The sequence below is a fragment of the Roseibium sp. 10G30-5 genome (assembly GCF_055809635.1).
The window spans coordinates 169051-225767 of sequence record NZ_CM147918.1; the positions used below are offsets into that span (position 1 = coordinate 169051).

The window sequence follows — 56717 nt, forward strand, 5'->3', positions numbered from 1 at the left end:
AGGTTCAAGGCTATGTTGCCAAGAACACACTGACCGGCTCGAAGACCGCCACGCCGATCACCGAAATCCCGCAGTCCGTCTCCGTTGTCGGAGCACAGGAGTTCAAGGACCAGGGTGCGCAAAAAGTCGATGAAGCCTTACGCTATACGGCCGGCGTCTTTGCCCAGCCTTTCGGCTTCGACAGCGACACCAACTGGATGTACATCCGCGGCTTTGATGCGACGCAGACGGGTGTTTTCGAGGATGGCTTGCAGCTTTATTCCTATGCTTTTGGCGGTATTTATACGGATAGCTTCCTGCTGGATCGGGTTGAGGTGCTGAAGGGAGCAAGTTCCGCGCTCTATGGAGGATCTAATCCGGGCGGTATCGTCAACTATGTGACCAAAAAAGCCAATGGCGAACGCATCCGCTACGTCGAGACTGGTATCAACGATGCTCCGACCGGATATGTCGGCTTTGATCTTGGCGACAAGTTGACCGACAGCGCTTCCTATCGCGTCGTTGGAAAGTTGCAGGGCGGTAGCGGTTATACTGACAACGTCAATGGAAACATCAGAGGCACTATTTCGCCCAGCCTGAAGATCGACCTGAATGACGACACCAGTCTGACGCTGCTTGCGAACTACACCAACATAGATGAGAAGCATAACGGCGGGGCCTTTTTGCCATATTATGGCTCGGCGCGGGCGGCCAGCTTTGGGTACATCGACCGCGATGCGAATTTCTCTGATCCCGATTACGACACCTATGAGCGTAAGCAAGTGTCTCTGGGATGGCAGCTTGAGCATAGTTTCAACAATGACTGGGAAGCCCGGCAGAATGTTCGCTTTGTGTATGCGGACATTCATGAAGCCTCGCTTTACCCCTTTGGCTATGCCAGTTTTGCAACCCAACCCGCCTCAAGCACCAATCCACAGCTCGAACTGATCAACTTTGAGCATTACACCAACGTTACCGGCTTTGACGCGGATCACCAGATTGAAGGCAAGGTGCAAACCGGAGCGTTCAGCCACGATCTGCTGTTCGGGCTGGATTACAAGCTTTTCCACATTGATCAGGATCAAGCATCGGCATCGTCCAGTTCAACTCCCGGTGTTGATACGATCAGTGCCACCGATCCCTCCTATGGGGGAGAGATCGGAACGCCAGCAACTTACATTCGTCAGAAGCTGACAATGCAGCAGGTCGGTGTTTACGCACAGGACCAGATCAAGTTTGGTGGTGGTTTCATTACAACGCTGACCGGTCGCTACGACTATGTACATCAGGATTCAAACGGAACGGTCGGCAACGCGGTAAATTACACGAAGGATGAAGGGGCGTTCAGTGGCCGGGCCGGGCTTGGGTATGAGTTCGCAAATGGCCTGACACCCTATGCCAGCGCCTCTACCTTCTTTGACCCGCAGATTGGCGGCTCGGCTCTTGTGCCCGTGTTCAAGCCGACAACGGGAACACAGTATGAAATCGGTCTAAAATATGCGCCGACGTTCATGGATGCGCTGCTGACGGTATCCCTTTATGATCTGACCAAGCAGAACGTTATCAACGGCACACTTTACAGCAATCAGAACCAGTTGGGCGAGGTGAATTCAAAAGGTATTGAGATCGAGGCGAAGGCAAACATCACCAAAAACTGGATGGTTTCCGCCGCTTTCAACGCCAACCATATGGAAATCACCGACAATTCCGACAGTTCGCTCATCGGCAATCGGCCCTACATGATCCCGAAGATGCAGGCATCGTTCTGGAGTGAGTACAAGTTCAACGACACGGCACTGAAGGGCCTGAGTGTCGGCGCCGGTGTCCGCTTTCAAGGCGAAAGCTATGCCGATGAGGCCAATACGCTGACCGTTGCCAGTGCCACTGTCTTTGATGCGCACGTCGGATATGAAAAGGATGGCTGGGGTCTAGATTTCAACGCCAATAATCTTTTCGATCGCCGCTATGTCGCAAGCTGTCAAGGGGTCTACAGTTGCGGCTATGGCGAAGGCCGGACGTTGATGTTGAAGCTGCACAAGACCTGGTAAGATCTAGCGCAGAGAAAGATTAAATTAAGAGGGAGCCGTTGTTCTACAATGGCTCCCTTTTTCGTCTTAACAGGTTCAATCCGCCACTTTTGCCAGTTCATCCCGGCAGGTCGTCAGGAAAATCTCGGCATTGTCTGTCAGGGAAGGGCCGAGATAGCCGCCTTCCTGAATGAGTGCGGTCGGCAATCCCATGGCAACGATCTCGCGCGCCATGGTTTCAAATCCAGCTCCCGTCATGCCGACGACGGAGAGTGGATCATCATCGGCCATATCGAAGCCCAGCGACACGACAAGTGCCTGTGCGCCGAAGGTATGGATCGCTTTGACGCCCTCGCGAAAGCGGTTCAGGATTGGCGTAACGCCGGAACCGGGCGGGACAGGCAGGTTGAGGGTGGTCCCCAGTCCATCGCCTTCGCCACACTCGTCCGCATACCCAAGATAGAAGGTGGGATAGGCGGCCGGATTGACATGCACCGAGCAGACGAAGACGTCTGACTGCTCGTAAAAAATGTCCATCGTGCCGTTGCCGGTGTGGGTGTCGATGTCGAGAACCGCAACCCGGTCAAACGTCTCGCGCAGTTTCAAGGCAGCAATCGCCGCGTTGTTGAAGATGCAAAAGCCATTGGCACCACTGCGCATGGCATGGTGACCGGGTGGGCGCGACAGACCGTAGGTCATGCGCGCGTGGCCGCTGCCGACATGCGCTGCCGCTTCGATGGCGGTCTGGGCTGACCAATAGATTGCCTCAAACGTGTCGGCGGTCAGAGGAACCGATGTGTCCGTTGCGTACCAGCCCAATTGGCCAAAGATCGACGCAGAGGAGCGCCCCGGACGCCGTCCCGGAAAGCAGGTCGGAATGGGTTCGGCGTCACCTGCTTCTGCCATCCATCTGGCATGGGCGTCTTTCCAGAAATCGACGTAGTCCGGCGTGTGTGCCGCTTTGATCAGCGTTTCGCCGTGATCAACTGGACGTTCAATGTCGAAGCCATTGCGGAGCAGCATGTCGCGAATAAGAATGGCGCGTTCGGGTTGCTCCGGGTGCGGGATATAGGCCCCGCGGCGAAAATAGCGTTGCGGATTGTGTTTGAGCTGGCGTTCGTCGAAAATGGCTTTCATGGCAATTTCCCTGAGGTCGGGGGGACAAAGTTTTCTTGCAAATATGAGCCAGACTGACGCGCTCAAAGCGGCTTCACCACATGTCGGCCTGTCAGTAACCGTGCACTCGGTCAACGCAGTTGGCTGGACGTTGTCCGGAAACGACGGCAAGGGTCGCCTTGGTGACCTGATCAGCTACCAGTGCTTCGCTGCTGTCGCTCGCCTGATGCGGCGTGATCAGAATGCGCTCATCACGCCACCATGGGTGATCTGCGGGCAGGGGTTCGGTGCGAAACACATCCAGTGAGGCCCCTGAAAGCTGACCTCTCTCAAGAGCCTGATCGAGATCGGCATCAACAAGATGCGCGCCACGTCCGAGCTGCACCAGTGCGGCTCCTTGGGGCATGAGATTGAACAGGTTCGCATTGAGAATATCACGGGTGGCATCGGTCAATGGCAGCACATTGATCAGTATGTTGGACTGTGCGGCGACCCGGTCGGCCGCGCTGTCACCGGTTTCGAAACGCACGTTGTTGGTCAATGTGTGCGTGCCGGGCGCGCTGCGCACCGCAGCGACAACGGGAAAGCCCATTGCGGTGATCGCTCGGGCAATAGCACTTCCCATTTTGCCGAAGCCGAGCAGGCCGACCGTGAAATTGCGCGGACTTGCGAAGTTGGCAAAGCTGCGGCGTTCCCATACCGCATCTGCCTGACGGTGCAGATGAAAAGCCATTTGCCGGTGGTGCCAGATGACATGCCAAGCCGCGAAACCTGCCATCAAATCAGCCTGATCCGGATCATGAACACGGGTGAGGTAAGCGGCTTCCGGCAGGCTTGGACATTTGATCAGGCTGTCGACACCGGCTGCAACCGAACTGACAAGCTGTAAATTGGGATAGCGTGAAAAGGCATCATCCAACGGGTTCCACGCGAGAGCAAAACGGATGTCGGCCGGATCATCAATCTCGTCTGGATTGCGCAACCGCACCGTATCTGCAAAAGGGGCAAAGACGCCGTCATACATCTTCTTCAGGTCTAACGTGGAGCTGACATAGACCCCTTCAATCACTTTTCTCATTCGTATATGTCTTTCTTTTCAGCTTCTTGCGTCTGTTTTTTTGAAGTGTGACATCACCTTTTCTCCGGCTGTGTCCTTTCAGCTTGTCAGGTCGGGATGATGCTTCACAGCCAGACGCAGAAAAGCCTCCCACTGTGGGTCTGCCATGGCATCGGTGTGCTGGCCACCCCAGCCCTCATATTGGCGGGCGGTCTTTTCCGCCAAGTCCGCGTCAATGCGGCGCTGCGTTCCACCCGATGCCATGATTGCGAGTTGTGCCTTGCAGGCACGTTCCAGATTGAACATGCGGCCAAAGGCCTCGCCGACGGTGGCTCCACACGTCAGCAGCCCATGATTGCGCAGGATCATCACATTGCGATCGCCGAGGTCTTTCACCAGCCGCTCGCGCTCGCCCAGATCCAGCGCTATGCCCTCGTAGTCGTGGAAGGCTATGCGGTCGTAGAATTCCAATGACCATTGGTTCAGTGGCAGCAGGCCTTCTTCCATTGATGAGATGGCGACTCCAGCGGTTGTATGCGTGTGCAACACGCAATGCACTTCGGGACGCGCTTCATGGACAGCGCTATGAATGGTGAAGCCTGCCTTGTTGATGCCTGAGCCGTAGTTGTCCTTCAGGATTTTGCCGGTCTTGTCGACCGTCACGAGATTGCTCGCAGTCACCTCATCGAAGCGCAATCCGTAAGGGTTGATCAGAAAGGCGTTCTCGCCCTCCTCAAGGGGCGCTTTGGCGGAAATATGGGTGAAGATACTGTCGTCCATCTGGTAGTGGGCAATCAGTCGGTAGGCCGCCGCCAGGTCGATGCGCTCGCGGGGCTGACCAAACGTGACGTCCGGGCTTGCGTGCGTGGAAATGCCGGTCATGCCGTTTCCTTTCTGGATGAGATCGCCGGGAGGCAAGTCAGGGTTGATGGCTCACCTTCGGAAAATGGTCCGATGTGAAGCCGTGGTTTGTCTCAGGCAAGCACGTTGATTACGATCTTGTCAATTGGCGGCAACTGACGAAACAATCTTTCTCGCCGGGGTTGGCTGGACGGCAAGGCGCTGGTGAGACAGCAGAATTCGCATCAGACTGTTTCGGCATCTGATGGACTTGGAATGACCAAGTGCATGTCTTCGAAAAGCAGGTGTCGACCTTTGTCGCCGGAACGGTGGGGCGCGGCAAACCCGGCAGAAATGGTTCATGCGTTCGATTTGGACACGGTTTCCACGGGGTTGCCCCCAATAGATTGCTCGTCTAGCTTGCTAGGTCCGAGATGTGTCGTGGGCCACGCTGGCGCCCCGATCGATGGAGCTCTTCTTGCTACGCAATTATCTGTTTTTGTTCGCGGCCATTCTGGCTGAGGTGGTGGCCACGTCGGCCTTGTCGCGCTGCGAGAGTTTTACCCGTCTGGTGCCCAGCCTGATTGCCATTGTAGGCTATGCCGCAGCGTTCTGGTTACTGTCTATTCCCATTCGCACTTTGTCGACAGGGGTGGTTTATGCCGTATGGTCAGGACTTGGTATCGTCTGTGTCAGTCTGATTTCGTGGCTTTGGTTCAAGGAGACCCTGGACAGTGCCGCGATGGTCGGCATTGGCCTGATCGTCGCAGGCGTGCTTGTTCTCAACCTGTTTTCAAAATCTCTGACCCACTGACGCTGTGCTGCCGATTCGTTTGTAAAAAAAGCCGCTGCGGAATGGTGCAGCGGCTTTTCGGAATGTTCGTATTGCATTTTTGCGCAGATGTCAGGCGCCCAGAACCTCTTCAACAGCCGCTTTGGTTGCGGCAACAACCTTGTCGGCTTCTTCCGTCGTCAGGCAAAGCGGTGGTGCAAAACCCAGAATGTCGCCCTGTGGCATGGCACGGCCAATGACATTGCGGCGGAACAGTGCGGCAAAGATATTGGCACTGGTTTTCAGGGCGGGATCAAGGAACGTGCGGCTGTCGCGGTCCTGTACAAACTCGATGGCGCACATCATGCCTTCGCCACGAATATCGCCAACGTGCTTGTGGTTACCGAGCGCCTCAACCATCGTCTTGCGCAGATAAGCACCGCTCTTGGCTGCGTTTTCAACCAGCCCCAGTTCGTCAATCAGCTTCAGGTTGGCAACACCGGCGGCCGCCCCAATCGGGTGTGCCGAGTAAGTCCAGCCGTGGCCAATCGGGCCAAACTCATCAGTGCCGTCTTCCAGCACCTTCCAGACCTTGCCTGAGACGATCGAGCCGGATAGCGGCGCATAGGCCGAGGTCAGACCCTTGGCGATAGTGATGATATCCGGTTCCATGCCGTAATGGTCCGAGCCGAACATGGAGCCCAAGCGACCAAAGCCGGTGACGACCTCATCTGCAATCAAAAGAATGTCGTGCTTTTTGAGCACCTTTTGGATGGCTTCCCAATATCCAGCGGGCGGGGGCACGAGACCGCCGGTGCCAAGTACGGGTTCGCCGATAAAGGCAGCAATGGTGTCGGCGCCTTCACGCTCGATCATCTTTTCCAGTTCGCTGACGCAATGGGCCACGAAATCGGCTTCACTCATCGTCAGATCGTCGCGGTGATAATAATAGGGGGCTTCCGTGTGCAGGATTGGTGCACGCGGCAGATCGAACTTGTTGTGGAAGGCTGCAAGCCCGGTCAGCGATCCGGTCATCACGCCAGAACCATGATAGCCTCGCCAGCGCGAGATGATCTTCTTCTTCTCCGGGCGGCCCAGAATGTTGTTGTAATACCAGATCAGCTTGATGTTGGTTTCATTGGCGTCCGAGCCACCAAGGCCGAAATAGACTTTCGACATGTTCTTTGGCGCGCGGTCCAGAACCATCTTGGCGAGCGTAACCGAAGCTTCCGTGCCATGGCCGACATAGGCGTGATAATAGGCAATTTCCTTTGCCTGCTCGGCGATGGCCTCGGAGATCTGTTTGCGGCCATAGCCGACGTTGACGCAGTAAAGTCCTGCAAAAGCGTCCAGAAGCTTGTTGCCGTCCCGATCTTCGATGTAAACGCCTTCGCCGCCGGTGATGATGCGGGTCGGGGTTTCGCCACGGGCATGCTGGGCAAGGTGGGTTGAGGGGTGGAAGAAGTTCTCCCGGTCCCATTGTGCTAGCTGGTCGTTCGTCAGCATGACGTATCCTTTCGTGTGTTATGCCCAGTCGCGGCAGATGTATTTGATATCCATGAAGGCCTGCATGCCTTGTGCGGCGCCTTCACGGCCGATGCCCGATTGCTTCATGCCGCCAAAGGGGATGGGCGCTCCGGTCACCTTGGTGCGGTTGACGGCCACCATGCCGTATTGCAGCGCGCGTGAAGCACGATAGATGCGGCGCGGGTCTTGCGTGTGCAGATAGGCAATCAGGCCGTATTCTGTGTCATTGGCCCAGCCCAGTGCCTCATCCTCGTTGTCGAAAGCGGCAAGGGCGGCAACAGGGCCGAACGTTTCGTCATGCATGATCAGAGCGTCACGCGGCACGTCTGCCAGAACCGTTGGCTGAAAGAACAAGTCGCCCTTGTCATGCCGCTTGCCGCCGGTCAGGCAACGAGCACCGCGCTGCAAGGCATCAGTCACATGCTCTTGCTGCTTGGCGATGGCCTTGCCATTCATCAGCGGCCCAATGTCTGGATCATCCAGTCCGACGCCGACTGTCAGCCGGTCGACACGAGTGGCAAAGGCCTGCGTGAAAGCCTCATAGATGGGCCGTTCGATGAGAAAACGGTTGGCGCCCAGACAGTCCTGACCGGAGGTGGCGAATTTCGCCTTGATTGCTTCGTCAACGGCCTTGTCCAGATCTGCATCGGCAAAGACGATGAAGGGGGCGTGACCGCCCAGTTCCATGACGACACGCTTGACCGTTTGGGCGGACCGGGCCATCAGCTGCTTGCCGATGGTGGTTGAGCCGGTGAAGGAGAGGGCGCGGACACGGGCGTCCTCAAGCCGAGGATCGACCAGCGTCGCGGCGTCGCCCGTGACCACATTGAAGACCCCGGCAGGGAACCCGGCACGCTCGGCCAACTCGGCAAGGGCGAGGGCGGAGAGGGGTGTTTCTGCACTGGGATGTGCCACCACGGTGCAGCCGGCAGCGAGCGCGGCGGCCGCCTTGCGGGTCAGCATGGCAGAAGGAAAGTTCCACGGCGTGATCAGACCAGCAACGCCAACTGGCTCCAGCCACACCTCAACCTCTGCATCAGGCAGGTGGGAGGTGACGCTCTGAATATCGGGACGGCGGGCTTCTTCTGCATAATATTCAAGGAACGCTGCGGCGTAATCAATTTCCCCCAACGCCTCCGAAAGTGGTTTGCCCTGTTCCATCACCATCAGGCGGGCAAGGTCGTCCTTGTTGGCCAGCATCAGATCATGCCAGCGGCGCAAAAGGCCGGCGCGCTCCTGCGGCAGGGTTGCGGACCAGGTGCGGAACGCCGTGTCGGCCGCCTCGACAGCTGCGAGGCTTTGATCAGCGGACAAGTCTGCCACATCGGCCAGCCAATGTCCGGTTGCCGGATCACTGACGGCAAAGGTGGATTTGTCCGATGCGGCCGTCCAGCGCCCGTCGATATAGGCGAACTGACGCAGAAGACGTTGATCTTTCAATCCGATCAACGAAGATTTGAGAACTTGAGCTGGCTGGGCCATGGCGCCACCTGTCACTGGTTCGTGGTTTTGCCATGATGGCCCCTTTTGACAAGGCAGAACGTCTGAATTGAGCGCTCCGTGCAGATGGTCTGTCTTTAATCGTTCACGTCGCTTGTGGTTTCTTCTGCTGTGTCTCCAAGCAACGCGGCGAAGGGCGGCAGGCTCGTTTCCTTGACGGGTTTTGTGACGATATAGGTGTAGTAGCGCGTCAGCCCGAGACCTTGTTCAAGCAGGCTGTCGATCAGCCTTTGATAGCTGTCAATGTCGCGCGTGACGATCTGGAGAAGATAATCAAATCCGCCGCCCAGCGCCCAACAGCCGGTAATTTCCTCGTGTCGATGCACCATGCGCTCAAATGACTGAAACGCCTCTGCGCGGTGGTTCTCAAGTTCCAGCGTGACGAAAATGGTGACATGCGGAGCAATGTCACGCAGGGAGAATTCGGCCCTATATGCCTTGATGATGCCTGCCTTTTCAAGACGACGCAGGCGTTCCCAGCACGGGCTGGGACTGAGATTGATGCGGTTGGCGAGCTCCGCTTTTGAAATGCGGGCTTCGCTGGACAGAATGCGCAGGATTTCGAGATCGCGGGTATCGAGCTTCAACAAGGTCGGGGTCCTGACAAGACGGCTTGCGAGGTCTGCTTGCCGGGTCAACGAAGGGTCAGCGCGGAATATGTGACCCGATGCCGGCACGGCTGCACAGGTCGCGCGCCAATGTGGCGATGGCTGTATCCTGCACGCCGGTGCCGGTCAGATCGCATAGAGTGATGTCCTGATCACTCTTGCGGGCCGTGGCCTTGCCGCAGATCACGTCGCCAAGTTCAGCGGGAAGATGCCCGCTCCAAAGGCCGATTTCAAGCGCACGGCGCAATTCTCCAAGGCCTTCGCACTGGCTGACACGGTCGCAGACATAAGCATCCACGCGGACAAGGGCTTGCGGGTCGATTTCGTTCTTGCCCGCCTGATCGGACCCCATGGCGGTGACATGCAAGCCAGGATGCAGCCAATCGGCCATCAGCACGGGCTCCGTGGCCGGGGTCGTGGTAATAACGAGTTGGCTCTCGGCGACAAGGTCATGCGCATTTTCACGCACCTCCACCGGAATGCCAAGTGTGGCGTTGAGGTCGTCGGCGCAGGCTTTCACCTTGGTCGCGTCACGTCCCCAGACGAGCGCTGTCTTGAAAGGTCGCACCAAGTGGGCAGCTTGCATTTGTAGTCGGGCTTGGACGCCTGTGCCCAGAACACCTGCTGTTTCGACGTGGCTTGGCGCCATGTGACGGGTAGCGACGGCTCCTGCGGCCGCCGTGCGCAGGTCCGTCAGATAGCCATTGTCCAGAAACACGGCTTCCACCAATCCGGTTGTAGCGGAAAACAGGATCATCAGGCCGTTCAGGCTGGGCAGGCCGATCTTGGGATTGTTGAAAAAGCCGGGGCTGACCTTGATGGCAAAGCCATCGAAGCTCGGAATATAGGCCGTTTTCACATCGACTTCGCCGTGAACCTGCGGCAGATCCATCGACAGGATCGGCGGCATTACGACACCGCCTTGCGACAAGGCGACGAATGCCTTTTCGATGCAGTCTACGAGGTTTGTGTCGAGTGCCATCGTCTGGCGCAGCAGGGCTTCCTGAACGATGGTGATGTCACCGGTCATAGCGGCGTCCTTTCACTGTGACCGTGCCCAGAACAACGTCACGCCCGGCAACGACATCCTGAAACACGCTCATGTCGGTGTTGCGACCTGTGATGATCGTGGCGAGCGGTCCGGTTGGCTGTGCCACGCGACCGGATAGCAGCGCTGCCAGTCCAACGACGCTGGCTCCTTCCGCCACCAGTCTTTCCTCGTAATAAAGGGCTTGCATGGCGCGATAAATGTCTTCCTCGGGCAGGAGGATGATGTCATCGAGTAACGCGCGGCACAGGTGAAAGCTATGCTGATTGTTTAGCCCGATGCCACCGCCAAGAGAATCGGCAAGACTTGCGACTTCCTCAACCTCGACAGGCATTCCCGCAGCGATAGAGGCTTGCATTGCCGCGCCCCGGTCCATCGACACGCCGACGAGCCGGATCGTTGGCTTGACTTGCCGCGCCGCCAGCGCGACACCTGCCGCCAGACCGCCGCCGGACAGCGGAATCAGCAGGGTGTCCAGATCGGGAACGGCTTCCAGCATTTCCAGCCCAAGCGTTCCCTGACCAGCAATCACCAGTGGAGCGTCAAAAGGCGGGATTTCGACAAGCCCTTGTTCATGACACAGCCGCAGGCTTTCGACCTGTGCATCATCCTGGCTTCGGCCGGTAATGTGAACCTCCGCTCCCAAGGCGCGGATGGCATCCACCTTGGCTTTGGGCACCAGTGTGGACATGCAGATGACAGCGCGCAGGCCCTTGGCACGCGCGGCATAGGCCACGGCCCGTCCGTGATTGCCGGTGGAACAGCAGGTGACGCCGCTCACATCGTCCGGCAGCGCCGCAACGGCATTGACCGCGCCGCGGATCTTGAAGGCGCCGATGGGCTGCATGCAGTCGAGCTTCAGATAAACCGGCTGTCCGGCCACCTCGCTGAAAAACGGCGAGACGACCATCGGCGTGTTGAGAGCCGTCCCCGCAATGCGGTGTCTGGCCGCCAGAATACCGGCAAGCGTCAATGCATCTGTCCCGGATCGTGGGCTCATGCATCGCCTCTGACGGCACTGAGAAACTGGCGGGTGCGCTCTTCCTGCGGGTCGTTGAAGATCTGGTCCGGCGTGCCTTCCTCGCAGATGTTGCCATTGTCGAAGAAGCAGATGCGGTCCGAGATTTCACGGGCAAAGCGCATCTCGTGCGTTACCATCAGCATTGTCAGGTCATGCTCGGAGGCAAGTTGTCGGATGATGGTCAGCACCTCGCCGACGATTTCTGGATCAAGCGCGGATGTCGGTTCGTCAAACAGCATGATTCGAGGGCGCATCGCCAGCGCGCGGGCAATGCCGACACGCTGCTGCTGGCCACCTGAAAGCTGACCTGGGAACTTCTTCGCCTGATCCTTGAGTCCGACAAGCTCAAGCAATTCTTCTGCCCGTTCTCGTGCTTCTTTGGCTGAGAGGCCGAGAACGACACGCGGCGCTTCCATCAGGTTGCGCAGTACCGACATATGCGGAAACAGATTGAAGTGCTGAAACACCATGCCAAGCTGCGTACGCATCTTGTGCAGGTGTTTGTCGGACGCAGGCACGAGCTGATCGCCCTTGCGCTCATGCCACAGCGGTTCGCCGTCGATGTAAATTGTGCCTTCGCTGATGTCGGTCAGCGTCATCAGAATGCGCAGTACCGTGGATTTGCCAGATCCGGACGGCCCGATAATGGTGACCTTTTCACCTTGCTTGACGTGGAAATCCAGGTCGTTGAGCACGTTGAACTGGCCGTAGTTCTTCTTGACCTTGTCGAAAACGATCATTGGCTCGCTCATCGTAGCGGAATCCCGTGTTTTGGCAGTTTCATGTCGATAAAGCGCACCAGCGCCGACGAAAGAAGCGTGAGGATCAGATAAAAGCCGCCAACCATTGTCAGAGGCACCATGTAGTCGAAGGTCTGGTCGCCGATGATCTTGGCGACGTTGAGCATTTCAAGCACGGTCACGACGGAGAGCACCGGCACATCCTTCATGATCGACACAAGGTAATTGCCCAGCGCCGGAATGATGCGGGGGATTGCCTGCGGCAGAATGATGTGGGTGAAGGTGCGCGCCGCTGGCAGGTCCAACGCGATGGAGGCTTCATGCTGACCGCTGTCGACAGCACCCAGACCCGCTCGGTAAACTTCCGAGGTATAGGCCGAATACTGGATGCCCAGCGCCAGAGCGCCCGTCAGAAAGGCAGGCAGCACGATGCCGTAGTCCGGCAGCACGAAATACAGGAAATACAACTGGATCAGCAGCGGTGTGCCGCGAATGAACTCGGTGATCAATGCTGCGGGCCAGGAGATGAGCCGCGACCGGGCGCCTTTCAGAAGCGACAGCACCAGCCCGAGAACCATCGCCACCAGGAAGCCCAGAACCGATGCCTCGATGGTGATCAGCAGACCATGCAGCAGCATGGGCAGAATGGAGATGGCAAAGGCCAGTTCGCCGTGGGAGGTGTCCCAATGATATCCGAACAACATGGTTTTATCCCCTCACAGTCCGCCAGCGGCTCACGTAGACTTCGAGCAAGCGCATCAGGCCGGAGACGACCAGCGACATGCCGAAATACATGAACAGGATGATGGTGTAGATGGACGTGCTGTCCTGATAGAAATTGCGCAGCTGCTCGCCTTTGAAAGCAAGGTCGGACAGGCTGATCAATGACACCAGCGCGGTGTCCTTGAGATTCTGCACGGCAAGATTGGTGAAGCTCGGCATCATTTCCGGGATGGCCTAGGGCAGGGCAATGCGCCACAGTGCCTGGCGCGGCTTGAAGTTCAGGGCCACTGCGGCTTCATACTGGCTTGGGCTTACGGCCTGAATAGCGCCACGCACCACTTCCGCACCATAGGCCCCGATGTTGAGCGACAGCGCCAGAATGCCCGCATACACCGGCTCGATGCGCAGGTTCAGACCGATTTGATCGCCCACGATGGGAAGGGCAAAATACAGCCAGAAAAGCTGCACGAGCAGGGAGGTGCCACGAAACAGTTCGATGTACACAACAGAAACGGACTTGATCGTCCTGTTGCTGGACAGCTTGCCGATGCCGAAGACAAAGGCGAGCGCGCCGCCAAGCAATGTAGAGAAAAAAGCAAGCTGGATTGTGATCCATGCGCCCTGGGTCAAAGGCCCAAGGTAGGTTGTCCATGCCATGTCGGTATTGATCCCGTAAACTCTCCTCGGACTTCACAGTCTGAGAGAGATCCGCATGAAAAAAACCCGACCGCAACAGGTCCGCCCTGCGTTGGCCGGGTCCGGATTTTCAACATCTGCCAAAGAGGCAGATCACATGGCGCAAAGGTCCTTGGTCGTCTTGGCTGTCGCGCCCTTGATGTCGGCAGGCGTGAAGCCGTATTTGGTCAGGATGGACGTCCATTCCTTGGTCTTCTTGAAGGCCACCAGCTCCTTGTCGAAGGCATCGCGGAAGCTTTCGGACCCCTTCTTGAAGTTGAAGCCGCCCCAGGACCGCACTTCCTTGCCGTCAATGACCGGATCCTTGAAATCCTTGACGATGGACACCTTGCCGCTCTTGGAGGCAAGCTGGCTTGCCGTCAGGCCCGTGGCCGCATAAGCCGTGGCGCGCCCGGTGGAGACAGTGGAAATGGCGTCGGAGTTCGACGAGATCGTTACGATGTTGCCCTGTGGCACCCCGATCTTTTGCAGCATCTGCTGCTGGTCCGCACCCGCCATCACGGCAATCTTCATGCCGGACTTCTTGAAGTCGGTGAAAGTAGTGACCTTCTTGGGATTGCCGTCTTTTACGAGCAGGCCTTCGCCGTAGGACGTGTCAGGCTCGGAATAGACAACCTTCTTGCAGCGTTCCGGGCGGATGGCCATTTCAGCGGCCGTCATGTCGAAGCGGTTGGCCTGAAGGCCGGGAATGAGGGACGAAAAGTTCGTCGCAACCCACTGGATGTCCGTGGCTTTGATGCCCATGCGCTTGAGTACGGCCTTGGCCACATCCGGTCCGGCGCCCTTGGCGCTGCCGGTCGGGTCAATGTAGCCGTAGGGAATTTCATTGGCGACCGCGATCCGCACGTAACCCCGGTCCTTGATCTGCTTGAGGGTCACGGCACTGGCTGCCGAACCGCCGAGGGCGGTCATGATTGCTGTCGTGACTGCGGCAATGACAATCTTCTGTTTCATCAACGTGTCCCTATTGTCTTTTATGTTTGTTCACTCTGTATGTTGTGTACAACAGCATGAGAAATATGCCTTGGTCAATGGATAAATGGCTAAAAAATGCTACATTTTAAGAGTGATATAGTTAGATGTACACAAATCGAGCAAACGCTCACAAATTAGTCATTTTACCAACGCAGAGCAGCCGCATCGGTTGCAGTCGTTTGGAGGCAGCATGTATCTCAAGGCACTTCCCTTCACGGACGCTGAATTTTCCCGTCGCCTGAGCAAGACGCGTCAGGCAATGGCGGACCGCAATATCGATGTGTTGTTCGTCGAGGATCCCTCCAACATGGCCTGGCTGACAGGCTATGACGGCTGGTCGTTTTACGTACATCAGGGCGTGATTATCTTTCACGACGAGGACCCAATGTGGTGGGGCCGGCGTCAGGACGCCAATGGTGCCGTGCGCACCGTGTGGATGGATGATGACCGGGTGACCTATTACACCGATAATTATGTGCAATCGACGCAGCGCCACCCCATGCAGGTGCTGGCCAGAATTTTGAGTGAAAAAGGCTATGGCACGAAGAACGTCGGCCTGGAACTCGACAACTACTATTTCTCCGCCAAGGCGTTTTTGACCCTTCAGGACGAACTGCCGAATGCCGCCTTCATTGATGCGACCGGATTGGTCAACTGGCAGCGCACCGTCAAGAGTGATGAGGAAATCATCTATATGCGCAAGGCGGCGCGCATTTCGGAGAAGATTGTCGATGGTATCGCCAACCGGGTGCATCCCGGCTTGAAGAAAAATGAACTGGTGGCCGACATCTATGCCGATGCATTGCGTGGCGCTGGTGACGGCTGGGGAGACTATCCAGCCATTGTGCCGTTGCTGCCGAGTGGCTCGAATGCCGCTGCCCCGCATTTGACGTGGGATGGTCACGAAATGGAAAAGGACGTGGCGACATTCTTTGAAATCGCAGGCTGTTTCCGGCGTTATCATGTTCCGTTCTGTCGCACGGTGTTTCTTGGAAAGCCGCCGCAGTTCATGCTGGACGCGGAATCGGCTTTGGTCGAAGGCCTTGAAGCGGGGCTGGATGCAGCCCGGCCCGGAAACACCGCCAGTGATATCGCCAAGGCGCTTGCCGGACCGCTGGAGCGCGCCGGGATCGAACGTACAGCGCGCTGCGGTTATGCGGTCGGTATGTCTTATCCACCGGACTGGGGCGAGCGTACCGTTTCCCTTCGGGAAGAAGACGAGACTGTGCTGGAGCCGGGGATGACCTTCCATTTTATGCCCGGGTTGTGGATGGACGACTGGGGGATGGAAATCACCGAGACCATTCTGATTCGTGAGGACGGAGCCGCAGAATGCCTGTGTGATCGTCCGCGTGCCCTGATCATCAAGGATTGATCGCTGTGCTTGAGCAGACCAAAGACATTCTCGGCGATCTGATCGCCTTTCCGACGGTCTCGTCAGACAGCAATCTGGCGTTGATTGACTATGTCGCTGATCGGCTGGAGGCGTGTGGCGCACGTGTCACCTTGATGCGGGATGCATCGGGCCGTAAGGCCAATGTCTTTGGGACGCTTGGGCCGGATGCCGATGGGGGGATCGTGCTGTCTGGTCACACAGATGTGGTGCCCGCTGAAGAAAAGGAATGGATCAGCGACCCATTCCGCATGGCGGAGCGGGAGGGCAGGCTTTTTGGGCGTGGGACATGCGACATGAAGGGGTTTATTGCCTCCTGCCTGGCCATGGCTCCGCACTACGCGGCTCTGGATCTGCACCGTCCGGTGCATTTTGCCTTCACGTATGACGAGGAGGTGGGGTGCCTGGGCGGTCAGCAATTAACGCAAGACTTGAAAGACCGTGGTCTGCGCCCGGCCGTTGCCATTATTGGCGAGCCGACCGACATGGGCATCATCGAGGGTCACAAGGGCTGTTATGAATACACCACCCGCTTTACCGGGTTGGAAGGTCATGCCTCGACGCCCCCCGCGGCGTGAATGCCATTGAATATGCGGTGCGCTATGTCACACGCCTGATGGAGATCGCAGAAGTTCTCAAGCAGCGTGCTCCGGCCCAAAGCCGCTTTGATCCGCCCTGGAGCACGGTTCAGGCCGGGTGTATTCACGGCGGCTCGGCCCGAAATGTGATTGCCGCGCATTGCGCGCTTGAATGGGAGATGCGTCCGGTGCAAAAGCAGGATGCAACCTACCTTAAAGAGCAGATTTCGCTTTATTGTGAAGAGATTCTTCTGCCCGAGATGCGTAAGACAGCCCCTCTGGCCGCCATCGAGACCGAGGTGATCGGCGAGGTCGAAGGGCTGGAGCCGATGGAGGACAACGCGGCGCGCGATATCGTTGCGGCGCTGACGGGGTGCACCGAGACGGATGTGGTGTCCTTCGGCACCGAAGCAGGCTTGTTTCAGCAGATCGGTGTGTCGAGCGTCGTCTGTGGTCCGGGCTCCATCCAGCAGGCGCACAAGCCAAATGAATATGTCAGCCTCGATCAGCTTGAGGCGTGTCTGGACATGCTGTCCGGACTTCAATCAAAACTGTGAGGGGGACGGGTGGCTGATGGCCAAGAGCGCGAAAACGGCAAAGGGCAAAGGCAAAGAACAGCAATTGACCAATGCACGCGAACGCTTCGAACGCATCTATGACGAATTGCGCAAGCGCATTTGTCTTCTGGAATATTCGCCTTAGTACGCGCTTGAGTGAAGAGGTGCTGGCGGCGGAATTTGGGACTAGCAGGACGCCTTTGCGCCGGGTGTTGAACCAGCTTGATGCCGATGGTCTGCTGGTTTCGGTGCACGGGGTGGGCACCATCGTCACGGATGTGGACGTGGAAGCCTTTGCGCAGGTTTATCAATTGCGTATGGAGCTTGCCAGTCTGCTTGGCCAGTTGTCTCCCATTACGCCGGGCGAGGCGGATATTGCCGCCTTCCGACAACTTGAAACGCGGGCGCTGGGCCTGCTCCACAAGCCGGATGCCCGTAGTTTTGCTCAACTCAACAATGATTTCTTCCACCAGCTTGTCCTGTTGAGCGACAATGAGCCACTGCGTGAAATCTGCGAGCGGCTATATTACCAGACGGCTCGCATCTGGATTAAGTCCATCGACACTATGGATCTGTTTGAAGAAATGGCAGTCTTTGCCCGCGAGGTTTCGCAGGTCCGTGAAGCCGTGGAGATCGGCGATGTCAGCGCGGCCGCATATATCAGCCGTTCCCACATCTCCATGAGCTTCAACCGCCTGAGCCAGATCAAGAGCGCAGCCTCATCGTGAGGCAATGCGATGTTCTATTCCGGTGTTCTGTGCTTTCCGATTGCGGAATACGCCCGATAAGGCGCAGGCGAGGCGGAAGTGTTTCTTCACGTGGCTTGGCGACCAGACGACGGACGACGCAAAACGGCGCCACGATTTTCATCGTGACGCCGTTTTTTTTATTCGTACCCGGACGTAGTGGCCGAGGGCACGCCAGATTATCAGCCATCAATCGTGGTGGTGATGTTCCAATGCGCGGAATTCGCCCTGTTCGGTGGTCAAAAGGCTGACACCGATGATTGCTGCCATGGCAAGAATGAAGCCTGGAATGATTTCATAAATACCGGGGCCGCCCAGGAACGAGCTGTTCCAGCCAACGGATGTCCAGAAAATCACCACAACCGCGCCGACGACAAGGCCAGCAGCAGCGCCGATGCCGGTCATGCGACGCCATGTCAGCGACAGCAGGATCAGCGGACCGAAGGCCGCGCCGAACCCGGCCCAGGCGTTGGAGACAAGGCCAAGCACCTGCGAGTTCGGATCACGGGCGATGATCGCGGCAACGATACCCACTACCAGAACGGCCGCACGGCCTACGGTAACAAGCTCGCGGTCACTGGCTTCGCGGCGGAAAAACAGACGATAGAAGTCTTCCGTCAGCGACGATGAGGCGACCAGCAGCTGGCTCGACACGGTACTCATGATGGCGGCCAGCAAGGCGGCATAGAGAAAACCGGTGATCAGCGGCCAGAACAATTTGTTCGACAACACGATGAAGATCGTTTCCGGATCATCAAGGGTCAAGCCGTTGCGTTCCATATAGGCGCGACCGAAGACGCCGATGCAGATTGCACCGACCAGTGAAATGGCCATCCAGGTCATGCCGATGTTTCGGGCTGCCGGAACTTCCTTGACGCTGCGGATCGCCATGAAGCGGACGATGATGTGGGGCTGGCCAAAATAACCAAGACCCCAGGTGACCGCTGACAGAAAGCCGATCCAGCCCAGGCCATGGGTCCATGACAGGAAGTTGGGATCAACTCCCTGCAACGTCTGACGGGCTTCGTCGACGCCACCGCCGTTGTAGAGGATGATGATCGGCATCACCACGAGAGCCAGCATCATGATGCAGCCCTGCACGAAGTCGGTCAGGCTGACCGCAAGAAAACCGCCGATGACCGTGTAGACCAGAACCACGATCAAAGTGGCCCAGACACCGATGGTGTAATTGCTGAAGGCCGTACTGGGAATGACATCGCCAAAGGCACTGACAACCAGCTTGCCGCCGCCCACCAGACCGGAGGCCGTGTAGACGGAGAAAAACACCACGATGATAACGGCGGACACGACGCGCAGCAGGACGGCTTGCGAAGGGAAGCGATTGGACAAAAATGCCGGGATTGTCAGGCTGTTGTCGTAGCGCTCTGTCTGTTCGCGCAGGCGAGGCGCAACGATAATCCAGTTGGCAAGCGCCCCGAAGAACAAGCCAATGCCGATCCAGGCTTTGACCAGACCGGCGGCATAAAGCGCGCCGGGAAGTCCCAGAAGCAGCCAGCCACTCATATCGGAAGCACCAGCCGAAAGCGCGGCAACTGCTGGCGGAAGCTGACGACCGCCGAGGACGTATTCTTCAGAGTTGCTGGTGGATTTTCTCCAGGCGTAGAAGCCGATGGCAAGCATCAGCACAAAATAAAGGATGAGACTCGTCCAGATCCCGAGGGCCATGTCGTGCCTTTCTAGTGGTTTCAGGTGCGCCAAGGCGGCACATACGTCTTGCTTGCGCGAACCGCTGAACGATCAGGACCTAGGGGGAGATACGGCAAGGAACGTCCTTGAACAAAAGGCATTGGCTAACGAAGTTCTTAATCCAGCCCCCAAAATCCCGACCGGCAAAAGCGAACTGACCGACATGGGGCGGATCGCGTATACGACCCGCACTCAAATGATAAAAGGACAGTCTGTGGTGACCTGAAATGTCCCCGTAGTGATGCCCCCGGCAATCAACTCAGCAAATTTGCGCGCTCACGAAGGTATAGACCTTCTCATCACAAACGCAGTGCCCGTCAGAACGTTCCAAAAATATCTAAAATAAAACAAGAAACCATCAATTGATGGCCGCTTTCAGAAAAATACCCCGGAAACACGACATTTCCGGGGTGCCTTTGCGTGACTTTCCTTGGCCTGAGGCGGCGCTTTCAAAGCGCGCGTCACACCAACGGCGGCTTACTTGGCTGCTGCGCGAGCATCGGCAAGCCATTTGTCAACCTTGGGCTGATTGGCCTTGATCCAGGTGGCTGCCTGCTTTTGAAGATCAGCGTCGCTGTCTGCACCTTTGCGCATTTCCGCATTCTGCTTGAAGATATCTTCAATCGGAATGGATGTCTCCTTGATCAGCGTGCGAGCGGCCGGGTTGTTCTTCAGGAAGTCATTGTTGGCCACGATGCGAATGTCATTCACTGGCCAGCCGAGGCGGCACGGATCATTGACGCAGCCCTTGATCCCGGAAACGGTTGCCGTCTTGGCCAGTTTTTCCTGAGACTTCGGCAATTTGACGCTCGGGGTCTGGATCCAAACCACGTCTTTGCCCGGCTTCAACTCATTGACGGTCCAATTTGGCGTCCACGTGTAGAACAGGATCGGCTCGCCACTCTGGTGCGCGGCAATGGCATCTGCCATTGAGGCTGAATAGCCAGCCTTGATCGGATTGATGTACTTGCGCAGCTTGAAGGCATCGAGCTGGTATTTGATGGTGACCTCGCAGCCCCAGCCCGGAGGACAGGCAACAAGATCGGCCTTGCCATCGCCATTGCGATCAAAGGCCTTGCGCACGTCCGGACGTTTGAAGTCGGCCAGCGATTTGATGTGGTACTTTTCGGCAGATTTCTTGTCGACGAGATACCCTTGCAAGGCGCCTTGCTTGACGACATACCCAATTGGCATGCCGTTGAAGTCCGGACGCTTGACGTAGATATTGTGCAGTGGCAGCCAACCATCGGAATAGAACGAGGCGCTACCCTGCGACACGGCTTGGTAGGCAAGTGGGACGCTGGTTGTCAGTGGCTTTTTGACGGTATAGCCAAGTTTTTCAAGCAGCTGGCCGTAAACTGCGGTCATGATCCAGCCCGTGTCGTCATCCGACTGGGCGATCGTGATTGTTGTTCCCTTGCCGGGCATGGTGGGGGAGGCGGCATTGGCAAAGCCGGGTGCGATGACGGCGGCAAGAGCGCCCAAGGCAAACAACCGGCCTGATGTCGTCAGACGGCGGCGGGATTTGGTCGAGGTCAGCAAATTCAAAAAAGATCTCCATTGTCGGTGGCGCTTGGGTGAAAGTCTTTGCGGGCCCCCTCGATGGCAACGGCCAAGGGGCCGTCCCGGCTGCATACTCGGCGGTCGTTGCTAGGCAAGAGGCAGAGAAAGAGACGTGATGGCTCTGGATGTGACCGAAGAGCCCTTTCGCAAACACCATCGTTTGAGCCGAAACAGATCGCAGGGCGCAACCCATATCGACATTCGAAAGTCTGCCGTGTCATCGCGAGAGAGGACGCGCCAACATCGGTCAGTCAGGCCATGTTAACGCGTATATTCACAACACGTCAAAGAGTAAGATAATGTTTCTATTTAAGAAATAAACCCCTGGCTTGAAATTATCGCGCCACGCAGTATGTCATGTCCGATGTTGAACCCTCACATTTCAGAGAAGAACCAGTCGCTCTACCTGGTGGGGCTCGCCGATTTCTCTGCTGCTGCACCAGGGACTGCAAGACAATCTGCTGCGCCGGTGATGTTCCGGCAGCGATTGAGGGTTTTGTCCATGAATTGTCTCAATTCCTGATCAAACCGATCTGCCAGCCAGGTGCCTGCGGGACCGGGAGGTGCATCCAGCGGGTGAGCAAGATGGATCGGGATCGGCATCGGCGGATAGGATTCCAGATTGAGCGCGATCAAACGACCTGCATCGATGTCGGCTGCCACCATCCAATAGGGTAGCCCCCCCAACCCAGCCCGGCCAGAAGCAGACTGTGTTTTGTGCTGGCATCTGTAACCCGCCAGATTGTCAGTGCATGAACGCCGAAATCCTTGCCATCCGAGCCGCCGGTGGGGTCGGTGATGACGACTTGCGCATGGGTACGCGTTAGAGTTGCCGGCACGGGCTTGCCGCCATGCAGGCCCTGCTCTTGCACGAGAGGGTGTTCAGGCGCTGCCACCGGGATCATGCGGTGCAAGCCGATTTGACGGCTGGTCAATGTGTTGGGAAAGATAGAGACATTGCTGGTGATTGCCAGATCGGCGTCCCCGCTGGTGAGAAGCTTGGTAATGCCACCCAGAACGGCGGTGTGCACGCTGATCCCGACCGAAGGAAATGCCTCATGAAAGGCCCGTAGTGCCATCGTCAGGACAGGTTGTGGTATCAATGCGTCAATGGCCAGCGACAGGGTGGTTTCGACGCCCTTGTTGATGTCACGCACACGAGCACGCATCTGGCTGAGATCACCCAGAATACGACGGGCGTCTTCCAGAATGGCCAACCCTTCTGGCGTCAGTTTCGGCTGACGAGTGCCCTCACGGTCAAACAGCTTGAGTTGAAGCTGCGCCTCCAGGTTGGAAATGGTGTAGCTGATCACCGATTGAGCCCGATTGAGTTGGCGGGCGGCAGCAGAAAAACTGCCCGTCTCTGCGACAGTAGTGAATACGCCGAGTTGGTCCAGTGTCGGATTAGCATCCATGACTTCACAACCTGATAGATGGGTTCGATAGATATAATATCTGTATTGTTGATTGCGAGTTCTGTCTAGTTTCACCGGCAGATACCCGACCTATTCGGGTTAAGAAACAGGAACGTATTGATGAGCAAGACACTTCTCGTAACATCCAGCCCGCGTGGCGAGGCCTCTTTCTCCAGCAAGGTTGCCCGCACCCTGGCCGAAAAGCTTTCCGGGACTGATGAACTGGTAACTCGCGATCTGACGGCTGGTGGGCTGACACATATTGGTCCTGACTTTGCCGTTGGCAGTCGTTTGCCAGCAGAAGAGCGCACCCCGGCACAGGCCGAAGTGGTGGCTGAATCTGATGCTATGGTTGAAGAACTGGTTGCGGCCGACAAGATCGTCATTGCAACTGGTATGATCAATTTTTCGATCAGCTCCACGCTCAAGTCATGGATTGACCGCGTTGCGCGTGCAGGTCTGACATTCCGCTACAGCGAAGCTGGTCCCGAAGGGCTGGTTACCGGTAAGAAGGTCTATCTGGTGATCGCGTCTGGTGGCGTTTATTCAGAAGGTCCGGCTGCTGCGTATGACTTCGTCGAGCCTTACATGCGCGCCGTCCTAGGCTTCATCGGCATGACTGATGTCGAAGTGATCCGTGTTGAAGGCGTTGCTATGGGACCGGACGCCGCTGCCGCTGCCGTTGCAGCTGCTGAAAAGAAGGTCAGCGAAGTCGCTTGAGGCATCGCTGACGATCCAAGGCATCGGCCGCAACCGATGCCATGATCATCCATTGAGGGGCCCCTCAGGATCCCCGCGTTTGACGGTCTGTTGCCTTGTCCGGTGACAGGCCGTTTTTCATGCGGTTGCCGCCTGAGCCACTGGTACTCTGCGAAAGGTCTCGGGGTAGTCCAATACGAGGCCCGTCTCATCCACATCAAGATCGGCTACAAATCCTCTGAACAGACCTTCATAGCAATAGCGTTGGCTGGGGATCAGACACGTATAGCGCTGGTCTGCCTTTTTAGGCAGAAAACTTCCATCAATCTGATGCGGTAAGGGAATATAGGCAGCCATTATTTCGCGGGTGTCACCCTCAACCAATTGCAGACGCCGGATCGGAAGCATGTTCGTCGCAGGCGTCAGGCCGATATCGACATCAAGACAGCCATCAAGGTCGGGCAGGGGCATGTCGCGCAGCACATCCTGCCAATGACCTTCTCCGTCGGCCCGCACATGCAAGGATGGCCCGCCAATGATGTCAACCAGGACGTCGCGGGTACGGCAGGCGGCATCGGTCAACACGGAATAATGCGCTCCGTAAGAGCCGCCGCGTGTTCCCGCGACGACGCCCTGGAGTTGCAGATTAGCTCCTTGTCGTGACAGCAGACAGTGCTCAAGTCCTTGCCCCTGCCAATCTGTCCAGCGCGCTATGTTCATGCCTTGTCTTCCTTGGGTTAATGTTAGGAACATAAAGAGAACATTAAAGCAACTTGCAGGTCTCTTCAAGATATGAAGCGGCAAGCTGACGTTGCGAGCACAAAAAAACGGCCCCCGAAATCGAAGGCCGTTTTTTCATTTTTCAAGTCGCATCAGATCCCTTGCAGAGACTGAGGCAGGTTGCGTGCCTTAGCGGGTCGTTTCACCACGGCGGCGGACCACCACATCCACGGTGATCGAGGCTAGCAATACGACGGCGGTTGCCATCAACTGGACTGCCGCTGGTAGTCCCAGAAGCGCCATGCCGTTGACGATGGCAGCAATCACCACACCACCAAGAACTGCGTGCAGAGGGTGCCCGCGCCCACCGAACAAGCTGGTGCCACCAATCACGGCCGTTGCCACAACATAAAGCACGATGGTGCCGCCGTCGAAGCTGGTCGAGATGGATCGCAGACGTGAGGCATAGATGATGCCCCCGATGCCCGCAGTGAAGGCTGCCAGCGAGAAGGCGGCCGTACGCATCATTGCCAGGTTGATGCCTGCGCGACGCGCCGCCTCTGCATTACCGCCAATGGCAAGAATGTAGCGACCAAACCGCAGACGGGTCAGCAAGTAGCTCCAGGCGGCCAGCACAACGAAGACGATCGGGATGACCCAGGGCATTCCGTTGAGCGGGAAGCGGGCGATACCACGGCTTGCGTTGCAGATCAGCAGCAGGACGATCCCTGCGACCACGGCAAGCAGAACCTTGAGGATCGTCAGGCCCATTGGGGGCGCGACAAGTCCGCTGGAACGTCGCTTGGCGTCCTTGCGGAAAGTGTTCAGGCCGAAGATCAGCAGCACGACCACTGTCAGCACCCAGCCTGTTGTCGTTGACAGCGTGCCATTGGCGAAGTTGTTGATCGTGTCGTCGCGGATCGGAATTGTTCCGCCTGTGCCCAGAAGTTCGATCATCAGACCCTGCCAGCCAAGATAGCCAGCAAGTGTCACAACGAAGGACGGCAGACGCACGCGAGTGATCAGCAGCCCCTGAAACGCGCCAAGAAGAGCGGAGCAGAGCAGGGCTACAATCACTGCTGCATACCAGGGCCAGCCAACCTGAGGCTGAACAAGCATGGTCGTGATCGTGCCACCGATACCAGCGATGAAGCCCAGCGAAAGATCAATTTCCCCCAGAAGCAGAACAAACACTTCGCCCATGCCGATCAGCATGAAGACAGAGCCCTGCACCAGAAGGTTGACCAGGTTGCCGTTGGACAGAAACTTGTCGTTCTGGCTCTGGAAGATGATAGAAATCAGGATGAAGCCGAGAAGCACGGGAAGAACGCCACTCTGGCCCGCCCGGATCTTGGTCCAGGCACCTTTGGCCCATTCGCCGAAGCTGTCGACGTGACCGGCTCCAACCACCGCAGGTGTTTCTTCCTTTGAAGTCGCAGCGGCCAGCTTTTCAGCGTTCTTGCGAGCATTTTCAGCTGCAATGGACGGTCCGGCAACATTCTCACCTGCGGTGACAACATGATCGGACTGGCCAGTGGTCATCAGCTCGACAACACGCTGGGTATCGTAATCCTGAATATCGCCCTGGCTGACCATTTCGCCCAGTCGCAGCACCGCAACGCGGTCGGAGACGGCGAAAACGTCATTGAGGTTGTGCGAGATCATCAGAACCGCAAGACCCTGATCGGCGAGGCGGCGAACAAGCTGCAAAGCCTGGCCGGTCTGGGCAACACCCAGCGCGGCTGTTGGCTCGTCAAGAATCACGAGCTTGGAGTTCCACATCACCGCCTTGGCCACCGCAATCGACTGCCGTTGACCGCCCGAAAGCGAGGCCACAGGCGCGCGGATATTACGCAGGGTCGTGACATGCAGCCCAGCCAGCGTACTGGCGGCGTCGCGTTCCATCTGATCTTCATTGAGAACGTTGCCGCTGAGCTTTTCGCGTCCCAGGAACATGTTCTGCACGACATCGAGATTGTCGCACAAAGCGAGATCCTGATACACGACCTCGATGCCAAGGGCTGCGGAATCGCGGGGGCTGCGGATGCGGACGGTTTCACCTTCCCAGATGATTTCGCCCGCATCAGCTTCATGGATGCCTGCAATCGACCGGGTGAGCACGGACTTGCCGGCGCCATTGTCGCCGACAAGTGCGGTCACCTGACCGGGATAGACATCAAGATCAACGCCTTGCAGTGCCTGCACTGCGCCGAAGTTCTTCTCGAGGCCCCGGATCCGCAAAAGCGGTTCCCGGGCCCCGGCGCCAGTCGTATCTTGTGACATGAGACTTCTTAGTTAGAGATGCCGGCAGACTTGCAGGCCTTGGCCATATCGCCACCCTGACAGAGCTGCTTCTTGTCGACGAAGCCGTCCTTGACGACGGTCTTTGCCATGTTCTTCGGAGTGACCCAGATTGCACTGAGCAGAACCGAAGGCACGTCCATCTTGGCGTCGCTGTCCATCGTCTTGCCGTTGAGGAGAGCCTTGGACGGCGTCTCGCCAGCACGCAGATAGATTGCCAGCGCAGCTGCTGCCTGTGCTTCCAGGTAGATCGGCTTGTAGACCGAACCGCACTGGTAGCCGGTCAGCACATTCTGCATGCCAGTGACCGTTGCATCCTGACCTGTGGTCGGGAAGTTCTTCGGCGGAACATGCAGCGATTTCAGATAGGAGATCACGGCGTTGGCATTGTCATCGTTTGGTGTGACAACGGCGTTGATGTCCTGGTGGGCGGTGAACTGCTGCGTGAACGTGGTGGCAGCAACCGAAGGATCCCACGTTCCAGCCGGTTCGCCGGCATTGACATAGTCACCCGACTTGAACTTGGCCTGAAGAACGGACATGTAGCCCTTCTTGAACAGGGTCGCGTTGTTGTCGGTGGCCGCACCGGCCATCACGAGGATGTTCGGCTTCTTGACTTTCCAGTCGGTCAGGCAGGCTTCCATGCCCTTGCCGATCAGTTCGCCAACATATTCGTTGTTGAAGCTGACGTAATAGTCGCGGCTGCCGCCAAGTGTCAGGCGATCATAATCGATCACCGGAACGCCGTGCTTCTTGGCATAGGTTTCGATGGATGCACCACCACCCGAAGAGATCGGATCGACAACCAGAACCGTTGCACCCTGCGAGATCGCGGACTGAGCCTGCGTCAGCTGGTCGGCTTCAGAACCCTGTGCGTTGGTGATGATATACTGATCCGAAGTCAGACCAGCCTTTTCGAAGGCCTTCTTCAGATAGGGCTCATCGAACGAGGTATAACGGGCCGAGGTGGTCGTTTCCGGAAGCACAACGGCGATCTTGCCCTTGCCCTTCTTGACGATGGATTTCAGCTTGGCCATGCCAGAGAAATCGGCGGTGAACTGCTTGGTCGAGAAAGTCGCGGCGTTTGCAGCGAACGTGCTGCTGCCGAATGCCAGTGCAGCCGCACCGATCAGCGCAAGCGTGCTCGTGGTGCGAAGGCCAGCAGCAAGACGCTGCCTGGATTGGCTCTTGTTATTTCGCATGTAGTCCTCCCAAAAATCGTATGAAGGGCACTGTCGCCCTTGCTCAATTCGCTCGGGGATGTCTCCGCCTTCCGCCTCCATTCGAAAGACAAGCATCGTTTTGGTCAGCGCCCGTTGGCCGAGCGCTGAGGGGGCAGAAATCTTAAAATTCCTGAGACGAAATGCAGGTCGCATTTCTGCCCGAGCAGCTTCACGCTAATGTGAAATTGTCGTGAATGCTAATATTTTTTTGGTTCGAATTAATTCGGGAAGGGCGGTTTTCAGGCGAAAAAATACACAAGCCTTGCCATTCCCTACCTTTTTAAGCGCACAAGCTTGAAAAATAATTTTGCATATTCTGCGCTGCTGGCGCGCGCTGTGGCAGTCCGCACTGTCAGGACCTGCAATTGGACCATCAATTTTTATGGAAACTGGATATTTCCGAAAGCCTGAATCATGCGGTATGCCGGTTCATGTTCAATCGCATTGATCACAGAAACGAATAAAGGACCGATCATGTATGTCCCTCCGCATTTCGGCGTTCCGCATGTGGAAACTCTCTATGATTTGATTGAAGATAATCCATTGGGGGTTTTCGTCACCAATGGGGTTGGCGGTCTCGATGCCAATCTCATACCTTTTCACCTCGACCGTGGTGGGGACGGTCCGGCAAAACTGAGCTGTCATGTTGCTCGGAATAATCCGGTATGGCGGGAGATCGAGACGGGAGACAAGGTGCTTGTCATCTTTCAGGCGGGCGATGCTTATATTTCTCCGAGCTGGTATCCCAGCAAGCAGTTGCATCATCGGCAGGTGCCGACATGGAACTATCGTGTGGCACATGCTCACGGTCGCGTTAGTATTCGTGATGATGAAGCTTTTGTACGACGTAATGTCTCCCGGTTGACGAAACAGCATGAGGCCTTGCAGCCAGTTCCCTGGAAGGTCGGAGATGCCCCGCGCGATTTTACAGACGCGATGTTGAAGGCAATCGTCGGACTGGAGATTGAGATCACAAACCTCGTTGGCAAGTCAAAACTCAGTCAGAACAAGGAAGTGCCTGATATCGAAGGGGCGGGCAAGGCGCTTTGCCGGAACGACGTTTCTGTTATCGGAGAGGCAATGCTCGCAGTCGCACGGGATAAAGCCGCAGATGAGACGTGACACGTTGAGGGTTCTACAGGGGGACAGCCTGTGAATTCTGTTTGTGCTGTGCTGGAACGCGTGAACGCGGCCATCCTGATCAGTCTTTGAGATCTTCGTGGTCTCCCCGTTGCGGAGCTTGCCAAAGCCTTCCTGCGTCATCTTGAGGATGTCGAAGCCGCGCTCGCAAACTACGAAGGTGAGATGTTTTCGCGCAGTGCCCCATTGCTGAACTGTCCGCGCTGAATCTGAGCCGATTTTTTGGCCCACAAGCCCCCTGGAGTGTTGTCGAGCTCTTTAAACCTGACACGTCCTGCGAGCCTTTGCGCGAGGCGCCGCCATCTCAATAGCAAGTGCTGTTCAATCCGAATCGCTTTGGCGGTCGGGAAGAACTGCAAGCTTTTCGTCACGCAGAAAGCGGAGAAAGGTGCGCTCGGCTGGTGTCAAATGGCGGTCCTGGTCGATTACCGAGAAGACGTCGACATGCGGATGGTCGGTTTCTAATGGAATCTGCCAGAGGTCTGGTGCACTGGTGTCGGCTACTTTTGGGGGCAGAGCGCCAATCGCCTCATGTCCGCGGATCAGGTTGATGACATCATCCACGGTGGTTGCAATGGCGATAAGGTCGCCGCCGATGGCATAACGGACGCGGTGAATGGTCACCGGAGCCAACGCACCGACCATGTGGTCTTCTTCAAAGCCGACCAATTCTGACCGTGCAAGTGCTGCCGGGTCAGGATCGGGGACACCGAACAACGAGTGCCGTGGCCCAACATAAAAGCCGAAGGATTGGGATTTCAGTGCCTTGACCTTGAGCTTTGGTGAGGAGTCCAATCGCGAGCAGAAACCAATCGAGCATTCCCGCTGCAACAGCGCTTGGTTGACATCATGACAGGAGGCTGACCGTAGCGCAAAAGTCACGCCGGGGTGACGTCGGTGGAATTGCACCAACAGCGGTGTCAGAAAAGACATGTCGAGATGATGAGATCGGAAAATTACCAGATTGCCAGTGACAGCTTTTTCGGATTCGCCCGCCAGATCCTTAATGCGCAGAATACCGCCGTAAATTTCGAGAGCTTCCCGATAAACTGCCTGTCCGGCAGAGGTAACGGCAAAACCCTGCCGGGTGCCGCGCTCGATCAACCGGTAATCCAGACGCTCTTCCAGACGACGAAGCGCAGCACTGACCGAGGGCTGCGTCAGGTTCAGACGCTGTGCTGCTCCAGTAATCGAACGCTCCTGAACGATCACCATGAAGGTGCGCAGCAGGTTCCAGTCGAGCTGACTGGCAAGACGGTCCAACTGGAAGCTCATGCAGGCACCCGCTGAAGCAGATGACACTTGGCAATATGCTGCGCACTGATCTGCTCTGCGATTGGCTCGTGTGTATCACATATGCCTTTTAAGGCTCTCGGGCAGCGCGGGTGGAACGTGCAGCCTGATGGCGGATTGGCTGGGCTGGGCAGATCGCCAGTCAGTTTGATGCGGTCTTTTCGCGATGCGGCATCGGGCACAGGTACGGCACTCAACAGGGCCTGCGTGTAAGGATGCTGGGGATTGGCGAAAATCTCTTCCACGGGGCCTTCTTCTACAATCTTGCCCAGGTACATCACCGCGACACGCTGACAGAGAAAACGAACCACCGCCAGGTCATGGGAAATGAACAGGGCCCCCATTTCCTTTCGTTCGACCTGAAGGTCCTTGAGAAACTCAAGGATCTGAGCCTGAACGGAAACATCCAATGCGGAGGTCGGCTCGTCAAGGACGAGAAGGTTTGGATTAAGCGCCAGCGCGCGGGCAATGCAGACACGTTGCTTCTGGCCTCCGGAAAGTTCATGCGGAAACCTATAAAGAAACTGCGTCGGCAGACCGACGCGTTTCAGAAGGTCGCTTACCCTGTCGCGCAAAATGCGGCCGCGCAGGCGGGTGTGCAGCACCAGCGGTTCGGCAACAGATCGAAAGATCGTCATACGTGGGTTCAACGATGAATGTGGGTCCTGAAACACCATCTGGGCCGAACGTCGCACTGGCTTTAATGCGTGGGGTTTCAGTTTGGCAATGTCCTGTCCATCCAGTGCAATGACACCAGACGTGGGGTCGAGCAGCCGTAGCGCAGCCTTGCCTATGGTGGATTTTCCCGAACCGGATTCGCCGACCAGACCGAGCATTTCACCGTTGTTTACGGTAAGTGAAACGCCGTCTACCGCGCGCACGGTACTGGTTGCAGACACCTTGAAGTGAACTTTCAGATCCTTGATCTCAAGCATGGAGCGTTTCTTCCTCATACAAGGTGCAGGCAACGCGCTGATGCTTGCTTACCGGCTGGAGAGGCGGTTTGCGCTGTGCGCACCGGGCGTTGGCGTGGCTGCATCTCTCCTGGAAGCGGCAACCAACTGGCGGATCAAGCAGATTGGGTAGGGTTCCCGGGATGCCCATCAGCTTTTCAGGTGGGTTGAGCGGATGTGGAATGGCCCGCAGCAGCCCCTGTGTGTAGGGGTGAGCTGGTGCTTGGAAGATATCCTCGACCAGCGCGTCTTCGACGATATGACCCGCATACATCACAGCAACCCGGCTACAAACTTGGGAGACCACACCAAGATCATGCGAAATCATGATCACGGCAATTCCCAGATCATCTACCAACTCGGCAATGAGATCGAGGATTTGTGCGCTGGATCGTTACATCAAGCGCCGTCGTTGGTTCATCGGCAATCAGCAGCTTTGGCTGTGCAGCCAGTGCCATGGCAATGAGAATGCGCTGGCGCATGCCACCGGAAAGCTCATGCGGATAGGAGTTGAACTGGCGTTCCGGATTAGGCAGGTGCACCTTGGCGAGCATGTCGAGCGCAATGTCCCGGGCCTCCGCCTTGGAGACCTTGCCATGCCGCTGCGCCCGAATTGCATCCACGAGCTGACGCCCGATGCGCATCACCGGATTGAGATAGGTCATCGGGTCCTGAAAGATCATTGCAACTTCAGCACCGCGCAGCGGACGGATCTCGCGTTCGCTCATCTGAAGAAGATCTTGCCCGGCAAATAACACCTCACCACTGGTGATGCGCGCCGGAGGGGTTGGCACCAGACCAAAAGCGGCGCGGGTCAGAACGGATTTCCCGCAGCCGGTTTCCCCGACAAGGCCAATCGTTTCTCCCGGCATGACGTCGAGATAGACGTGATCAATCGCCTTGTAGATGCCGTCAAACGTATGGAACTCCAATGACAGGTCGCGGATCGAAAGGAGGGGCTTTGTCTTTTCCATTACGTCATCCTCTTTGCTGAGGGTCGAGAACATCGCGCAGACCATCCCCCAGCAAGTTGAACCCGAGCACAGTCAGATAGATGAAAAGGCCAGGGAAGAACGAATACCACCACCAGTCAGGCAGATAATTGCGGCCGATGGAAATCATTGTCCCCCATTCAGGTGTGGGCGGTTGCGCGCCCAGACCCAGGAAGCCGAGCCCCGCGGCGCTGAGGATCGCCATACCCATGTCCATACTGACCTTGACGATGATCGGTGAGAGGCAGTTTGGCAGAATATGAATCATCAGAATACGTGGTGTGGAGGCCCCAAGAGATCGGGCCGCCATGACATAGGTTTCATTGCGCAGCGATAACGTTTTCGCCTGAATAAGGCGCACGTACTCAGGCCACCAGACAAGTGACAAAGCAATCACGGCATTGAGAATACCGGACCCCATCGCCCCAACGATGGCTATTGCCAGGATCAAGCCCGGGATCGACAGAAAAACGTCCGTGATCCGCATGATTGTCTCTCGCAACCAGCCATCGGCTATTCCCGCCAACATGCCAAGCGGCACGCCGATCAGAATGGCCACCCCGGTGATCGTGACGCCAATCTCGAGGGAAATCCGAGCGCCGACAATCACGCGGGAAAAGATGTCCAGCCCCACTTCGTCTGTGCCGAACCAATGTGCGGCGCTGGGCGGCTGAAGCTTTTGCGCCAGATGGGTGACACCGGTGATGTCTTGAGGAAAGGGAACCAGATGTGCGCCGAAGGCTGCAAGAAACAAAAAGGCAATAACGATGATAAGGCCGAGCATCGCTGAAAAGGAGCGACGAAATGTACGAGACATCTTGCGGATCTCGCGCCAGCTGCTCTCGTATCGTTCGAATTGAAGCAGATCGCTCATGGGTCAGACTTGGCTCCGAACACGGGGATCAAGGAAGGCATAGGCAAGATCGATCAGCAGGTTTGCCAGCATGAAGCAGGCTCCCAGCACGAGGGTCACGGCCATGATCGGCTGGAAATCCGAGTTGATAGCGGCCTTGGCGGCGTAAAGCCCGATGCCGGGCCAGTCGAAGACGCCTTCCACCAGCACAGTGCCGCCGAGCATCCAGCCGAACCGCAAGCCGATCATGGCAAGCGTCGGCAACAAAGCATTTTTTAGCGCATACTGAAAAACGATCTGGAAGGGGCTCAAACCCTGTGCCCGTGCATTGGTGATGTAATCGCGCGACAACGCTTCAAGCATTTCTGCCCGATTGACGCGGATGATCGAAGCCAGTGCCGGAAAACTGAGCGCAAGGGCAGGCAGGACCAAATGGCTCAGAGCTTCTGTAAAGGTGGAAATGTTGCCTGTCAGCAGTGCGTCGATTGTCAGCAGACCTGTAATTCGGGTCGGAGGGTCTGTCATAATTCCCAGCTGGCCATTCAAGGGAAATAAATCCAGTTCAAGTCCGAGATACCACTGCAGCATAAGCCCGAGCCAGAACATTGGCATGGCGACGCCGGAAACTGCAAAAATGCGGATCAGATGATCGACCGGTTGATTGTGACGCACCGCCGAGATCACGCCCAAAGGGATGCCGAGCAGAATGGCAAACCCCATGGAGTAAAGCACCAGTTCAAGAGTGGCGGGAAAGAATGCCGCGAGATCCTGTGAGACCGGATGGCCGGTATAGATGGAGTGGCCGAGGTCGCCTGTCAGTACGTGGCCCAGATAGATGACGAAGCGGGTCGGCAGGGGCTTGTCGAGACCTTCTTCATGTCGAATGACGTCGACCATTTCCTGTGTTGCATCCGGCCCTGCGGTACAGGCGTGCGGGATCGTCAGGTGCCACGTTGGATACCACAAAGGTGATCATCATCAGGCCCAGCAGCATAAGGATCATTAACCCCAGTCGGCGGGCGATCAGGTTGAGCATACAGATATGCCTCTCACTCAGTCGAAGAGATCCTGGCTGAAATCGAGTCAGGATCGGAGATAGGGGCCGGGTCAAGGCTGGACGTGAAGCGGGTAGAGGTCCACTTCGGCCGACATGCGGATCGGGCTGTCCTGATATCCCTTCAGCCAGGTCCGGTAGGCCACATTCCGATTGCGCAACATGCCGAAGATTTCCGGCTGATCGGCCACGATCTTCTTCTGGATCTCGGCATAAATCGGAGCACGTTTGTCCTGGGAGATTTCCGTTCGCCCCTTCTGAATCAACTCGGCCAGCGCCGGGTCCTTCAGATAATGAGAGGCGTAATACTTGCCCCAGGACGACGGGTCATACTGGATTGCCACGGCATCCGGGTCGGTCGAAACCGGCGTCGAAATGACGGCCATAATATCAGGTGAAGTCTTCACGTCAGACGCGCGACCAACCATGTTGGGCTAAGGTCATTGGTGCCATCTTGAGCTTGATGTTCAGTGCCTTGCAGGCCTCCAGCAACAGTAGGCCGGTCTGGCGTTCAAGTTCAAACCCCTGAACATAGACATATTCCAGCTCGATACCGCCGTTAGGATGTTCCGTCTTGGCCAGATATTCCTTGGCCTTCTTCATATCCTGGCGCGGTATTCCATCAACCTTCACCATCCCCTTGATCGCATTGGCGAAGGGACTGGTCTCAAGCTCACCCTGGCCATTTACAATCTGTAGCAGGCCTTTGTAATTAAAGGCATAAGCCAGAGCCTTGCGCAGGTTGATATCAGACAGATACTTGCTCTGCGTATTAAATTTCAGGCCATAGGTGGACATGGAAGGAATGTTGGACACTTCCACGTCTTTCCGTTTGCCGACCTGCTGAATTGCCTCGGGCGTCAGGTCTGTCACGAGATCCAGAGATCCCTTGATAAGACCGGCGCGCTGTCCCGAGCTCTCGCGGACCAGCTTGTAGACGATCCCGCCCATCTTGTCGGACTTGTAAGGGAAGCCTTTCCAATAGTCGGTGACGCGTTTCAGACGATATTCCTTGCCTTGCTCAAAACGATCGAGTTTGAAAGGGCCGGACCCAGCCTCATGCTCGTTGAGTAGGTACGTAGCCCATGTCGCCGTCCTTGTCGTGGGCTTTCACCTGAGCCGGGTTCATGATGTACCACCACGGCAGGAACGAGAGGAACGGCGTATAGGCCTGCTTCAATGTGAAGGAAATCGTGTGAGCGTCGACCACCTTGATGCCTGATGAATCCAGAAAGTCCTGCAACATCCAGGCAGGCCCCTTGTTCAGCTTCAGCGTGCGTTGGAACGAATAGGCGACGGCATCGGCGGTTACAGGGTCGCCATTGTGAAGCCTGGCATTATCGACCAGATGGAATGTCCAGGTCAGACCGTCGTCAGACACGTCCCAGCTTTTCGCCAGCCATGGCTCTACCTTGGGTGGGTTTCCGACATATTTGACCAGACCATCATAAACAGCCTGCTCCATCATACGGGTGGAGTAGTCGTATTTCTGTGATGGATCGAGCGTTGAGACCGGCTGTCGCCCGGCAATCACGGCATAGAACTTGCCATCAAGCTTTTCAACGGCGTGTGCGGGTAGCGTGGCGCTGGCCAGGGAGGCCGTTGCCATCAAACCGGCCAACAGGCCTGTTTTCATATATCTCGGTGTTGCATGCATGTCGGAACCCCACTGTCAGGTCACATTTGTTTTGACTTCTCTGATTTTTATTTATCGAGGTTTGCACTCATTACCGGCTTTGGAAATTAATTATTGTCGATACAGCGTATTGATCAGGTCTATGGGGTAATGTGACCTGCCTAATAAGTTCGCAAGGCAAGGTAAAATTATAGGCGCTTGCCTAATTTGCTATATCTCACTCGCAGAGATCTACGGAAAAATGGCATAGGCTGCGACTATATTGCATATCGGACATTTCTATTTGCCAATTACGAGCCCTATGCGCAGTCTCAGGACAGAAATTATCAAGAGATAACGCGACCCATCTGGTCTGATTCCAGCCGGTCACAGGATTGCAGGAAAGCAAACATGGCGGCAGTGCCACAAAGCGCTCCAAGTCAGGTACGCCGTACTCTGACGGCGGATGACATTGAAGCTCTCGCAAAGGGGGCTTGGATTCTTGGAACCGGTGGGGGCGGTGATCCTTATCACAAGCTGCTGAATATGCGCCGTCTTTATGAAGATGGGCATACAGTCAGTCTGCTCGACCCGATGGCCTTGCCGGATGACGCTCTGGTCGCCGTGTTGTCAAGTATGGGGGCACCGTTGGTTGGTAAGGAGCGCCTCGCTGATCCAATGTTCACCACCAAACCGTTGCGCATGATGGAAGAATATCTTGGTCGCAAGTTTGATGCGATCATGCCGCTGGAGATTGGCGGTGGCAACGGCGTAACACCGATGCTCGCCGCCGCCCTGACAGGCTATCCGGTCCTTGATGCCGACACTATGGGACGTGCCTATCCTGAAGCCCAGATGACATCTGTCGCAGTTGCCAACCTGTGCTGCTATCCGCTGGCTATGGCTGATATTCGTGACAATGAGATCATCATTCCACGCGCGGCAAGCTGGAAGTGGATGGAGCGCATCAGTCGCAAGGCCTGCACCGAGATCGGTTCCACGGCTGCTACGTGCAAAGCACCAAGAACGGGGGCCGAGGTCAAGGAGCATGGCGTTCTTTACTCGGTGTCCAAGGCCATTCAACTGGGTGAAACCATTCTCGCGGCGAAAAAGCAGCATGCAGACCCGATCGAGGCTGTTGTCAAGGCGGGGAGTGGCAAGAAGCTCTTCACTGGCAAGGTCGTAGATATAGAGCGCCGCACGACTGAAGGCTTTCTGCGTGGCAAGGCCATGCTGGAAGGGCTGGGTGACAATGCGGGCGAAAAGCTGACCTTGCATTTTCAGAACGAGTTTTCGGTTGCTTACAAGGGCGAGATCCCAATTGTCATGACCCCGGATCTGATCTGCGTTCTGGATTCTGTCAGCGGCGAAGGTATCGGCACTGATGTTCTGCGCTTCGGTCAGAGAGTTTCCGTGCTTGCTCTTCCTGCTCCCGAGGTGTTCCTGACCGAGAAGGGCGCAGCCAACGTTGGTCCGCGTGCTTTTGGCTTCGATCTCGATTTTGTATCAGTTTTTGATGAGGAGACGGGCGCATGAAACGCATCGGGATTGATGTCGGCGGCACCAACACGGATGCTGTTCTGATTGACGGGCGCAATGTCATCGCCACAGTCAAGACCTACACCACCGAGGATGTCACCAGTGGTGTGAGAACCGCATTGCAGGACGTGGTTGCCAAGGCGGGGAGTGCGGCCCAAGGCGTTACGGCCGTGATGATCGGCACGACGCATTACACCAACGCTGTTGTTCAGCGTCGCAATCTCAATCGCACCGCGGCGATCCGCGTCTCTCTGCCCGCCAGTGCCAGCCTGACGCCCTTTTGCGACTGGCCAAAGGATTTAAGCGAGAAGGTCAACGGTGGCGTCTATATGGTGCATGGTGGCCATGAATATGATGGACGTCCTCTGGTTCCTTTGAATGAAGATGAAATCGTAGCGGCTGCGCGGCAGATCCGCGCCGATGGCATAACGGCCGTGGCGATTTCTGCAACATTCTCGCCCCTGACGGCGGCATGTGAAGAGCGTGCTGCCGAAATCGTTCTGCGAGAACACCCGGATGCCAGAATTACCTTGTCAAGCCAGCTTGGTCGTATCGGTCTTCTGGAGCGCGAAAATGTGGCGTTGATGAATGCTTCGCTCATTCATCTTGCGGACAGCATCACGGATGCATTTGTCGAGGCCGTTGCCGACAGCGGCTTGAATGCCAGGGCTTTTCCTGACACAGAACGACGGGACAGTCGCGTTGGCTGACTATGCCCGGAAGTTTCCTGTCTATTCGTTTGCGTCCGGCCCGACCAATTCCATGCGTGGCGCGGCACTTCTTGCAGGCCTGGAAAACGCCATGGTCTGCGATGTGGGCGGTACAACCGCCGACGTCGGATGCCTGATCAATGGTTTCCCACGTGAGGCGAACAACGTGGTCGAAATCGGTGGTGTGCGCACTCTTTTTCGTATGCCCGACCTGCTGTCGATCGCCATTGGCGGCGGAACCGTGGTCGAAACGGACCCGGTCAAGGTCGGGCCGGTCAGTGTAGGTTACCGGCTTGGTCAGGAAGCTCTGGTTTTTGGTGGCTCGACACTGACGAACACAGATATTGCGGTCGCTGCCGGATTGGTCGAAATTGGAGATCGTGAGAAAGTTGCCCACCTTGACAAGGCGACTGTCGACCGCGCACTCGAAATCATCCACGCCGACATTGTTGAAGCCGTCGACCGCATGAAATCTGATGCCAGTGAGGTTCCTTTGCTGGCCGTCGGCGGTGGGGCAATGCTCATTCCGGACAAGGTCCCCGGCATCAGTGAAGTGCTGAATGTGGAGCATCAGTCGGTTGCAAATGCCGTTGGGGCAGCAATTGCCCAGATCAGTGGAGAGACAGATCGTATCTTCCGCGAAATAGAGCGGGAGGAGGCGATTGGTCTGGCCCGTCAGGAAGCGATCGACAATGCGGTCGCCTCTGGTGCAGATGCCGACAGTATCAAGGTTCTGGAAGTGGAAGATCTGCCGCTCAGTTATCTGCCCGGCAAGGCCTTGCGCGTCCGTGTCCGGGTGGTTGGGGAGGTCGCTGGTGAGTTGACCCGAGAATTTGCATGAGCCGCCCAGTGAACCTTCTTGTAATCGGCAAGTCTCCGCGTCCGGCTTTGGAAGCGGAGTTCTCCTCCAAGCTGGGTCATGCGATCGCAGTTACAACTGTTGGGGCTCTGGATGGCCTGAGCTAGGAGGAAATGCTTGCATGTGCACCAAAAGAGGCCAGCGATACGCTGTTCACGACACTGCCTGACGGCAGGTCGACCTTGTTGTCGAAGACCGTGGTGACAAAAAAGTTGCAGGCGCGCCTTACCTCCGGTGTGTTTGATCCTCAGGCTGTCAATATTTTGTGCTGCACGGGACGTTTTCCCGAGCTTGAAAACGCCGGTGTTCTCAGTGCTTCTGATATTCTCTATGCCAATGTCCGGGCAGCGCTGCTGCTGGGCAGACGTTGGGAGTTTTCGTGCCGGTGGCAGATCAGATTCCCAACGCAATCGCGCGCTGGGAACGAGAAGGCATCGCCGTTCGTTGCGTTGCTTTGGCCCCCGTTTCAGAGGTGAAAACCATAGAGACAGCGGCACGCAAAATGGCTGAGATGGACGTCAATCTCGTGATTTATGATTGTATTAGTTACACCAGTGCCACACGCTGTCAGGCGGATGCCATTCATGGGCATCCCAGCCTGCTCGCCTGTAGTGTTGCTGCTCGACTCGCAGCGGAACTCGCCGGGGTGTAAGGCAGATCTTGGTGTTCATGACGAAGACCTGGCGTGCATTTGAAGCGAACGGACGGCCTTCCTTGAATTCTTTGGCCTGGGCGTCTGTGTCGTGTCTGGTGCGGACGCATGACCAGCCTTGCTTCCTGCCGCCTATTTTTTCAAAAGTCTTTGTGTTCTTGCAGTGCCAAAGGGCACAGGTATCTCCGCTTCATGGCGATGCTCGCCGCACAGTCGACCTTCGGTCATCGGCTCATGAGGTGGGCTGAAGCAGGCGCGGATTAGGTGTGGCTGAGGCATTGCTGTTCTGGCCGGATCATCGATCAATTCTCATTTTATCCTGTTATTTCTACCAGTCTGGTTTTCGTGTCATTGCAATGCCGGGAAGCAGCCGATTTGCGCATGATATATTCAGGTAGATTATATTTGTATCGGATATTTAATATACAAAATTATTGATAATGTTCACGAAATAGGCATGCTCAATATATGATCTTAATGGTCCTTCCAGAGGCGGCAAAGAACCGCTCACACCAAGAAAATTCCAAGTGTCACGCCGAAAGGCAGACAAGACCTTCTTTGATGGAGCCTATTATGAAGTCCCATGCACTCGGCTTACTTCTCGCTCTCACCGCCGGTTTGAGCGCCACCACCGCATCCGCAGAAACGACCTATCACGTTGCCCTGGACGGTACATTCGCGCCGCACGCCATGCCAACGATGGACGGCGGCGTGGAAGGGTTCAATGTCGATCTGGCCAAGGCCATCGGCAAGGAAATGGGCGCCAAGATGGACATCACCGCAGCACAATTCTCCGGCCTCATCCCCGGCATGCAGGCGGGAACTTATGATTTCCTCGTCGCGCCGGTCACGGTATCCAGGGAACGTGCGGAAAGCATGCTTTTCTCTGAACCCTACCTCAATACCGACTTCCAGTTTGTGGTGAAAAAGGGCGCGCCCGAGATCACGGATCTCTCGCAGTTCAAAGGCAAGGTCATCTCTGTCAACAAGGGTTCGGCGTATGACGCATGGGCGCGCTCGCTGACGGGCAAGATCGGCTGGAAGGTCGAGATCCTACGGCACCAATACCGATGCCGTGCAGGCTGTCATGTCTGGTCGTGCCTTTGCCAATGTCGCGGGAAATACGGTCAGCGCCTGGGCTGTAAAGCAGCAGCCGGCTTTGGCGCTCTCCTATCTTTATTCTACCGGAAAGGTCTTCGCGATGCCGTTCCCGAAGGGCAATGTGAAGCTGCGCGACAAAGTGGAAAATGCAATCGAGTGTCTGAAGAAGAAGGGTGAAATCTCCAAACTGGCCGTCAAGTGGTTCGGCGTGAAGCCAGCAGCCGACAGCGCCGCCGTGAAGATCTATCCAGGCTACGGCATCCCGGGCATGCCCGGCTACGAGGACAAGACGCACACACCGTCCTGCTCTTGAGGCGTACGCGCCTTTGATCGCGCGGAAGATCGGTTGAATGACCGGTCTTCCCGCGTCTGTCGCTCCTGTTTTCCCGTATGATCTGGATTGCCCGTCGTGAACCGCCCTTATCCTATCCTCTCGGTCAGTGACCTTCATCTTTTCTACAATGGCGTGGAGGCGCTGAAGGGCGTCGATCTGGATGCCATGCCAAGCGAATTGACGTTTCTGATCGGACCGTCCGGCTCGGGCAAGAGCAGTCTTCTGCGGTGTTGCAACCGCCTTGAGACACCGTCCTCCGGCTCCATTATGATGGAGGGCGAGGACATCATGCACAGGGGCATCAATCTCAACCGGGTGCGCAGGCGCATCGGCATGGTGTTCCAGTCCTTCAATCTCTATCCGCATATGAGCGCACGCAAGAACGTCATGCTGGCCTTGCGCAAGGTGCTCAACAAGTCACGGGCCGAGGCTGATGACATCGCCATGCACCAACTCACGCGTGTCGGGCTGGCAGATCGCGCCGATCACTATCCAGGGCAACTCTCCGGTGGCCAACAGCAGCGCGTCGCCATTGCCCGCTCGCTGGCACTGGAACCCAGCATCATGTTGTTTGACGAACCAACCAGCGCGCTTGATCCTGAGCTGGTGGGCGAGGTGCTGCGCGTCATGCGGCAGCTCAAGGAAGACGGCATGACGATGATCGTCGTCAGTCATGAGATGCGATTTGCGAGGAACGCCGCCGATCATGTGGTCTTCATGGCGGACGGAAATATCGTGGAGGCGGGTCCGCCGGAACAGATTTTCGACAATCCGACCGTTCAGCGCACGCGCGACTTTCTCAGCCAGTCAGGTCATTGAGTGTGCCCATGACCCAGATGGACAAGTTTCTCGACACCTTCTTCAATGCAAAAGTTATGGCGCGCTACCTGCCAGACATAGCGACAGGGTTTCTCGTGACCTGCGAAGTGGCCATTCTGGTGGTCGTCAGCGGGTTGGTGCTCGGGCTGGTTCTGGCCATCGCGCGTTGCTACCGGGTGAAGCTCATCAGCTTTTTGATCGTCGTCTTTGCCGATCTGTTGAGGTCAATGCCGCCGCTGGTCCTGATCCTGATTCTCTATTTTGGTCTGCCCAACATCGGCATCAACCTGTCGGGCTTTGTCGTGCTGTGGCTGGTGCTGACACTGGTGCTTGCGGCTTTTGCCGAAGAGGCTTTCTGGGGCGCGGTGATCGCCATTCCCCTAGGGCAGTGGCAAGCGGCGCGCTCCTGCGGCATGACGCATTTCCAGACACTGATCTACGTGATTCTGCCGCAGGCGGTGCGAATGACGGTGGCACCCCTGACCAACCGCACCATTGCCATCACCAAGAATACGGCGCTTGGGATGGTCATTGGAGTGGCTGAGCTTCTCAATCAGGCAACAACTGCACAGTCGTTTTCGGCCAATGCAACGCCCCTGACCATGGCCACCATCGCTTATCTTATTCTCTTCATTCCAGTGCTCTATCTGGGCAGACGGATCGAAAAGGCTTTTGCCTGGAGGAACGCCTGATGGATCAGTTCATCGCCCAGTTCTTCAATCTGACCATCATGATCAAGGCCTGGCCGATCATGTGGCACGGTTTTCTGCTGACGTTGCTTCTGTGTCTGGTGGTCATTCCCATGGGGCTGGCAGGCGGTCTCCTCGTGGCGCTTGGCTCGCGCGCCGAGCAGGCGTGGATCCGTATTCCCGTCATCTTGCTCGTGGACCTTTTTCGCGCCATTCCACCACTCGCGCTGCTGATTTTCATCTCTGCCGGTCTGCCTTTTGCGGGAATCCGTCTGTCGCCTTTCGTCGCTGTCTGCCTGTCGTTTTTTCTGAACAACTCTGCCTATTACGGCGAGGTGTTCCGGGCCGGCATCGAATCGATCGGGGCAGGGCAGTCGCAGGCGGCCCGTTCCACCGGGCTCACAGCATCGCAGACGATGATCTATGTCATCTTGCCTCAGGCCGTGCGCAATGTGTTGCCGGATCTGGTGACCAACACCACAGAGGTGGTGAAACTGACCTCCCTGGCCAGCGTCGTGGCCTTTGCCGAGCTTCTCTACTCGGCCAACATGGCCCGTTCCATCACCTATAATGCGTCGCCCATCGTCATGGCTGCGCTGTTCTATCTCATCGTTCTCTGGCCGGTGGTGCGTCTGACCAGCCGTCTGGAACGAAAATTCTCTGCATGACAAGGAGTTATAAGAATGCGTGAAGTCATCACGGCTGCATTGCAGATGGGCCCCATTCAGAAAGCAGAAACCCGGAAAGACGTGGTTGCGCGCATGATTGCGCTGCTGGATCAGGCAAAGGAAGCCGGTGCGACACTCGCTGTCTTCCCGGAGCTGGCCCTGACCACGTTCTTTCCGCGCTGGTATCATGAGGATCGTGCAGAGGCCGATTGCTGGTTCGAAGAGGAAATGCCAGGACCTGAAACGCAGCCGCTGTTCGACAAGGCGCGTGAATATGGCATCGGCATGTATCTGGGCTATGCCGAGCTGACACCGGACGGGCACCACTTCAATACGTCTATCCTGACTGCACCGACCGGCGAGATCATCGGCAAGTACCGTAAGGTGCATCTGCCGGGTCATTCCGAATACGACACGCAGCGGGCCTTTCAGCATCTGGAAAAGCGGTATTTCGAGCCGGGAGATCTGGGCTTCCCGGTCTTCCGTAGCCAGGAGGGTATCTTTGGCATGGCGATCTGTAATGACCGTCGCTGGCCGGAAACCTACCGTGTCATGGGTCTGCAGGGTGTCGAAATGGTCATGCTTGGCTTCAACACACCGTCCGTGAATGCTGAAAAGTCGGCGGAAGGCCCGGAAGACCGTCTGTTCCACCATCGTCTGAGCGTGCAGGCTGGCGCCTATCAGAACGCGACGTGGGTTGTAGCTGTGGCCAAGGCTGGTGTTGAGGATGGTCATCCGCTGATTGGCGGCAGTCTGATTGTTGATCCAAACGGCAAGATCGTTGCGGAGAGCAAGACCGAGGGCGACGAGATCATGGTTCACACTTGCGATCTGGATCTCTGTAATTTCGGCAAGTCGACGATCTTCGACTTCAAGCGCCATCGCCGTATTGAGCATTATGGCCGCATCACCGCACAGACCGGGGTGGAATTGCCCCCCGTCACGGAACCGGTGGAGTAATCATGCACATCGACTTCGCCAGCATCACGGCTGCGGATCGTTACAAGCTCCTGACGGGGACAGTTGTTCCCCGTCCGGTTGCCTTGATCACCAGTCTTGGCCCCGATGGCGTGGTCAATGCCGCGCCCTTCAGTTTCTTCAACATCTTCTCTGAAGACCCGGCACTCGCCATTATCGGGCTGGAAGCGCGCCGCGACAATGATGGGCTGAAAGATACAACGCGCAACATCATGCGTGCGGGCGAATTGGTCATCAATCTGGTGGATATGGCAATAGGTCAGCAGATGGCTGACTGTGGTGCCGATCTGCCGGAGAATGAAAGCGAACTGGACTTTGCCGGACTGACGATCAAGCCGTCAAAGCTGATCAGTGTTCCTGGCATTGCGGAAGCACCGATCCGGCTGGAATGCCAGTTGTCGGAAATGCGCCAGATCACGGCGCGCCGCCATCTCTGCATCGCCGAGATCCTTGCGCTTGATGCGCGTGATGGCATCATTGATCCGAAGACCTTCCGCACGGATCGGGTTCAATATGATCCAATCGCCCGGTTGGAAGGGAACAGCTATGCCCGCTTGCACGACACATTCCAGCTTATGGTGCCGGAAGCGGGAAGCCGCCGGTTGCCGTTGACAGATGCGGGGACCAGGACATGAGCCAGCTTCTCGACGCAAGCTCCACTGGCGTCTACATCATTTCGGCCACCCCCTTTCACGAGGATGGCGCTCTCGATTTCGAAAGCCTTGACCGTCTGGTGGATTTCTACCTCGATAAGGGCGTCGACGGCATGACCATTCTGGGCATGATGGGGGAGGCACAGAAACTCTCATTCGAGGAATCCGTCGACGTCATGACGCGCATCCTCCAGCGCGTGGCAGGCCGTGTGCCTGTGGTTGTGGGGGTATCCTCGCCGGGGTTGAATGCGCTTTCCGGCCTCTCCGCCCGTGCCATGGATGCCGGCGCTGCCGGTGTCATGGTTGCCCCTATGCGCGGCCTGTCGACGGACGAGCAGATCTACCGTTATTTCGCTCAGGTCTTTTCCGCTCTCGGGCCCGATGTGCCGGTTTGCTATCAGGACTTTCCGTTGAGCACCGGAGTGGCGATTTCAGCAGACCTCTTCACCCGGCTGGTGATTGATTTTCCTCAGCTGGTCATGCTCAAGCATGAGGACTGGCCGGGTCTGAACAAGCTGTCCGCTGTGCGTGATACAGCCGAGAAACAGGGGGCACGGCGGGTTTCGGTGCTGTGTGGCAATGGCGGCATTTTCCTGCCAGAAGAAATGCGACGCGGGGCTGATGGGGCTATGACAGGCTTTGCCTTCCCGGAGATGCTGGTGAATGTTGTCCGGCTGTGTCGCCAGGGTCTGCATGATGATGCGGATGATCTGTTTTCCGCCTATCTGCCACTAGTCCGCATGGAGCAGCAACCGGGCTTCGGGCTTGCCATTCGCAAGGAGGTTCTGCGCAGGCGCGGTGCGATTGCATGCGCCCGCACCCGAGCGCCTGGACCTGCGATGAGCCCGAGTGACCATGCCGAGCTGGATCGTCTGCTGGTCCGGCTTGAAGACCAACTGAAGGGGACCGGATATGGATCTTGAACTTGCAGGCAAACGTGCGCTCGTTCTGGCTTCCAGCCAGGGGCTGGGACTGGCTGTTGCTACTGCGCTTGTCCGTGAAGGGGCGCATGTGCTGATCAGTGGGCGCTCTGACGATGCCCTGCGTGAAGAAGCCGAGGCTCTGAGCCGCAGCCAGCCGGGCAAGGCAGATTATGTTGTCAGCGATCTGGCCCGGCCTGATGCGGCGAGCGTTCTGTTCAAGGCTGCACAAGACAAGCTTGGTGGGGTCGATATTCTGGTCAATAACACGGGAGGCCCGCCTCCCGGAGCCACGACCACGCATGGCAGTGATGTGCTGCGCAGTCAGTTTGATGTGATGGTTGCGCGTCTGATCGAGCTGACGAACCTGTGCCTTCCTGCCATGCGGGATGCCGGGTGGGGGCGCATTCTGACGCTTGCGTCTTCCGGTGTGGAGCAGCCCATTCCCAATCTGGCGCTGTCCAACACCCTGCGTTCCGCGCTCATAGGCTGGTCCAAGACACTGTCTGCGGAAGTGGCTGAATTCGGCATTACCAGCAACGTGTTGTTGCCCGGCCGGATTCACACCGCTCGCGTTGATCAGCTGGACGAGAAGGCCGCGGAACGACAGGGCAAGTCACTGGACGAAGTGCGCTCGGCATCGCGGGCAACTATTCCGGCAAAGCGCTACGGCCGACCAGAGGAATTCGCGGATGTTGCCGCTTTCCTGCTGTCCGAGCGCGCAAGCTACGTCACCGGCAGCGTCATTCGCTGCGATGGCGGTCTCATCAAATCCGTTTGACACCAAAGCGAAGACGAAAAGCCATGGCAGACTTCGACCTCATCATTCAGAACGGCACAGTAGCCACCGCCACGGACACATTCCGTGCCGACGTGGGGATCCGCGACGGTAAAATCGCAGCCCTGGGACTGGGCCTGACAGGCGGCACCAAGGTGATCGACGCGAAGGGCAAATACGTGCTGCCCGGCGGGATCGAGACCCACTGTCATATTGCGCAGGAATCCGCCACCGGTTCGATGACCGCAGATGATTACTATTCCGGCAGCGTGTCGGCGGCCTTCGGCGGCAACACCTGCATCGTGCCTTTCGCGGCTCAGCATCGTGGTCAGTCCGTGCGCGATGTCATTCGCACTTACGACGACCGCGCCGCGCCGAAGTCGGTTCTCGATTATTCCTATCACCTGATTGTCACTGACCCGACCGAGGAAGTGCTGAAGGAAGAACTGCCTGCGGCCTTCGCTCACGGTATTACATCCTTCAAGGTCTTTATGACCTACGACAAGATGATCGTCTCTGACGAGGCGATGCTCGATATTCTGGTTACTGCCAAGGAAAACGGCGGTCTGACCATGGTGCATGCCGAGAACAATGCGCTGATCAAGTGGATGGTCAAGCGCTTGGTCGACCGTGGTTACACGGACGCCAAGTATCATGCCGTCAGCCATCCGGGTATTGCCGAGGTGGAAGCGATCAAGCGCGGAATTTCGCTGGCATCCTTTGTCGAAGCGCCTCTGCTTTTCGTGCATGTGTCGACGGATGAGGGCGCGCGCGCCGTGGCTGATGCCCGTATAAATGGACAGATGATCTTTGGTGAGACCTGCCCGCAGTACATGTTCCTGACCGCGCAGGATCTGGATCGGCCGGGCGCCGAAGGCACCAAGTTCTGCTGCTCGCCACCTCTGCGCGACGAGCCGACCCAGCTGGCCCTGTGGCGTCATCTCAATGCCGGAACATTGCAGCTCTATTCCTCCGACCATGCGCCCTACCGTTATGATGAAAGCGGCAAGCTGGCGGCTGGCCCCAATCCGCCGTTCAACCGTGTTGCCAATGGTATGCCGGGCATCGAACTGCGGGCACCGTTGCTGTTCTCCGAGGGTGTCAACAAAGGGCGCGTTTCCATCAATCGTTTCGTGGAACTGACGGCCAGCAATGCAGCCCGTCTTTTTGGTCTCAATGATCGCAAGGGCTCCATCGCTATTGGTCTGGATGCGGATATTGCGATCTGGGATCCGGAGAAGACGGTTACGGTGACGGCTTCGGGCATGCACGACAACATGGATTACACGCCGTTTGAGGGGCGTGAGCTCAAGGGCTGGCCTGTCACGGTAATCAACCGGGGTCGTGTGGTCGTTGATGGTGGCGAGTTGAAGGTGGAAGCCGGGTCTGGCGAATTCCAGAAGCGTCTGCCATTTGATCCGACAGGCTTCCTGCCGACATCCTCGGCGGAAATGACACCTACTACGAACTTCGGCGCCAAGCTGTTCTGAGAAAAGGCTTAAAGTCATGGCTGACAAGGCTCGCATTCTCGTCATCAATCCGAACTCCAATCCGGCGGTCACGGAAGGCTTCTCCGAAGCTGTCGGGTGCCTGCGCCTGAACGACGGGCCGGAAATCGAATGCGTCACACTGGCTGAAGGGCCCTTTGGCGTGGAAACAGACGAGGATGCGCGCTCCGTGGTGGCGCCGCTCGTTCGGCTTGTTGAGAGCAGGCCGGACGTGGATGCCTTCGTTATTGCCTGCTATTCCGACCCCGGCATTTCCGAATGTCGGGCGGCGACCGACAGGCCGGTCTTCGGCATTCAGGAAAGTGGTCTCTTCGCCGCTTTGCAGCGCGGGGCGATGGCTGGAATCGTGGCGCTGGGCACGGCGTCGATCGCACGACATGCACGCTATATCAGCGGGCTGAAACTGGACCAGCGGATAGCGGGCGAACGTCCGCTGCATCTGTCTGTCGCCGCAGCGGAAGAAGACAGCGCTTTTCCGCGTATTCTGGAAGTGGCGACGGAGCTTAAGGAACAGGATCAGGCAAATGCCATTATTTTGGGCTGTGCAGGCATGTCCAAACATCGCCAAAAGCTTGAAAACGCGATAGGTTTGCCGGTGATCGACCCGACACAGGCAGCCGTCTCCTAAGCAGTAGGAGCGGTTTTGCTCAGTTCGGGAGACTGAACCCGATGGAGCGCCGCGTGAAAATCGTTCGAAAAAATGACCTGAGCCTGCGGCTTCTGGAAATTTTCGAGTCTGTCATGCGGTGTCAGACCACGGTCGGGGCTGCCGAAGATCTTGGGATTTCGCAGCCGGCAGTGTCCAACGGTATTGCCGCTCTGGAAAAGCAGCTTGGCTTTTCGCTTTTCGAACGCTCAGGTCGGCAGCTGCGCGCCACAGAAGACGCCAGGTTGTTTCTGGCGGAAGTAGAGCCGCTGTTTTCCATCCTGAGGAACGTCGAGACCGAGGCGCGAAACCTGCGTGCTGCCAAGGCCGGGCGGCTGCGGATTTCCTCCACCCCGCCATTGGGGCACACCGTGCTGCCCTCTGTTCTGTCCGGTTTTCTGGAAGCCAAGCCGACTATCACGGCTCGCTATCTGGTCCGGCGGATGGATTCCGTTCTCCAGAATGTGCAGACGGGTATTTCGGATGTCGGTTTCGTGCTGGATCTGCGCAGCCATATGGATCTGGACATCATCCGGCTGGCCGAGCGCAGCATGGTTTGCGTGCTGCCGAAAGGCCATCCGCTGGAAAGTCTCGATCAGATCAGCCCGCAGGATCTTGCGCCGCACATGTTGATCGGGCTGGAAACCAATCTGGGGGCGCGTGTGCGCCATGCCTTCGAGCATTGCGGCGTGCCGTTCAATGCCAGGGTCGAGGTGCGCTACTGCCACACCGCCTGCATTTTGGCGGGGACCGGGGCAGGGGCCTCGGTCGTCGATCCTTACTCGGCAATGTTTGCCAGCGATCTCAATATCGTGGTGAAGCCTTTCGTGCCAGATACCCGCATCGTCGCCAGCGCAGCCATCCGGCGTGGCAGCCCCCTGCATCACATCACCCGCGATTTCATCGCCAAAGTGGAAGAAGAACTCCACGCCGCCGGAAGCTGAAGCGGCGTGCATCAGAGCTTTGCGCCCGTATGGGTCTTCTTTTTATTGGCCGCGGATGGCCTCAAAGTCGACGAGTGACAGCATGCCGTATGAATCTGGCGATAACCATAAACCTTGCCGCTCGGCTTCTGGGCTTCCTCCATCAACCGTGTCTGAGCGAATGTCCTGACGAGTCCGCTTGCTCAGTGGGCTCTTCGGCCAAGCGTAGAAGCCGCTGGGATGGATGCGCAGACAGCGACACATCGCCCGCACCGAAAATACGGAGCGATGCTCGGTGACAAACGCCTACCTCACTTTGCATCCCGGCCAAACCCGCGACTGTTTTTTTAGGATGTCACGCTCCTCGGTGACCTGCGCTAGATCTAGGTGTTTGGTCCCGCTTCAATCGCCGGATCTTGCCGGACTGATTACCGCCTCTGGAGGACACCGACGTGTACTTCTTGCGCCACGCATAAAGCGAATGTGCGCTCACGCCAAGGCGCTGCGAAACTTCCGCAATCGGATAGCCTCGCTCGGTATCTGACGCACTGCATTGCGTTTGAAATCTTCAGTGAAACTGCCTTTGCCCATGAAGGCCTCCTTGCCACAAATTTAGGGAAAAAGGTGTCTACAAATCTAGGGGCTATTCATTGTTGCATTTAAAGTACGTTCTTTTGGGATATTTTTTGATCGCGCTCTACCGCTTCCATATCGTGACGCGCATGGGCAATCAGCGCTGCCATCTTACTTCGGGCTTCGTCGGGGCGGCGCAATCTAATTGCCTCCAGGACCAAGCGATGCATTTCAAGCGCATCTTCGAAGGATTGACTAGCCCGATCTCGTTTCACGGAAGCTCGCAAGCAGTGCCGCTCTTATAGCAATCCCGAACTGAGCAAAGACCCAGTTTCCGCTCGCATTGATGATCGCCGTGTGGAACGCTAGATCTGCTTGGCTCCAGGGCTTCATCATCGCGGCCATTAGAGCTTACCATATCCTCAAAAGCATTCGCGATCTCAACAAGAGATATGGTGTCCGAGCGATGCGCGGCGGCGGCGGCGGCGGTTGGCTCGAGTAGTTCGCGAGCCTCAAGAAGCGCCTCGTAGAAGGCAAAGTCTTTATTATGCGATAGAGCTGCGTCAAGCACCACCGGATCAAGCATGTTCCACTGACTTCTCGGCATAACTGTGGTTCCGGCACGCGGTCGGGAACGGATCAGTCCCTGTGTAACCATGTGCTGCATTGTCTCGCGCAAGGTGGTCCGGCTGACGTCAAACCGGGACATGAGTGCTGCCTCGCTGGGCAGTGCCTTCCCTTCTTCGAACTCCCCCGACACGACAGCATCGACGAATGCGCGTAGACAGCCAGACATCACCCGACGTGCCAACATAGCTGAGTCTGCCGATAAGATAGAGGCACCGAATTCGGTTTGTTTCTTGGATTTTGACATACTTCCCACATGCTGACTTCGGTTTGAGGCTGAACCATAGGGCGAGGGGAAGGCTGTGTATAGGGGCGATGAGAGTGCATTGTATGTATTATAATTTATAAAATAGTATTTATTTTAAAAAAAATATGCTAATTCCTGACGGGGTTCTTTATACGGAGGAGAATATGAGAACTTTAAAAGCGATAGCGCTCTTGGCGTTGTTCACCTTGCCGCTCACCGCAAAGGCGGAAGCAGAACAAACGGTCAAGATCGGGGCCATCTATATGGATGCGCAGGGTTTCTATGCCGGGGTGCGTAAGGGCGTCCAGGATGCAGCAAAGAAGGCCCACCGTAAGCTGGACATCGTAGAGACCAACGCTCAAGGGGATGTAAGTAAAGAGAGTCAGTTCATGGATTCTCTGATCTCTGCCGGAGTCCAGGCAATCATCACCTCGCCAGTATCGGCTGAAGGTTCTTACCGTGCGATCAGGCGGGCGCAAGAAGCTGGCATACCGGTTGTTTGCTATAACACCTGCCTGAACACGAGCGACCAGAAGAAATATGTCTCCGCCTACGCCGTCGGAGATCCTTATAAATTCGGCGCAAAGCTCGGCAACGCCGCGGGCGACTACTTCTTGAAGATCGGAAATAAGGCACCAAAAATTGCGGTCCTGAATTGCGAATTTGTCGAGGTCTGTATCACCCGCCGCAAGGGCTTTGAGGATGCCCTTCGGAAGAAGGTGCCGGGTTTCAAGATTGTCTCAAACCAGCAGGCAGCGGTCCTCGACAAGGCTGTAGCTGTTGCGCAGACGATGCTCTCGGCACACGACGATATTGATGCGTTTTTCGGCGAAGCTGGCGGGGCAACGCTGGGAGCCGCGCGTGCCGTGCAGGCGGCTGGGAAAGCCGGCAAGGTTGTCGTTTTCGGTGGGGACATGACTACCGAGATCGCTCAGGCCTTGCAGGATCATCAGATCATCAAGGCCGTTGTCGATATCTCTGGCCAGACTATGGGTCATGTCACTTTCAGCGAAGCACTGAGGGCAATCGACGGAAAGATCAAGGAAGAGGAAATTGTGCCTGTTCCGATCGATCTCTACACCACCTCGGCCGACGGCGCAGCTTGGCTGCAGGCACATCCACACGGCATCCCTTAAGCGATGAGGTGGGTGCGACCGTGCCCACCATCATCATTCATCTGAAGAGTGAATGCCAATGTTCGCCAGCGACACATCGCGGCGTAGGATTGCTCATTTCAAAAAGGACATATTATGGCAGATACGACCGCGAAGAGCGCGCGTGTCATTGCTCAGCTTGACGACTGCTCAAAGCGTTACCCGGGCGTTATGGCCCTGTCTCATGCCGACTTTGAGCTTCGGACAGGTGAAGTGCGTGCTCTTCTTGGGAAGAATGGCGCTGGTAAGTCGACTCTGATCCGGATGCTTACTGGAGCCGAGGTGCCTGACGAGGGAAAGGTCTATCTCGACGGTGTTTTGCTACGCGGCTCCGGGGCTGGTAGGGCCGGAGAGGCAAGGGAGCACGGTGTGCGAGTTGTGTACCAGGAACTGAGCCTCGTTCCGGAAATGACCGTTGCAGAGAACCTATTCCTCGGCTTTTGGCCCGGAAAGGCCGGTGTCATTAGCACGCGCGAACTTCGTCGTGCCGCGCAGGCGGCCCTGGATGCACTTGGTCTCGATCTTTCTCCGGAAAGGACCGTAGCCAGTCTTTCGCCCGCCGAAAAGCAGTTGGTGGAGATCGCACGGGTTCTTCCGGGAGAGCCACGTATCGTTATTCTTGATGAGCCGACCTCTTCTCTTGCTGATGCTGAAGCGCGCAAGGTGCTGGCGGCTGTCAACCGGATCTCGTCCCAGTGAATCGCGGTGGTCTATGTCAGTCACCGTATGAACGAAATTCGACAGATCGCGGACAGCGTTACAGTGATGCGGGATGGCCGTATCGTCGAAACGGTAAAAGTCGCGGGATCCGACACGAACGATATTGTCAGATTGATGCTGGGCAGCGAGCTTGGCGAGCAGGTTCATAGAGCAAGCAGCGACTTTGGGGAGACTATCCTTGAAGTGAAAGATCTTGCAGTTCTGCCGAAAGTCGAACGCGCGAATTTTGTACTCAGACAAGGCGAAGTCCTTGGAATCGCAGGGTTGCTGGGATCAGGGCGGACCGAGATTCTTGAGGCAATCATGGGCGTCCGGTATTTCGACCGCGGGACTATTTGCGTGGATGGGGCGAACGTTGACCGACCCGAATTGCGCGCAATGAAGTCGCGAGGCTTTGGTTTTACCCCTGAGAACCGCAAAGAGGACGGGATCGTACCGCTACTTGGTGTGGACGAGAATATCGTGTCGACCGACTGGTCTGCGGTCAAACGGGGAATATCCCTGGACCCTGTCCGGATCGCCGAGGCAACTCGGAAGGTCGTCGAACGGCTGCACATCAAGACAGCAAAGACAGATAGCCCGATTGCGACCCTCTCAGGAGGTAATCAGCAGAAGGTCGTGATTGGCAGATGGGTTCATGCCGGGAGCCGGGTGCTGCTGCTTGATGAGCCAACCCGTGGCGTCGACGTTGAGGCCAAAGCACAGATTTATCAAATCATCCGTGAGCTTGCTGCAGAAGGCAAGGCTGTCCTCTTTGTCTCATCCGAGATCGAGGAGCTGCCTCTCGTCTGCGATCGCGTACTGGTGCTCCGCGAAGGGCACACGGCAGCAGAACTCACCGGCGACGGCATGACACAGGACGCGATCTTCGCGGCTTGTCTTGCTTCGAACGCCGCCTGAAAACGGAGACGTCCATATGTCACAAAGTGTTATCGAACCTACCGCAGGACAGGGCCGTTCCCTGATGTCGCGGTTTGGTCATCATATGAATGAAATCAGCTTGTTCGCTGCGATCGTCATTCTCTACATTATCTTCGGCCTCACCGCACACGGGTTTCTTTCGCTCTATAATCAGCTGAACCTTCTCCGAGACGCGGCTACGATCGGCATAGCTGCATGGGCCGCTACGCTGATCATTATCGCCGGCGAAATCGATGTGTCTGTCGGACCTATGGTTGCGTTCATCTCTGTCGTGCTGGCCTACATGCTGCAGTGGGGAGTGCCTACAATTCCAGCGTTCGGACTTGCACTCATCATAGGCGGTTTATTGGGAGCCGTCGCAGGTGGTCTGAGAGCGTTTTTCGACGTTCCGTCCTTTGTGGCGACCCTGGGGTTGTGGTCGGCTCTCCGGGGGGCGCTCTCTTCTTCACAGATGCGCTTCCGGTATCATTCGGGCGGAACGATATTCTTGACGCGCTCGATCGTCCGGTTCTTGGCCTTCCCCCCGCTGCATTGGTAATGCTCGTCCTGTTCGCGACTTTCTTCTTTGTCAGCCGCCGTACCAGCTTCGGGCGCTCAATCTTTGCGATAGGCGGCAACGCTCAGGCTGCATATCTGTCGGGTATCAATGTACGTCGGATCCGCGTTACGATCTTTGTACTGGCCGGTTTCATGGCAGCGATCTCGGCCATTCTTCTTCTTTCGCGTCTGGGGTCGGGGAATGCCACAGCAGCATCGGGTCTCGAATTCGATGTTATCGCCGCAGTCGTCGTCGGCGGCACAGCCTTGTCGGGAGGGCGTGGCTCAATGGTGGGCACGCTCCTTGGAGTTCTTGTGATCACGTTGATCGGTAACGGACTGATTCTGCTGGGTATCAATGCGTTCGTTCAGGAAGTGGTCCGCGGCATCATCATCGTCGTTGCGGTACTCGCCAATATCTATGCCATCAAGCGCGGCAAAGCGAGTAAGGCCTGACATGACGATTCTTTCGATGAGGGCGGGCGAAATGTCAGCGAGAGTGGATACTCGCGGTGGCTGTCTTCTGCGCCTCGATATCGGCGATGTTCCATTGCTACGCCGGGTGCCGGACGGCTCTCTGCCGATCGACAGTGCCTGCTATCCGCTGGTACCGTTCGGAAACCGCATTCGAGGCAATCGCTTCTGTTTTGATGGACGTGACTATGAACTGGCACCGAATACGACTTGGGACGCTCATTATCTGCATGGCGAAGGCTGGCGCTCAGACTGGGCCATCACGGAGCGAGCCGAAAATCGTGTTGTCTTGAACCATAGTCATGACGGCAGTGCACTGCCTTACGTCTACGAGGCAGTGCAAGACCTATTCCTGAAACCGAACGGGCTACGGCTGCAACTGTCGGTGACGAACCGTGGGACGACTGAGATGCCCTTCGGCATCGGCCTGCATCCCTACTTTCCTTTGACGCCCGGAACCCGGCTCCAGACAGAAACCGGCGTGATGTGGAGCGAGGAAGAAGGCTGGCTGCCCGGAACCCCCGGGCCGGTGCCTGCGGATCTCGATTTTCGGGACCCCGCACCTTTGCCGGAGCGCTGGGTCAACAACGGCTTCGCCGACTGGTCAGGTCGTGCCGCGATCACCTTGCCGGAACGCGGCATGGCGTTAGATGTTTCCGCCGATCCGGTTTTCGGGGCGATGTTCCTCTTCGTCTCTGATGTTGCATTTGATCCGACCTATCGTCGGGACTTCTTCGCATTAGAGCCGATGAGTCATCTTGCCGACGGCCACAATATGCCGGATCTCGGCGGTCTCAGGATCCTCGCGCCGGGTGAAACGCTGGCGGGGACAGTATTTTTTGATGCTCGGCGCCTGGAGGTCTCAGATGACTGAGAACTATGATTACGTCATCGTTGGTGGGGGGTCCTCAGGCCTCGTTGCTGCGGCAGGGCTGGTGGATGCAGGCGCTCAGGTTCTGCTGTTGGAACGCGGCGGTGCCAAGACGAACCCGATCATGCACTTTCCTGCGGGCTACATGAAGTTTCTGGCGAGAGACACCTATCTCGCCATGCATCGCACGCAACCGCAGCCTCAACTTGACGGGCGGGGGCCGATTGTACCGCAGGGCAAGGTTTTGGGGGGCGGCAGCGCCGTGAACGCGATGGTCTACATGCGCGGTCAGCCGTCGGACTATGAGGACTGGAATACTGCGATCCAAGGTCCGCACAATTCTGCTCCCGGATGGGGGTGGAAGGACCTTTTGCCCCATTTCATGCTGCAAGAGGATAATGACAGTCTCGGTGCCCCTGCGCATGGAACCGACGGGCCGCTTAAAGTCTCGCATCTGGGGCATACAAGCGAAATGACCCGTGCCTATCTGAAGACACTTCAGAACATGGGCGTACCCTTCACGCATGATTTTAATGCAGGGAGGCTTCATGGCGTCGGCCTGATGCAGCACACGCTTGATTGGCGCAGGATGCGGCGTTGTTCAGCTGATGATGCCTTTCTCAGGCCACGTCGGGGAGCCCCTAATCTGACAGTTGTAACCGGTGCGGAGGTTGCGGGCCTGACCTTCGAAGGTACACGCGTGACCGGGGTCAGCTATCGACATGAAGGCCAGGCGCAAACGATTGCAGCGGGCGAAGTTCTGCTCGCTGCCGGTGCCTATGAGACGCCCAAACTTATGATGTTGTCGGGCATCGGACCGGAGGCGGAGCTTAGCCGTCACGGAATTGATCTTCGCGTGGCGCTGGCTGGTGTGGGCGAAAACCTGCAAGACCATTACGAATGTCCGGTCGTAGCGACGACCAACGGTGCGTATGGCTATTACGGGCAGGACAGGGGCCTCAGGATGCTGGCCGCCGGTTTGCAGTATCTTCTGTTCCGTTCAGGACCGGTGACCACGACCGGCGTCGAGACCTGCGCTTTCCTGGATCCGCGTGGGAACAATGACCGTCCGACGATCCAGATGTTCTGCGTGCCGACGGTTTATCTCGATCGCGATGTGACGGGCACGAAACCTGGCCACGGTGTCACCATAAATTCACTTCTGCTGCGACCCCGGTCGCGGGGACGGGTGACGCTGCGCTCGAACGATCCTCTGGCAATGCCTGTGGTCGATACACGGATCTACGATGATGAGGATGATCTCTCACGCACGATCGAGGGATTGCGTATGGCCCGTGAGGTGCTGGCCGCTCAACCGATGAGTGATCTGATCTCCGCAGAAATATTTCCCGGTCCCGAAGTTACCTCAGATGCCGCGCTTGCCG

The 56717-nt window shown here is 56.9% G+C and carries 56 protein-coding genes and 6 pseudogenes (2 of these 62 only partly in view); 32 read left to right on the forward strand and 30 right to left on the reverse strand.

Annotated elements, in window-relative coordinates; genetic code table 11:
- Positions 1–2027 carry the 3' portion of a TonB-dependent siderophore receptor gene (locus tag AC0L7U_RS00910; RefSeq protein ID WP_473693065.1) on the forward strand. The gene continues 160 nt to the left of window position 1, outside the view, so only the last 2027 of its 2187 coding nucleotides appear in the window; its start codon lies off the left edge, out of view; its stop codon occupies positions 2025–2027.
- Between the two features lie 75 nt (positions 2028–2102).
- On the opposite strand, the gene AC0L7U_RS00915 is transcribed toward AC0L7U_RS00910, so the two are convergent.
- From AC0L7U_RS00915 to AC0L7U_RS00925, 3 genes are all read right to left on the reverse strand, one after another.
- The gene (locus tag AC0L7U_RS00915) at positions 2103–3143 is read right to left on the reverse strand and encodes a histone deacetylase family protein (RefSeq protein ID WP_473693067.1); all 1041 of its coding nucleotides are present in this window, start codon (positions 3141–3143) and stop codon (positions 2103–2105) included.
- Positions 3144–3234: 91 nt separating this feature from the next.
- Complete coding sequence (locus tag AC0L7U_RS00920) at positions 3235–4200, reverse strand: NAD(P)-dependent oxidoreductase (RefSeq protein ID WP_473693069.1); 966 nt, start codon at positions 4198–4200, stop codon at positions 3235–3237.
- Positions 4201–4278: 78 nt separating this feature from the next.
- On the reverse strand, positions 4279–5061 hold the full coding sequence (locus tag AC0L7U_RS00925) for a class II aldolase/adducin family protein (protein ID WP_473693071.1): 783 nt from the start codon (positions 5059–5061) through the stop codon (positions 4279–4281).
- Positions 5062–5485: 424 nt separating this feature from the next.
- Between AC0L7U_RS00925 and AC0L7U_RS00930 the strand changes: the two genes are divergently transcribed.
- Entirely contained in the window at positions 5486–5833 is a 348-nt protein-coding gene (locus tag AC0L7U_RS00930) for a DMT family transporter (protein WP_473693073.1), read from the forward strand.
- Positions 5834–5923: 90 nt separating this feature from the next.
- On the opposite strand, the gene AC0L7U_RS00935 is transcribed toward AC0L7U_RS00930, so the two are convergent.
- From AC0L7U_RS00935 to ehuB, 9 genes and pseudogenes are all read right to left on the reverse strand, one after another.
- Positions 5924–7297, reverse strand: a complete 1374-nt coding sequence (locus AC0L7U_RS00935; RefSeq protein WP_473693075.1) for an aminotransferase — start codon at positions 7295–7297, stop codon at positions 5924–5926.
- Between the two features lie 18 nt (positions 7298–7315).
- Positions 7316–8800 (reverse strand): NAD-dependent succinate-semialdehyde dehydrogenase, encoded by a 1485-nt coding sequence (locus AC0L7U_RS00940; RefSeq protein WP_473693077.1) that lies wholly within the window; start codon positions 8798–8800, stop codon positions 7316–7318.
- Between the two features lie 95 nt (positions 8801–8895).
- On the reverse strand, positions 8896–9408 hold the full coding sequence (locus tag AC0L7U_RS00945) for an Lrp/AsnC family transcriptional regulator (RefSeq protein ID WP_473693079.1): 513 nt from the start codon (positions 9406–9408) through the stop codon (positions 8896–8898).
- A gap of 55 nt (positions 9409–9463) precedes the next feature.
- Complete coding sequence (locus AC0L7U_RS00950; protein ID WP_473693081.1) at positions 9464–10456, reverse strand: cyclodeaminase; 993 nt, start codon at positions 10454–10456, stop codon at positions 9464–9466.
- On the reverse strand, positions 10446–11474 hold the full coding sequence (eutB, locus tag AC0L7U_RS00955) for a hydroxyectoine utilization dehydratase EutB (RefSeq protein WP_473693083.1): 1029 nt from the start codon (positions 11472–11474) through the stop codon (positions 10446–10448). Before eutB ends, AC0L7U_RS00950 begins: the two co-directional genes overlap by 11 nt.
- Entirely contained in the window at positions 11471–12247 is a 777-nt protein-coding gene (ehuA, locus tag AC0L7U_RS00960) for an ectoine/hydroxyectoine ABC transporter ATP-binding protein EhuA (RefSeq protein ID WP_473693085.1), read from the reverse strand. Before ehuA ends, eutB begins: the two co-directional genes overlap by 4 nt.
- Positions 12244–12939: an ectoine/hydroxyectoine ABC transporter permease subunit EhuD gene (gene ehuD, locus AC0L7U_RS00965; protein WP_473693087.1), complete on the reverse strand. Its 696-nt coding sequence runs from the start codon at positions 12937–12939 to the stop codon at positions 12244–12246. Before ehuD ends, ehuA begins: the two co-directional genes overlap by 4 nt.
- Positions 12940–12943: 4 nt before the next feature.
- Positions 12944–13615: pseudogene (gene ehuC / locus AC0L7U_RS00970) on the reverse strand (ectoine/hydroxyectoine ABC transporter permease subunit EhuC).
- Between the two features lie 132 nt (positions 13616–13747).
- Positions 13748–14608: an ectoine/hydroxyectoine ABC transporter substrate-binding protein EhuB gene (gene ehuB, locus AC0L7U_RS00975; protein ID WP_473693089.1), complete on the reverse strand. Its 861-nt coding sequence runs from the start codon at positions 14606–14608 to the stop codon at positions 13748–13750.
- A gap of 211 nt (positions 14609–14819) precedes the next feature.
- Here ehuB and AC0L7U_RS00980 point away from each other — a divergent pair, with 211 nt between their 5' ends.
- The 5 genes from AC0L7U_RS00980 to AC0L7U_RS01000 are packed head-to-tail and all read left to right on the forward strand — an operon-like array spanning position 14820 to position 17885.
- Positions 14820–16004, forward strand: coding sequence for a M24 family metallopeptidase (locus tag AC0L7U_RS00980; protein ID WP_473693091.1), 1185 nt, complete (start codon positions 14820–14822; stop codon positions 16002–16004).
- Positions 16005–16009: 5 nt separating this feature from the next.
- Positions 16010–16600, forward strand: coding sequence for a M20/M25/M40 family metallo-hydrolase (locus tag AC0L7U_RS00985; protein ID WP_473693093.1), 591 nt, complete (start codon positions 16010–16012; stop codon positions 16598–16600).
- Positions 16597–17157, forward strand: coding sequence for a M20/M25/M40 family metallo-hydrolase (locus AC0L7U_RS00990; protein ID WP_473693095.1), 561 nt, complete (start codon positions 16597–16599; stop codon positions 17155–17157). Before AC0L7U_RS00985 ends, AC0L7U_RS00990 begins: the two co-directional genes overlap by 4 nt.
- Positions 17158–17173: 16 nt before the next feature.
- Positions 17174–17302 (forward strand): hypothetical protein, encoded by a 129-nt coding sequence (locus tag AC0L7U_RS00995; RefSeq protein WP_473693097.1) that lies wholly within the window; start codon positions 17174–17176, stop codon positions 17300–17302.
- 55 nt (positions 17303–17357) lie between these two features.
- Positions 17358–17885 carry a GntR family transcriptional regulator gene (locus AC0L7U_RS01000; RefSeq protein WP_473693099.1) on the forward strand — a complete coding sequence of 176 codons (528 nt, stop codon included), beginning with the start codon at positions 17358–17360 and terminating at the stop codon, positions 17883–17885.
- A 207-nt stretch (positions 17886–18092) separates the two neighbouring features.
- Here AC0L7U_RS01000 and putP read toward each other — a convergent pair whose 3' ends face one another.
- A complete protein-coding gene (gene putP / locus AC0L7U_RS01005; protein WP_473693101.1) occupies positions 18093–19589 on the reverse strand; it encodes a sodium/proline symporter PutP in 1497 nt (498 codons plus the stop codon).
- Positions 19590–19641: 52 nt separating this feature from the next.
- On the opposite strand from putP, the gene AC0L7U_RS01010 reads away from it, so the two are divergent.
- A complete protein-coding gene (locus AC0L7U_RS01010) occupies positions 19642–19836 on the forward strand; it encodes a hypothetical protein (RefSeq protein ID WP_473693103.1) in 195 nt (64 codons plus the stop codon).
- A 251-nt stretch (positions 19837–20087) separates the two neighbouring features.
- Here AC0L7U_RS01010 and proX read toward each other — a convergent pair whose 3' ends face one another.
- From proX to AC0L7U_RS01025, 3 genes are all read right to left on the reverse strand, one after another.
- Positions 20088–21158 carry a glycine betaine/L-proline ABC transporter substrate-binding protein ProX gene (proX, locus tag AC0L7U_RS01015; RefSeq protein WP_473693105.1) on the reverse strand — a complete coding sequence of 357 codons (1071 nt, stop codon included), beginning with the start codon at positions 21156–21158 and terminating at the stop codon, positions 20088–20090.
- A gap of 417 nt (positions 21159–21575) precedes the next feature.
- Entirely contained in the window at positions 21576–21839 is a 264-nt protein-coding gene (locus tag AC0L7U_RS01020; RefSeq protein WP_473693107.1) for a hypothetical protein, read from the reverse strand.
- Positions 21806–22588 carry a LysR family transcriptional regulator gene (locus AC0L7U_RS01025; RefSeq protein ID WP_473693108.1) on the reverse strand — a complete coding sequence of 261 codons (783 nt, stop codon included), beginning with the start codon at positions 22586–22588 and terminating at the stop codon, positions 21806–21808. Before AC0L7U_RS01025 ends, AC0L7U_RS01020 begins: the two co-directional genes overlap by 34 nt.
- Before the next feature lie 120 nt (positions 22589–22708).
- Between AC0L7U_RS01025 and AC0L7U_RS01030 the strand changes: the two genes are divergently transcribed.
- Complete coding sequence (locus AC0L7U_RS01030) at positions 22709–23308, forward strand: FMN-dependent NADH-azoreductase (RefSeq protein WP_473693110.1); 600 nt, start codon at positions 22709–22711, stop codon at positions 23306–23308.
- A 117-nt stretch (positions 23309–23425) separates the two neighbouring features.
- Here the strand turns inward: AC0L7U_RS01030 and AC0L7U_RS01035 are convergent, their stop codons facing one another.
- From AC0L7U_RS01035 to AC0L7U_RS01045, 3 genes are all read right to left on the reverse strand, one after another.
- Complete coding sequence (locus tag AC0L7U_RS01035) at positions 23426–24007, reverse strand: putative glycolipid-binding domain-containing protein (RefSeq protein WP_473693112.1); 582 nt, start codon at positions 24005–24007, stop codon at positions 23426–23428.
- Positions 24008–24196: 189 nt separating this feature from the next.
- Positions 24197–26290, reverse strand: coding sequence for an ATP-binding cassette domain-containing protein (locus AC0L7U_RS01040; RefSeq protein ID WP_473693114.1), 2094 nt, complete (start codon positions 26288–26290; stop codon positions 24197–24199).
- A gap of 8 nt (positions 26291–26298) precedes the next feature.
- Positions 26299–27510, reverse strand: a complete 1212-nt coding sequence (locus tag AC0L7U_RS01045; RefSeq protein WP_473693116.1) for a sugar ABC transporter substrate-binding protein — start codon at positions 27508–27510, stop codon at positions 26299–26301.
- Between the two features lie 495 nt (positions 27511–28005).
- Between AC0L7U_RS01045 and AC0L7U_RS01050 the strand changes: the two genes are divergently transcribed.
- A complete protein-coding gene (locus tag AC0L7U_RS01050) occupies positions 28006–28653 on the forward strand; it encodes an FMN-binding negative transcriptional regulator (protein ID WP_473693118.1) in 648 nt (215 codons plus the stop codon).
- A 339-nt stretch (positions 28654–28992) separates the two neighbouring features.
- On the opposite strand, the gene AC0L7U_RS01055 is transcribed toward AC0L7U_RS01050, so the two are convergent.
- The 9 genes and pseudogenes from AC0L7U_RS01055 to AC0L7U_RS01095 all read right to left on the reverse strand — a co-directional run bounded on the left by AC0L7U_RS01055 (position 28993) and on the right by AC0L7U_RS01095 (position 35425).
- Positions 28993–29946 (reverse strand): LysR family transcriptional regulator, encoded by a 954-nt coding sequence (locus AC0L7U_RS01055; protein WP_473693120.1) that lies wholly within the window; start codon positions 29944–29946, stop codon positions 28993–28995.
- Positions 29943–30899: an ABC transporter ATP-binding protein gene (locus AC0L7U_RS01060; protein WP_473693122.1), complete on the reverse strand. Its 957-nt coding sequence runs from the start codon at positions 30897–30899 to the stop codon at positions 29943–29945. The genes AC0L7U_RS01055 and AC0L7U_RS01060 overlap by 4 nt, the downstream gene beginning before the upstream one ends.
- Positions 30892–31245, reverse strand: coding sequence for an oligopeptide/dipeptide ABC transporter ATP-binding protein (locus AC0L7U_RS01065; protein WP_473695597.1), 354 nt, complete (start codon positions 31243–31245; stop codon positions 30892–30894). Before AC0L7U_RS01065 ends, AC0L7U_RS01060 begins: the two co-directional genes overlap by 8 nt.
- A gap of 19 nt (positions 31246–31264) precedes the next feature.
- On the reverse strand, positions 31265–31891 hold the full coding sequence (locus AC0L7U_RS01070) for an ABC transporter ATP-binding protein (RefSeq protein WP_473693124.1): 627 nt from the start codon (positions 31889–31891) through the stop codon (positions 31265–31267).
- Between the two features lie 4 nt (positions 31892–31895).
- A complete protein-coding gene (locus AC0L7U_RS01075; protein WP_473693126.1) occupies positions 31896–32783 on the reverse strand; it encodes an ABC transporter permease in 888 nt (295 codons plus the stop codon).
- Positions 32784–32786: 3 nt separating this feature from the next.
- Positions 32787–33728: an ABC transporter permease gene (locus tag AC0L7U_RS01080; RefSeq protein WP_473693128.1), complete on the reverse strand. Its 942-nt coding sequence runs from the start codon at positions 33726–33728 to the stop codon at positions 32787–32789.
- Between the two features lie 141 nt (positions 33729–33869).
- Positions 33870–34223, reverse strand: a complete 354-nt coding sequence (locus AC0L7U_RS01085) for a hypothetical protein (protein ID WP_473693130.1) — start codon at positions 34221–34223, stop codon at positions 33870–33872.
- Between the two features lies 1 nt (position 34224).
- Positions 34225–34839 (reverse strand): annotated as a pseudogene (locus tag AC0L7U_RS01090) (ABC transporter substrate-binding protein); the annotation flags it as partial.
- A 34-nt stretch (positions 34840–34873) separates the two neighbouring features.
- Positions 34874–35425, reverse strand: coding sequence for an ABC transporter substrate-binding protein (locus AC0L7U_RS01095; RefSeq protein ID WP_473693132.1), 552 nt, complete (start codon positions 35423–35425; stop codon positions 34874–34876).
- 417 nt (positions 35426–35842) lie between these two features.
- Between AC0L7U_RS01095 and AC0L7U_RS01100 the strand changes: the two genes are divergently transcribed.
- The 16 genes and pseudogenes from AC0L7U_RS01100 to AC0L7U_RS01175 all read left to right on the forward strand — a co-directional run bounded on the left by AC0L7U_RS01100 (position 35843) and on the right by AC0L7U_RS01175 (position 49229).
- The gene (locus AC0L7U_RS01100) at positions 35843–36967 is read left to right on the forward strand and encodes a DUF917 domain-containing protein (protein ID WP_473693134.1); all 1125 of its coding nucleotides are present in this window, start codon (positions 35843–35845) and stop codon (positions 36965–36967) included.
- Positions 36964–38521 (forward strand): annotated as a pseudogene (locus tag AC0L7U_RS01105) (hydantoinase/oxoprolinase N-terminal domain-containing protein). Before AC0L7U_RS01100 ends, AC0L7U_RS01105 begins: the two are co-directional and overlap by 4 nt.
- Positions 38522–38652: 131 nt before the next feature.
- Positions 38653–39015, forward strand: coding sequence for an AroM family protein (locus AC0L7U_RS01110; RefSeq protein ID WP_473693136.1), 363 nt, complete (start codon positions 38653–38655; stop codon positions 39013–39015).
- Entirely contained in the window at positions 38925–39191 is a 267-nt protein-coding gene (locus tag AC0L7U_RS01115; RefSeq protein ID WP_473693138.1) for an AroM family protein, read from the forward strand. The genes AC0L7U_RS01110 and AC0L7U_RS01115 overlap by 91 nt, the downstream gene beginning before the upstream one ends.
- A gap of 699 nt (positions 39192–39890) precedes the next feature.
- Positions 39891–40109 (forward strand): annotated as a pseudogene (locus tag AC0L7U_RS01120) (transporter substrate-binding domain-containing protein); the annotation flags it as partial.
- Positions 40110–40278: 169 nt separating this feature from the next.
- Positions 40279–40605 carry a hypothetical protein gene (locus tag AC0L7U_RS01125; RefSeq protein ID WP_473693140.1) on the forward strand — a complete coding sequence of 109 codons (327 nt, stop codon included), beginning with the start codon at positions 40279–40281 and terminating at the stop codon, positions 40603–40605.
- 96 nt (positions 40606–40701) lie between these two features.
- Positions 40702–41445: an amino acid ABC transporter ATP-binding protein gene (locus tag AC0L7U_RS01130; RefSeq protein ID WP_473693142.1), complete on the forward strand. Its 744-nt coding sequence runs from the start codon at positions 40702–40704 to the stop codon at positions 41443–41445.
- 8 nt (positions 41446–41453) lie between these two features.
- Positions 41454–42137 (forward strand): amino acid ABC transporter permease, encoded by a 684-nt coding sequence (locus tag AC0L7U_RS01135; RefSeq protein ID WP_473693144.1) that lies wholly within the window; start codon positions 41454–41456, stop codon positions 42135–42137.
- The gene (locus AC0L7U_RS01140; RefSeq protein WP_473693146.1) at positions 42137–42802 is read left to right on the forward strand and encodes an amino acid ABC transporter permease; all 666 of its coding nucleotides are present in this window, start codon (positions 42137–42139) and stop codon (positions 42800–42802) included. Before AC0L7U_RS01135 ends, AC0L7U_RS01140 begins: the two co-directional genes overlap by 1 nt.
- Positions 42803–42817: 15 nt before the next feature.
- The gene (locus AC0L7U_RS01145; protein WP_473693147.1) at positions 42818–43762 is read left to right on the forward strand and encodes an N-carbamoyl-D-amino-acid hydrolase; all 945 of its coding nucleotides are present in this window, start codon (positions 42818–42820) and stop codon (positions 43760–43762) included.
- A gap of 2 nt (positions 43763–43764) precedes the next feature.
- A complete protein-coding gene (locus tag AC0L7U_RS01150) occupies positions 43765–44415 on the forward strand; it encodes a flavin reductase family protein (protein ID WP_473693149.1) in 651 nt (216 codons plus the stop codon).
- Positions 44412–45356, forward strand: a complete 945-nt coding sequence (locus AC0L7U_RS01155; RefSeq protein ID WP_473693151.1) for a dihydrodipicolinate synthase family protein — start codon at positions 44412–44414, stop codon at positions 45354–45356. Before AC0L7U_RS01150 ends, AC0L7U_RS01155 begins: the two co-directional genes overlap by 4 nt.
- Positions 45346–46134, forward strand: a complete 789-nt coding sequence (locus AC0L7U_RS01160) for an SDR family oxidoreductase (RefSeq protein ID WP_473693153.1) — start codon at positions 45346–45348, stop codon at positions 46132–46134. The genes AC0L7U_RS01155 and AC0L7U_RS01160 overlap by 11 nt, the downstream gene beginning before the upstream one ends.
- A 23-nt stretch (positions 46135–46157) precedes the next feature.
- Positions 46158–47621, forward strand: coding sequence for a dihydropyrimidinase (gene hydA, locus AC0L7U_RS01165; RefSeq protein ID WP_473693155.1), 1464 nt, complete (start codon positions 46158–46160; stop codon positions 47619–47621).
- A gap of 16 nt (positions 47622–47637) precedes the next feature.
- Positions 47638–48267, forward strand: a complete 630-nt coding sequence (locus tag AC0L7U_RS01170; protein ID WP_473693157.1) for an aspartate/glutamate racemase family protein — start codon at positions 47638–47640, stop codon at positions 48265–48267.
- A 53-nt stretch (positions 48268–48320) separates the two neighbouring features.
- The gene (locus AC0L7U_RS01175) at positions 48321–49229 is read left to right on the forward strand and encodes a LysR family transcriptional regulator (protein WP_473693159.1); all 909 of its coding nucleotides are present in this window, start codon (positions 48321–48323) and stop codon (positions 49227–49229) included.
- An 89-nt stretch (positions 49230–49318) separates the two neighbouring features.
- Here AC0L7U_RS01175 and AC0L7U_RS01180 read toward each other — a convergent pair.
- Together AC0L7U_RS01180 and AC0L7U_RS01185 are read right to left on the reverse strand one after the other, a co-directional pair.
- Positions 49319–49799 (reverse strand): annotated as a pseudogene (locus AC0L7U_RS01180) (transposase); the annotation flags it as partial.
- A gap of 253 nt (positions 49800–50052) precedes the next feature.
- Positions 50053–50595 carry a FadR/GntR family transcriptional regulator gene (locus AC0L7U_RS01185; protein ID WP_473693161.1) on the reverse strand — a complete coding sequence of 181 codons (543 nt, stop codon included), beginning with the start codon at positions 50593–50595 and terminating at the stop codon, positions 50053–50055.
- 224 nt (positions 50596–50819) lie between these two features.
- Here AC0L7U_RS01185 and AC0L7U_RS01190 point away from each other — a divergent pair, with 224 nt between their 5' ends.
- From AC0L7U_RS01190 to AC0L7U_RS01215, 6 genes and pseudogenes are all read left to right on the forward strand, one after another.
- A complete protein-coding gene (locus AC0L7U_RS01190; protein ID WP_473693162.1) occupies positions 50820–51791 on the forward strand; it encodes a substrate-binding domain-containing protein in 972 nt (323 codons plus the stop codon).
- A 114-nt stretch (positions 51792–51905) separates the two neighbouring features.
- Positions 51906–52508 (forward strand): ATP-binding cassette domain-containing protein, encoded by a 603-nt coding sequence (locus AC0L7U_RS01195; protein WP_473693164.1) that lies wholly within the window; start codon positions 51906–51908, stop codon positions 52506–52508.
- Between the two features lie 27 nt (positions 52509–52535).
- Entirely contained in the window at positions 52536–53429 is an 894-nt protein-coding gene (locus tag AC0L7U_RS01200) for an ATP-binding cassette domain-containing protein (protein WP_473693166.1), read from the forward strand.
- Between the two features lie 85 nt (positions 53430–53514).
- Positions 53515–54443: pseudogene (locus AC0L7U_RS01205) on the forward strand (ABC transporter permease).
- 16 nt (positions 54444–54459) lie between these two features.
- A complete protein-coding gene (locus AC0L7U_RS01210) occupies positions 54460–55335 on the forward strand; it encodes an aldose 1-epimerase (protein WP_473695599.1) in 876 nt (291 codons plus the stop codon).
- Positions 55328–56717, forward strand: partial view of a GMC family oxidoreductase gene (locus AC0L7U_RS01215; protein ID WP_473693168.1) — the 5' portion only. It continues 251 nt past the right edge of the window; 1390 of the gene's 1641 nt are visible here — the first part of the coding sequence; its start codon is at positions 55328–55330; its stop codon lies off the right edge, out of view. The genes AC0L7U_RS01210 and AC0L7U_RS01215 overlap by 8 nt, the downstream gene beginning before the upstream one ends.

Coding starts and splice junctions, on each gene's coding strand:
- AC0L7U_RS00915 (WP_473693067.1), bottom strand. CDS start 3,143: ATGAAAGCCATTTTCGACGAACGCCAGCTCAAACACAATCCGCAACGC.
- AC0L7U_RS00920 (WP_473693069.1), bottom strand. CDS start 4,200: ATGAGAAAAGTGATTGAAGGGGTCTATGTCAGCTCCACGTTAGACCTG.
- AC0L7U_RS00925 (WP_473693071.1), bottom strand. CDS start 5,061: ATGACCGGCATTTCCACGCACGCAAGCCCGGACGTCACGTTTGGTCAG.
- AC0L7U_RS00930 (WP_473693073.1), top strand. CDS start 5,486: ATGGAGCTCTTCTTGCTACGCAATTATCTGTTTTTGTTCGCGGCCATT.
- AC0L7U_RS00935 (WP_473693075.1), bottom strand. CDS start 7,297: ATGCTGACGAACGACCAGCTAGCACAATGGGACCGGGAGAACTTCTTC.
- AC0L7U_RS00940 (WP_473693077.1), bottom strand. CDS start 8,800: ATGGCCCAGCCAGCTCAAGTTCTCAAATCTTCGTTGATCGGATTGAAA.
- AC0L7U_RS00950 (WP_473693081.1), bottom strand. CDS start 10,456: ATGACCGGTGACATCACCATCGTTCAGGAAGCCCTGCTGCGCCAGACG.
- eutB (WP_473693083.1), bottom strand. CDS start 11,474: ATGAGCCCACGATCCGGGACAGATGCATTGACGCTTGCCGGTATTCTG.
- ehuA (WP_473693085.1), bottom strand. CDS start 12,247: ATGAGCGAGCCAATGATCGTTTTCGACAAGGTCAAGAAGAACTACGGC.
- ehuD (WP_473693087.1), bottom strand. CDS start 12,939: ATGTTGTTCGGATATCATTGGGACACCTCCCACGGCGAACTGGCCTTT.
- ehuB (WP_473693089.1), bottom strand. CDS start 14,608: ATGAAACAGAAGATTGTCATTGCCGCAGTCACGACAGCAATCATGACC.
- AC0L7U_RS00980 (WP_473693091.1), top strand. CDS start 14,820: ATGTATCTCAAGGCACTTCCCTTCACGGACGCTGAATTTTCCCGTCGC.
- AC0L7U_RS00995 (WP_473693097.1), top strand. CDS start 17,174: ATGGCCAAGAGCGCGAAAACGGCAAAGGGCAAAGGCAAAGAACAGCAA.
- putP (WP_473693101.1), bottom strand. CDS start 19,589: ATGGCCCTCGGGATCTGGACGAGTCTCATCCTTTATTTTGTGCTGATG.
- AC0L7U_RS01020 (WP_473693107.1), bottom strand. CDS start 21,839: ATGGTGGCAGCCGACATCGATGCAGGTCGTTTGATCGCGCTCAATCTG.
- AC0L7U_RS01025 (WP_473693108.1), bottom strand. CDS start 22,588: ATGGATGCTAATCCGACACTGGACCAACTCGGCGTATTCACTACTGTC.
- AC0L7U_RS01030 (WP_473693110.1), top strand. CDS start 22,709: ATGAGCAAGACACTTCTCGTAACATCCAGCCCGCGTGGCGAGGCCTCT.
- AC0L7U_RS01035 (WP_473693112.1), bottom strand. CDS start 24,007: ATGAACATAGCGCGCTGGACAGATTGGCAGGGGCAAGGACTTGAGCAC.
- AC0L7U_RS01040 (WP_473693114.1), bottom strand. CDS start 26,290: ATGTCACAAGATACGACTGGCGCCGGGGCCCGGGAACCGCTTTTGCGG.
- AC0L7U_RS01045 (WP_473693116.1), bottom strand. CDS start 27,510: ATGCGAAATAACAAGAGCCAATCCAGGCAGCGTCTTGCTGCTGGCCTT.
- AC0L7U_RS01050 (WP_473693118.1), top strand. CDS start 28,006: ATGTATGTCCCTCCGCATTTCGGCGTTCCGCATGTGGAAACTCTCTAT.
- AC0L7U_RS01055 (WP_473693120.1), bottom strand. CDS start 29,946: ATGAGCTTCCAGTTGGACCGTCTTGCCAGTCAGCTCGACTGGAACCTG.
- AC0L7U_RS01060 (WP_473693122.1), bottom strand. CDS start 30,899: ATGCTTGAGATCAAGGATCTGAAAGTTCACTTCAAGGTGTCTGCAACC.
- AC0L7U_RS01065 (WP_473695597.1), bottom strand. CDS start 31,245: ATGATTTCGCATGATCTTGGTGTGGTCTCCCAAGTTTGTAGCCGGGTT.
- AC0L7U_RS01070 (WP_473693124.1), bottom strand. CDS start 31,891: ATGGAAAAGACAAAGCCCCTCCTTTCGATCCGCGACCTGTCATTGGAG.
- AC0L7U_RS01075 (WP_473693126.1), bottom strand. CDS start 32,783: ATGAGCGATCTGCTTCAATTCGAACGATACGAGAGCAGCTGGCGCGAG.
- AC0L7U_RS01095 (WP_473693132.1), bottom strand. CDS start 35,425: ATGGCAACGGCCTCCCTGGCCAGCGCCACGCTACCCGCACACGCCGTT.
- AC0L7U_RS01100 (WP_473693134.1), top strand. CDS start 35,843: ATGGCGGCAGTGCCACAAAGCGCTCCAAGTCAGGTACGCCGTACTCTG.
- AC0L7U_RS01110 (WP_473693136.1), top strand. CDS start 38,653: ATGCTTGCATGTGCACCAAAAGAGGCCAGCGATACGCTGTTCACGACA.
- AC0L7U_RS01125 (WP_473693140.1), top strand. CDS start 40,279: ATGTCTGGTCGTGCCTTTGCCAATGTCGCGGGAAATACGGTCAGCGCC.
- AC0L7U_RS01135 (WP_473693144.1), top strand. CDS start 41,454: ATGACCCAGATGGACAAGTTTCTCGACACCTTCTTCAATGCAAAAGTT.
- AC0L7U_RS01140 (WP_473693146.1), top strand. CDS start 42,137: ATGGATCAGTTCATCGCCCAGTTCTTCAATCTGACCATCATGATCAAG.
- AC0L7U_RS01145 (WP_473693147.1), top strand. CDS start 42,818: ATGCGTGAAGTCATCACGGCTGCATTGCAGATGGGCCCCATTCAGAAA.
- AC0L7U_RS01150 (WP_473693149.1), top strand. CDS start 43,765: ATGCACATCGACTTCGCCAGCATCACGGCTGCGGATCGTTACAAGCTC.
- AC0L7U_RS01155 (WP_473693151.1), top strand. CDS start 44,412: ATGAGCCAGCTTCTCGACGCAAGCTCCACTGGCGTCTACATCATTTCG.
- AC0L7U_RS01160 (WP_473693153.1), top strand. CDS start 45,346: ATGGATCTTGAACTTGCAGGCAAACGTGCGCTCGTTCTGGCTTCCAGC.
- hydA (WP_473693155.1), top strand. CDS start 46,158: ATGGCAGACTTCGACCTCATCATTCAGAACGGCACAGTAGCCACCGCC.
- AC0L7U_RS01170 (WP_473693157.1), top strand. CDS start 47,638: ATGGCTGACAAGGCTCGCATTCTCGTCATCAATCCGAACTCCAATCCG.
- AC0L7U_RS01185 (WP_473693161.1), bottom strand. CDS start 50,595: ATGTTGGCACGTCGGGTGATGTCTGGCTGTCTACGCGCATTCGTCGAT.
- AC0L7U_RS01190 (WP_473693162.1), top strand. CDS start 50,820: ATGAGAACTTTAAAAGCGATAGCGCTCTTGGCGTTGTTCACCTTGCCG.
- AC0L7U_RS01195 (WP_473693164.1), top strand. CDS start 51,906: ATGGCAGATACGACCGCGAAGAGCGCGCGTGTCATTGCTCAGCTTGAC.
- AC0L7U_RS01200 (WP_473693166.1), top strand. CDS start 52,536: ATGAACGAAATTCGACAGATCGCGGACAGCGTTACAGTGATGCGGGAT.
- AC0L7U_RS01210 (WP_473695599.1), top strand. CDS start 54,460: ATGAGGGCGGGCGAAATGTCAGCGAGAGTGGATACTCGCGGTGGCTGT.